Consider the following 41,627-nt stretch of genomic DNA (forward strand, 5'->3'; position numbering starts at 1 on the left):
CGGTGGTGTGGGAGGTCGGCTGATCAATTAATGGTCAGCCTCCTACCCGATTGTAATACATTTGTTGTAAAAATTAATATAATTACATTGAGGCGGCTAAGCCAAATAGTGCAACTAAAGCGACAATAGCTAAAACTGTAAAGACGATGTTGATAATAATCAGTACCAGACCGATAGTTTTTCCGGTTTTTGCTTTTTTATTATCCGGATCAGCAGCGAATTCTTTTTTGCCGTATACAAAAGCCATGATTGCGGTAACCAGACCGGCTAGACTGACAATCGATGCGATTGTGCTAAGGCCAACAAAGCTTAAAATAATGTTGACCCCAATGCAGATTAAAGAAATCATGCCAAAGGTAAACCCCTTCATTCCATCTTCAAAACTCATATTCATACTCCTTCCCAATTTCAAAATTTAACTGACATGCAGATAGCTTTATTATAACTTAATAAACTTTTTTAATCAAGGTAAAAACTTGACAAAAGGAAAATGTAATGGCCTGCAAAAATAAGTGAATAGAAGTTTTCTAAGATGGTTCTTAGATCGTCAATGTTACAGTGACATCCCTTGGCAAATTCAAACCAGCAGCGACTTCTTACCACTTTGATGATGGAACTGGATAAAAAAGCTAGTTTCGGCTATAATGAAGCCATGAAAAATTTTGAAACCTTTAAACAATCCTATCAAATAAAACTGAATCCGCAGCAGGAACAAGCGGTGGTCCGGACCCGGGGCCAGAGTCTGTTGCTGGCGGTGCCGGGCAGCGGCAAAACCACGGTGATCATCTGCCGGATTGCCTATCTGCTGAGGGTCGCGCAAATCGATCCGGGGGCGATCCTGACCCTGACCTTCAGTCGCATGGGGGCCCGGGATCTGAAAGCCCGATACAGCAAAATGTTTGGGGCGGCCGAGGCGGAAACCCTCCATTTCAGCACCATCCACAGTTTTGCCCTGGGGGTGATCCGCCACTATGAGCGGAGCTACCGCCGCCGCGCCCATACCGTATTGGGCAACACCACCCCGGTGATCCGGGAGTTGTACCGGCAGTTGTTTTTGGAACATCCCGGCGAAATTGAACTAAGCGAAATCTGCCAGCGGATCGGCTTCTGCAAAAATATGATGCTGACCGCGGCGGAAATCAAACTGCTGCCGCCACTGGAGGTGGATTTCCTGGAAATCTATGAAGCATACGAAAGTCATAAGCGCAAAGAACAGCTGATGGACTTTGATGATATCTTAAAATACGCCTGGGGACTGTTGAAAAAATATCCCGAAATGCTGGCCTTTTTTCAGAACCAGTACTCCTATATTCATTTAGACGAAGCCCAGGACACCTCCAAGATTCAGTTTAAGATCATTGAACTGTTAACTGGGGAAACCGGAAACCTGTTTATGGTCGGGGATGAAGATCAGAGTATCTACGGTTTTCGTGGCGCCTTTCCGCAGTCGCTGCTGGCCTTTAAGGAGACCTGGCCCCAGGGCGAGGTGCTGTTAATGGAAACCAATTACCGCAGCACCCGGGAGATTGTCGACAAGGCCAATGCCTTTATCAAACTGAACCATGAGCGCTATCAAAAAGAAATGGCGGTGCCTGATGGCAGTGGCTTTACTGGCGTGCCGATTGCCCGGGAATGGGTGAAATCCAGCGAAGCCCAGTATCAGCTGATCATCGCCGCGATCCGCCGGGAAGGCAAGGAAATCGCGGTTCTCTATCGCAACAACGAGTCCGCCATCCCGCTGGTTGATCTTCTCGATGAGGCTGGGATCGCTTACCAGATCAAGGAACACAGTCCCCAGTTTTTCAGCCATTTTTTGATCAAGGATATCCGTCTTTTTTATCAGTTTGCCGATAATCCCGGAGATCTCGATTTATTTACCCAGGTTTACTACAAGATGGATGCGGCGATATCCCGGGATACCATCAACCAGCTGGCTCAGCAGCTGAAGTCCGGAGAAAATCCCTTTGATGCCCTGATCCGCATCAGCGGCGAACGGGCCTGGCAGGTTAAACGGCTCAAAGATCTCAAAGCCGGGTTCAAAAAGCTGAAAACAGCGCCGCCTCAGAAAGGCATCGGGATGATTCTCGATGATCTGGGCTATCGCTCCTATCTGAATTTCCGGATCAGTTCCGGGCAATCGGAAGAAAACATTGAGCAGAAGCTGGCGGTACTGAAGATTCTCGGCGGCCGGGTGGCCAATTTTCCGGACTTTTTTGAGAAACTGGAAAGGCTGGCCGAAAAGCTGCAGGAACCCCAGACCAGAACCGCGAAGATCCCCCGGGTCACCCTGTCGACCCTCCATTCCAGCAAAGGGCTGGAATTTGAAAAGGTCTTTATCATTGACGCTACCGAAGGGCAGATCCCCAATGTCGCCAATGCTCCGGAAGATGCCAAGGCCTATGCCGAAGAAGTCCGGCTCTTTTATGTGGGCGCCACCCGGGCCAAACAGGAGCTGATTTTTCTGTGCGTCAAACACCGGGACAAAGACATCAAACCATCGCCGTTTATTTCTTATTTAATTGATGGCCTGCCCCGGAAAAAAGCACCAACGGAAAAACCAGGGCTCCGTCACCGCGAGAGTTTTGGCCGTCAGCAGGGTAAATGGCAGGATTACCATGCCGGGGCGGTCAGCGGTGCCACCGTCGATCTGCAGGCTTATCAGCAAGGCCGGGTGGTAATTCATCAGCGCTTTGGGGCGGGCACCATCCAGACCCGCAATGGTGATATTGCCTGTATCTATTTTGAGACGGCCGGGGAAAAGAAAATGAACCTGGCCGTCTGTGTGGAAAATGGCGTGATCAAATGATGGGTCTTGACAAAAATAAAAATTAAGGCTATACTCAGAAAAAACAAACCGGTGATGGTGGAGTAAAGTCAGCAGCGCATTTAAAGCGAGTCGGGGGCGGTGAGAGCCTGACAGGAAGCGGACTGGCATAATGGGCACCTGAGGGTGTGAGGAAAGGGCGAGGCCTGAGTATTTCACAACGTTTCATCGACGTTAAGGGATGGCAGATGTGATGGCATTTGCAGATAAAGTGCACAGGTTTAATTTAGCCTGTGAATAAAGGTGGTACCGTGGGTTATTTTGACTCATCCTTTTATTGTTGTAAACAATAAGAGGATGGGTCTTTTTTTATATCAGGAAAGAGGAAAAGAACGATGGAAACATTAAAAGATTTACAAGCGCTGGTTAAGCGACTGGAGGAAAAGAGTCCTTTTTATCAGCAACGTTTTAAAGCCGCCGGGATTGTTGCGGCGGATATTAAGACCATGGCGGATTTTGAGCAGTTGCCCTTTACCGATAAGAGCGATCTGCGCAATGCCTACCCCCTCGGTTTGCAGGCAGTGCCGGACAGTGAGGTGGTGCGGATTCATTCCTCATCGGGAACCACCGGTCAGCCGGTGATCATTCCCTATACGGCTGGGGACGTGGCTGACTGGGCGGAAATGTTCGCCCGTTGTTATCGCTATGCCGGGATGACTGAGGAAGATCGGATCCAGATTACCCCGGGCTATGGGCTCTGGACCGCCGGCATCGGTTTTCAGGCCGGGGCCGAAAAAATGGGCGCCATGGCCATTCCGATGGGGCCGGGGAACACCCAGAAACAATTGCAGATGATGGTCGATTTAAAAGCCACAGTGCTGGCATCAACCTCCTCCTACGCCCTGCTGCTGGCCGAAGAGGTGGCCAACCAGAACCTGGGTGAGCAGATCCATTTAAAACGCGGCGTCATCGGTTCGGAACGCTGGGGCGACAAGATGCGCAGCCGGATTGCCGAAGAACTGAGGATTGAGCTGTTTGATATTTATGGCCTGACCGAAATCTATGGTCCCGGCATTTCCATCGACTGCAGCGAACATGACGGGCTCCACTACTGGTCCGACTATCTGTATTTTGAAATTCTCGATCAGGAAACCCTGAAGCCCGTACCGATGGGCGAATATGGCGAACTGGTGATCACCACCTTCCGGAAGGAGGGGGCGCCGCTGCTGCGTTACCGGACCCATGATATCACCCGCTTTATTCCCGGGCCCTGTGCCTGCGGCTCGGTGCATCCCCGCCATGACCGGATCATCGGCCGCACCGATGACATGGTGAAGGTCAAGGGTGTCAATATTTATCCCGGCCAGATCGATGAGCTGTTAAAAACCGTGGCCGGGGTCAGCAGCGAATATTTGGCTACGGTGGATCATCAGGACGGCAAAGACTGTGTTTTCCTGGCTTTTGAAATTCTCAACGGGGTGGACAAACAGGATATTGAGGCCGCGGTCAAACGCGAGTTTAAATCCCGGGTCGGCTTAAGCGTTATTCCTATGGCCGGTCCGCTGGGATCACTGCCCCGGTCCGAGAAAAAAAGCGTCCGGATCATCGATCGCCGCTTCAGTTAAGGAGTACATCTACAGAACTATCTGACCATCAGGAATTTGTAGAAAAAGCATTTTAAAAAATTACCGGGAAAAATTGATTTTTTATCTGGGATTGGTTATAATGAAATCGCCCACCTTGATTTAAGAGGAGAAAAGGATAAAAATGAAAATGAAAAAGCAAAAGAAAAACCGATTTAAAATCGTGCTTAACGAATCTACCGGCGATACTTCCGGGTGTAGGATTATTGAAGATACAGAAACGGGAATCAATTACTTATACCATTTTGATGAATATGGCGGCGGACTCACGGTACTGATTGATGAAGAAGGAGAACCGGTAGTTGCCCCTGAACAATAAAAAACCCAGGCCCTGGAAGAGACTCTCTTTTTCAGGGCTTTTGTATGTAAATTTTTCCCGGCAAAAGTTTATTTGCGTAAATTAGGTGTATAAACAAGAACAGGGGGTACTGTGAGCTGCGTTGTCGATCAGTTTTGCAGGTGCCGAAAAAAAATAAAAAATGGAGGAAAAAATGAATACTTATATTGAAGATATTTTTGCCCGAGAAATACTGGATTCCCGCGGGAACCCGACCATTGAGGTGGATGTTGTTTTAGAAGATGGCACCCTGGGCCGTAGTATTGTTCCTTCCGGAGCCTCCACCGGGGCTTTTGAAGCGGTGGAACTGCGGGATCAGGATTGCAGCCGTTATCAGGGCAAAGGGGTGTTAAAAGCTGTGGACAGCGTCGCCTATGCCCAGGAGTTTCTGGTCGGGATGGATGCTGCCGATCAGATTGCCATTGATGGGGTGCTGATTTCACTGGATGGCACCGAAAACAAAAGCAAGCTCGGGGCTAATGCGATTTTGGGGATTTCGATGGCGGCAGCCCATGCGGCGGCCAGATCATTGGGACTGCCCTTTTATAAATATCTGGGCGGCGTCAATGCCAAACTGCTGCCAACGCCGATGATGAATATTTTAAACGGTGGCGAACATGCCGATAACAACGTCGATATTCAGGAATTTCTGATCATGCCAGTGGGCGCCCGGGATTTCCGGGAAGCCGTGCGGATGGGCTCGGAAATCTTCCACCAGCTCAAAAAAGTACTGGGCGAAAAAGGAATGGCCACCTCGGTGGGTGATGAAGGCGGCTTTGCTCCGAATCTGAAATCCAATGAGGAAGCGCTGCAGCTGATTGTGACAGCCATTGAAGGGGCCGGCTATCTTCCCGGCGAAGATGTCCAGCTGGCCATGGACGTGGCGGCTTCGGAAATGTATAATGAAGAAACGAGGAAATATTTTCTGGCCGGCGAAGGGGTAGAAAAAACTGCCGCTGAAATGATCGACTTTTATGAAATGCTGATTGATAAATACCCGATTATTTCCATTGAGGATGGTCTCGATGAAGAGGATTGGGAAGGCTGGAAAATCATGACCGAGCGGCTGGGGAAAAAGGTCCAGCTGGTCGGGGATGATATCTTTGTCACCAATACCCAGCGGCTGAAACGGGGCATTGATAACGGGGTGGCCAATTCAATTCTGGTCAAGGTCAATCAGATTGGCACCCTGACGGAAACCCTGGACACCATTGAAATGGCCAAACGGGCCGGCTATACCGTCGTCGTTTCCCATCGTTCCGGTGAAACCGAGGATGTCACCATTGCCGATCTGGTGGTGGCGGTCAATGCCGGGCAGATTAAAACCGGGGCGCCTTCGCGCACCGACCGGGTGGCCAAATACAATCAGCTGATGCGGATTGAAGAACAACTGGGACTGCTGGGCGACTACGCCGGGAAAGATGCGTTTTATAATCTCAAATAAAAAATAAGAAAACATAAATAAGGAAGTGAAACTATGTATTTAAAAGGATTGGGCATTGCCTGCCATCCACCGGTGTTGATCCCGGAGATTGGGGAAGGCCGGGAAAATGAAGCGGAAAAAACGATTCGGGGGTTGCGGGATCTGGCCCTGAAGGTGGCAGAAATCAAGCCGGAAGTGATTGTCTGCATCACGCCCCACGGCAACGTCTTTCGGGACGGGGTGGCAGTGGTTTATGAAAACCAGATGAAGGGTGATCTGCGCAATTTTGGACATCCTGAAATCGCGATGGAAAAAGATTGCGATATGGGGCTGTTGGATGAGCTGAATATGGGCTTTGCCAAAAATAACTGTCACACCATTTTCTTGAATCATAAAATTGCCAAAGAATATAAGATCAGCCTGGACCTTGATCATGGGGTGCTGGTACCGCTTTACTTTATCGAAAAATATTATCGCAGCTACAAAATCGTCCATATTACCATCGGCGAGCTGAGCCTGATCGAGCTTTATAAAATGGGGAAGGTGATCCGGGAAGCCATTGAAGCCCGGGGCAAAGAAGCAATGATTCTGGCTTCGGCCGATCTTTCCCATTGCCTCAAGGATGAAGGGCCCTATGCTTTTAATCCGATGGGACCGCTGTTTGATGAGAATATTGTCAATGGCATCAAAGCAAAGAATTACTACTCCATTTTAACCGTTCCCCACCAGGTCTACGAACCGGCCGGTCAATGCGGTTTAAAACCGATTATTATGGGATTGGGCGCCACCGATGGTCTGGATACCGAAGCCACGGTCTTTTCTTATGAAGGCCCTTTTGGGGTCGGCTACATGTCAGCCTTTATTGATTTGACCGATCAGAAAATTCCCAGCCTGCTGGATCGCTACGAAGCCGATAAAATGCTTTCCTATAAAGAAAGGCGTTCCAACGAAAGTCCCTTTGTCGCTCTGGCCCGGGCCACCATCAATACCTGGGTGCAGCGGGGCCGGAAACTGAATTTTGATCATTACAAAAATCAGGTTGACATCGAAGCCGATGTGCTGGGTGAATTGGAAAACAATCAGGCCGGGGTTTTTGTCTCCCTCCATCAGCATGGCGAACTGCGCGGCTGCATCGGTACCACTGGCCCGGTGACCGAAAACATCGCCCAGGAGATCATCCGCAATGCCATTGAGGCGTCTACCTATGATCCCCGCTTTATGCCGGTGGAAGAGCAGGAACTGATGGATCTGGAAATCAAGGTCGATGTGCTGGGCATCCCGGAACCGGTCAAGAGTATGGCCGAACTGGATGCGAAAAAGTACGGGGTCATTGTCGAGAAAGATCTCCACCGCGGCCTGCTGCTGCCCGATCTGGAGGGGGTCAATACCCCGGAAGAACAGATTGCCATCGCCAAAAGAAAAGCCGGTATCCCCGAAAGCGACAGCGATGTGATACTGCAGCGCTTCCAGGTGATCCGGCACCAGTAAGGATTAGAAATTGAATATAATAAATAATTGGTTATAATTAAGAAGTGGATAAAATAATAGAATTAGTAACATTAAAACCAGTCAATTGATCCAGTAATTTGGAAAAGGCCACCGGCAGGGCCAACTCATCGACCTGAGACAGGGCTTTAAAAGCCGTGTCACGATCAGATCGCGATTCCTGCTGGTTGGTGACCAGATAGGAGTGGGCGGTGGTTTCGCTGACCATGCTGTCGAGATCAAAACCATAGATTGACATCTCCCAGATGATATGGGAGAAAACGTGGCGGCTGGTCCCAATAAAAACCGGTTCATTAAGCTCGGGGAAATTTTCTCCGAGCTTTTTTTTGATATCCTGACCGTTGCCGGTTGCGGCTTCGGCAATCGGAAAGGACCACATCCCAGATAACAGGCCGGCATCAGGCCGCCGCACAAAATACAGGCAGCCGTTCTGTTTGACAATGCCGACCTCCATTTTTTGGGTGGTCTGCTTCTGCTTTTTCGCCTTGATCGGGAGCTGTTCGGTGGTGCCGGCCGCATGACTCTGGCAACCACTGCGGATCGGGCAGAGCAGGCATTTGGGGTTTTGAGGGGTGCAGATCAGGGCCCCCAGTTCCATCAAAGCTTCATTAAAGTCCCCGGCCGCTTCCGGCAGAATGCTCTCAATCCAGTGGGTCATCCGTTTTTTTGTTTTGGCCTCGCCGATATCATCAAAGCTGTTGCAGTACCGGCTGATCACCCGAAGGACATTGCCATCGACCGCACTGACTGGCTGATTAAAGGCAATGCTGGCAATGGCACCGCCGGTATAGGGGCCAATCCCCGGGAGCTTGATCAGCTCGGCAAAGTTATCCGGCATCAGGCCGTCGTAGTCCGCGACAATGATGCGGGCGGCCTGATGGAGGTTGCGGGCCCGGGAATAATAGCCCAATCCCTCCCAGGCTTTAATAACCTCATCGGCCGAGGCCAGGGCCAGCGAAAAAACGGTCGGGAACTTATCTATAAATCGGTTATAATAGGGTATTAATGTATCAATCTGGGTTTGCTGCGCCATGATTTCTGAGATCCAGATAAAATAGGGGTCTTTGGTTTGGCGAAATGGCAGCTTTCGCTGGTCTTTTTTAAACCATTTGAGCAGATCGGTCTGCAATATTGCAATCAGCTGCTGATTTATTTTTGTATCGAGCATAAGGTCTCCGTTCGTTTAAAATTCATTCATTTAAGAGCACAAGATGTAGTATAGAACAGTTTCCTAAAAACTAGCTTATCCGGACAGAAACGATAAAAAAAAGCCAGGACAAGAATTTACCCCAACCCCCATTATGGCATTAGAATGGGCGAAAACATGGTTTGTAATTGGGATGGAGTCACCATTTGCACCCGCAAAAGCCACAAAAAACTTGACATAAAATGGGTGGGATGGTAAACTTGCTGTAACAAATGTGTAACTTTTATTTATGCAATTTAGACAAAATGAAAGGTATTATTTATGAATAGAGAGAGAGAAACAGCTGGTTTTCTCAAGAAATATCCCGGCGTCAAGATCGGAATCATTGCTTTGATTCTGCTGCTTGTAGTGGGTGTTTCCAGTGCTTTTACCGTTGAAAAAGAAGTTGAGGTTAACTTCGAAGGCAAGGTATACACTGCCAATGGAAAACTGCTCGAATCCCTGGAGGAAGTTTTGCTTGCCAATGATCTTCCGGTTAGTGACAAATATAAATACAGTACACCGCTGACGACTTTGTTTAAAGATGTCATTGATGTAACAATTGAAAAGAAAATTTCCGGAAAGATTCTGGTTGATGGAAAAACCATTGCTTACTTATCAGGCGGCGCAACCGTTGGCGATGTCCTGGATGAAAATGGGGTTAAACCCGATGAGGACGATAAGGTTGAACCGGGGCTGAATACCCCTTTAACCGAGAAGACCGGCAATATCAAAGTAACCCGGATTTCCTATGTGGAATCAACCGGGATTAAAGATGTGCCAATGAAGGCGACGATTGTGGAAAACACCGAACTGCCAGCCGGAACAAGAATTGTTGTTCAGGTCGGACAGAACGGCAAAGCCAACATGAAAGAAAAGATCCGCTATGAAAATGGCATTGAGGTCAGCCGTGAAGTTATCACCAGTGAAGTGATCATGCCGGCGGTTGAAGAAATTATTGAAGTCGGTCCGTCGACAACCATTGTCATGCCGAAAGCAGTAGAGGTTTCTTCGGTAACCGGAAATGTCAATGTCGAAAAAAGTGATACTGGCGATGGCAGTGCATCGATCAATCCGGATAGTGGTTTTAAAGGCAGCATGGTGGTCAGTGCCACCGCCTATACAGCTACCGGCAATAACACTGCATCAGGAACTGTGCCACAGTCAGGCCGGACGATTGCTACCTGGGGTGGAATTCCGTTTGGAACAAAGGTATATATTCCGGCACTTGGTGGAACCTATATAGTGGAAGACCGGGGTGGTGCTGTCGGATATGGCATTATTGACATTTATATGGACAGCGAGGAAGAGTGCGAGATCTGGGGTAGACAAAACATTGAAATATATTTTGTGGATTAGAAAAGCTAGGACGATGGGTAAAACCATCGTCCATTTTAGTTGGTGGATTTATTAATGACAACCAGGGATGGGACCGCAGTTATTCAAAAAATTTCCGATAAAGCTGGGAAAATAGTTAAACCGCAAGCCCAAAACAAAGACGACGTTTACATAAAAAAGAGCCGCGCTGGATGTATTGATAAAGTACATTATTCCTAAAAAATACACTTGTACTTTGTATACAAAGCTTGTTATACTACCTTCATACACGAAATAGCACTTGTTTGGCTATGGAACTCGGAGGAAGACATGGAAATTAAAATTGTTAAAACGGTAAACCCCAAGGATAAACCAGAAGAAGATTCGCTGATCTTCGGTGTGGAATTCACCGACTACATGTTTGAGATGGACTATACCGAAGGGGTTGGTTGGCATGATGCCGTAATTAAGCCTTATGGCCCGATAGAGATCATGCCATCGGCAATGGTTCTCCATTATGCCCAGGAAGTCTTTGAAGGCTTAAAAGCCTATAAAACGCCGTCAGGCGAGGTCCAGCTGTTCAGACCTGATGAAAATTTCAAACGGATGAACCGCTCCAACGCCCGGATGTGCATTCCGCAAATTGATGAGGACTTTTTACTGGAAGCCCTGAAAGCCCTGGTTAAGATGGATGAAGCCTGGATTCCCAAGTCTCCGGGGACATCGCTTTATATCCGGCCCTTTGTTTTTGCCACCGATCCGTTTATCGGGGTGCGGGTTTCCAAACGATACAAATTTATGATTATCATGTCTCCGGTGGGATCTTACTATAAAGGCGGGATGGTCCCCAGCCGGATTTACGTGGAATCGGAATATGCCCGGACCGTCCGTGGTGGTACCGGTGAAGCCAAGTGCGGCGGTAATTACGCCGGTGGTCTGGCAGCCCAGCAGAAAGTTCATGACATGGGCTTTGAACAGATTTTATGGTTGGACGGCGAAAAACGACAGTATATCGAAGAAGTAGGAACCAGTAATGTGTTCTTCTTAATCGACGATGTGTTTGTGACACCCTCCCTGGAAGGCACCATCTTAAACGGCATCACCCGCAAAAGTGTCATCGATTTATTGAAACACTGGGGCGAAACAGTGGAAGAGCGCCGGATCACCATCGACGAGCTTTATGAGGCCTATCAACAGGGGAAAATCAAAGAAGCCTTTGCAACCGGCACAGCCGCCGTTATTTCGCCGATTGGTGCGCTGGGGTGGAAAGATGCGGAAATGACATTTAACGACGGTAAAATAGGCGAATACTCCCAAAAAATATATGATACCCTGTATGGTGTCCAGACCGGTAACCTGGAAGATCCACTGAACTGGATTGTGAAATTATAAAAAATAAAAATTTTAAAATAATTGCAAAATAATTTAATAAACCACTTGACAATATGAGTTTTCACTGGTAATATTAATCTTGCATTTTGAATTACGAGAGGTACCGAAGTGGTCATAACGGGGCGGTCTTGAAAACCGTTAGGGTGCAAGCCCACGTGGGTTCGAATCCCACCCTCTCGGCCATCAAATGCCAGAGAATTGAATAAACAATCATGCATTATTACCTTTGGAGAAGTACTCAAGTGGCTATAAGAGGTGCCCCTGCTAAGGGTATAGGCCGTTAACGCGGTGCGTGGGTTCAAATCCCACCTTCTCCGCCACCATGAACTACGCATCAACATTGATGTTAGATAGAACCTGTTACGTTATGTAGCAGGTTTTTTTTCGCATATAATATGCTGATCAGATAATAATGTTCTATTTCAAATTATTAAACTGAAGCACTGTTAAGTCAAATAAAATGTACAGTTAACACATTTTATTTGACTTATCTATGCTAATCATGGTAAATTAAAAGAAAAAACACAATGGAGAATGATAATGAAGCGAAAATTTGAAGATGTTTTAATATCCTGGAAAAATAAAAATTCTCGTAAGCCGGCACTAATCTATGGCGCTCGTCAAATTGGGAAAACCACCAGTATCAAATATTTTGGCGAAAAACATTTTCAGAACACGATTTATATCAATTTTGAATTAAACAGGGAATTAGCCGAAGATTTCCAGGGAAATATTTCTCCAGACTTTTTAATTCATCGCTTTGAGGTTTATTTTGGTGAGAAAATTAATAAGGAGACAACCTTAATTGTCTTTGACGAAATTCAGGCCTGTGAGCGTGCTTTGACAAGCTTGAAATATTTCTGTGAAGATGCCCCAGAATATTACGTCATCGGTGCGGGCAGTTTACTTGGCGTGGCAATAAAACGTGAAGATTTCAGTTTCCCGGTGGGGAAAGTTAATCAAATTCAAATGTATCCGATGGATTTTGAAGAATTCCTGTGGGCGAAGAATCAGGAAATGTTGGCTGATGAAATAAGGGGGTATTATGAAAAACGTGAGCCGCTGGATCCGGCTTTGCACAAAAAGGCAATGGGCCTTTATCGTGAATATTTAATTGTCGGTGGCATGCCTGAAGCAGTAAAAGAATATTCAGAAAACAACAGTTTGCTTGAGGTAGCAGAAATCCAGGGAGCGATCATCAATGCCTACGTTGCGGATATGGCCAAGTATGCAACATATAGCGACACAACGAAAATCATGGCCTGTTTTGATAGTCTACCGGCGCAGTTGGCCAAAGATAATAAAAAGTTTCAATATAAAGTTGTTGCCAGGGGGGGCCGGGCATCATTATTTGGGGCATCAATTGATTGGCTTTTGGCAGCGGGAATCGTCCTAAAATGTGAGAAGGTCGAACAAGGTCAACATCCATTGGCTATTTTTAAAGATATGGCTTCATTTAAACTCTATATGGGTGATGTTGGACTGTTGTCGCACCGGGCTGGCGTCAATGAATATGACATTATTAAAGGTAATGATCATGTTTTTATCGGCGCACTGACTGAAAACTATGTTGCCACTGCTTTAATACAAAAGGGATACCCTTTATATTACTGGACTTCGGGAACATCGGAAGTTGATTTTATGATTGAGAAACAAAGTGATGTTTTTCCCATTGAGGTTAAAGCAAGGGAAAATGTCAAATCAAGAAGTTTATCGGTCTATGTCAAACACTATCATCCGGTTTATTCGATTAGGATTTCGGGAAAGAACTTTGGATTTGAAAATAATATTTTATCAATTCCGTTATATGCGGTGTTTTGTTTGTAGGCTTAAAGTGCAAAGTAAGACATTTAAAGAAATTATTTGCATAAAGCAAATAATTTTGTAAAAACAGAAAGAACTTTGTCATAGCGTAATTATAATAACAAAATTTATGGGAGGGGATACTGATCGATACGCACCTTCTCCGCCACCATGAACTACGCATCAAGATTGATGTTAGATAGAACCTGTTACGTTAAGTAGCAGGTTTTTTTGCGTCTACAATAAAAGTACCGTAAATATTTAGATATCTCGGGTCGTGATTTTTTTAAGCTTGGCGAACTTGGGAAGACCATCTTCTTTCGGTATTTTGGTTTCGCCCTGAATAAGTGGCAGCGCATAGTCGATGAAAGCCGGCAGTAGACCGTTGCCGGCGGCATTGATCCACTCTCGGGGTATTTTCTTTTCAGCGTTTGCGACATCAATTAGATCGAACATTTTTATCCGGCATTGGTACTCTTTTCCGGGAATTCTTTCAAAGCCGACCATCTGATTGGTGGCACCGTCAAGCGCAACTTCCAGAGCGGTTCGGCCGATTGTATAGGCTTCTTCGATGTCTGTGCCTGAGGCAATATGGGCGGCGCATCGCTGAGTAAGGCCGAATTCGATACCGCGGACCTTAGTATCGATCTTTGTGCCGACAAAGCTGGCAAGGCCAGCGGCAAGTCCGCCCATCCGGGAATGGCCGAATGCATCTGTATGCTTGGTCAGATCGGAAAAATAAGCGGCAATGTAAGTGCTATTTTTATCCATAATGCCTTCAGAAACCGCGACAAGAACGTCTCTCTTTTTTTCATAGATACGGCTCACGTCGGCAATGAAATCGCCAAGGTCAAAATGGATCTCAGGTAAATAGATCAGATCGGGGCCAAGACCTTTGTAGGTGGCTAGCGCGGCAGAAGCGGTCAGCCATCCGGCGTTTCGACCCATGATTTCCAGGATCGTTATGGAACCAGTTCCATAGACTTTTGCATCTTTGTAAATCTCCATGCACGATGTCGCAACAAACTTAGCGGCACTACCGTAGCCGGGGCAGTGATCCATGCCTAAAAGGTCATTGTCGACGGTCTTTGGGATGCCGATAATCCGGCAATCAAAGTTGTTCTACTTCAGATAACTGCTTATTTTGCTGCAGGTATCCATGGAATCATTGCCGCCGTTATATAAGAAATAACGGATATCATACTTCCGGAATGTTTTGAGAATACGCTTGTAATCGGTGTCATCCACTATGAAATCTTTAAGTTTATAACGGCTGGTTCCAAATGCTGAGGAAGGAGTATACTTCAGTAGTGAAAGCTCACAAGAATCCTCCAGATCGATAATATATAATCGATCATCTAAAACTCCCTTGATGCCATTTTTGGCAGCGTAAACCGTTGTGATATGTTCTGAAGCAAGTGCAGCTTCAATGCAGCCAAGGGCACTGGCGTTAATAACGGATGTCGGTCCGCCTGATTGACCGATGAGGCAGGCGCCTGTTAATGGTGTTATCATGATTATTAGCATTCCTTTCGTCACATTGCCCAAATAAGTGTGACTTCGAGCACGCAGACTTATCTTGTATAAACATTACCCGTTTTATAGCCGGGCAATCAGTCAATGAGGTCTATCGCTTCAAATTTATTAGCCGCCCCCAATGTTCTGCGTTAAAAACACAGTCAATGTGACAGTGTTTACGGCAGTAGAAAGGACAGCACATCCGTCAGTACAAACGACTGGCATAACAAAACAAAAACAAAACTAATATTGATTAAGAGATAAATAAAAATTTAAAAAATCAGGAACCCGTTGCGGCTGACGGCATATTTAAACTTTCACTACGACATGCACGCATTAATATGGTATAATTTTCATATTATTTAATTCGGAAGGGACGAAACAATGAAGAACAAATTTGCACTAATTCTGGTTCTGGGCATTCTGGCGACATCGCTGTCAGGCTGTAGCGAAAAAACGGCTACGGCAACCGCAAAAACCGATGTCTGGCAAACCGTCTCCGATGCCTACGTGTACTGTCTGCCACTGGTTCTGGTCAATGCCACCAAAGAAGCCATGACCAATACCGTCGCGCCCAGCCACACCCGGGCGCCTGTTAATCAACTGATTCACGCTAAAGGTCTGGCCACTGCTACCTCAACAGATATTGTTACCCCCAATGTCGACACCGTCTATTCCCAGGCCTTTCTGGATCTTGAGGACACAGCGATGGTTTATGTCAAACCCCAGACGGATCGCTTCTGTTCAGTCGAAGTGATGGATGCCTACACCAACGCAGTGGCGATTCTTGGCTCCGGTGGCGATACCCAGGAGCAGCAGACCTATCTGATTACCGGTCCCACTTATCAGGGCCCGGTGCCCGACAACATGAAACAGGTTGCCATGCCCACCAACCTGTCATGGATGCTGATCCGGGTTGTCTGTAACGGCGAAGCCGATCTGGATAATGTCTACGCCATCCAGAATCAGATGCAGCTGATCCCGCTGGCGGCCTACCAGTCCGGCGAACCCTATACCCCACAGGCCGGTACCGCTGATCCGGATCACGATTTTGTGCCGATTACCCATGTCCAGGCGATGAGTCCCCAGGAATTTTTTGACACCGCCAACCAACTGATGGTCAGCAATCCCCCGACCGCCGCGGATGAACCGTTACTCAAAGCGCTTAGCAGCATCAATGTCGGTCCGGGAGCGAGCTTCGATGCCACGATCTTGGGCGATCAGGCCGCGGCGCAATGGCAAACGATGGTGGCCAATTGCTCCAGCAGTCTGGCGCCGGACTGTGGGCAATTTTTGGCATCGCTGGGGAGCTGGAGTTACTTTGGCGAACCGATTGCCGAGTTCGGCACGGAATACAAATTTCGGGCTTTGATCGCCATAAATGGCATTGCCGCCAATCCTGCCGCGGTGGCGATTTATCCGAAGGCTTATCAGGACAGCGATGGGCAAACGCTGAGTGGCAGCAACGCCTATATCATTCACTTTGATAAAGATGCTCTGCCGCCGACTCAGGCAAACGGCTTCTGGTCGATTACGGCTTATGGCAGTGACAACTTACTGATCGACAATGCCTTAAACCGCTATTGCATCAACGACCGCAGCGGCTTTGTATTAAACGAAGATGGCTCATTGGATATTCTGGTGCAGTCCAGCCCGCCCGAGGCCGCCAGGCAGAGTAACTGGCTGCCGGTTGGAAGCGATGACTTCCATCTGTTTATGCGGATTTATCTGCCCCAAGACGCCGTGCTCGATGGTCACTGGTCGGCGCCGACGATTAAAAAAGTACTCTGAACTGATCAAAATAGGGCCGCAACCGGGCCGCTCGCAGAAAGATCATCGGGGTTTAATTGCAGAAGAAGCAAAGATTGAGATGAAAAGAGGAACCGCCATGGATTATTCCCGTTATACCAGAGCCCAGCTGATTGAGATCATCGATGAGCTGAAGATGTTAAACAAAGAGTTATTGTCAGAAAAAGAGCAGGAAGTCCGGCTTGATTTTGCCTGGTCGGGCAATCTCGGCCATTGGTATCTGAACCTCAAAACCGGCAATGTCGTGTTCAATTCCCTGAAGGTCACAACCTTGGGCTATCGCATCGATGAACTACCGGACCCGGTCAACTATTCTTTTTTTACCGATAAGCTTCATCCCGATGATTATCCGCTGGTAATGGATGCAATGCGGCAAAATATGGCCGGGACAACTGACGTCTACGAATGCGAGTACCGGATCCGGGCGCTGGATGGCTCCTGGAAGTGGTTTTATGACCGCGGCAAGGTAACCCAGCGGGATGCCCAGGGGAAGGCCGAATTTGCGGCGGGGATCGTTTTTGATATCACTGCCAAAAAAGAACGGGCGCTGCAGCTGGAGCATGAAAATAAATTGCTGGAAGCCGAGAATGTCACCGATGCTCTGACCCGGATCAATAACCGCAAAGCGGTGCTGGCGGTACTGGCCAGCACGATCCATGAGGCCAGCCGGACCAGCCAGCCGGTTGCGATTGCGATGTTTGATATTGACCACTTTAAAACGGTTAATGATACCAGAGGCCATGTTTTTGGCGATCAGGTACTTCAGGTAACGGCGAATATCATTGCCGGCAATATCCGGGTTCAGGATGCGGTGGGAAGATACGGCGGCGAGGAGTTTCTCGTCGTCTTACCCAATACCGATCAGGTCAGCGCCAGCCTGGTTTGTGAAAGAATCCGCGCTCGCATTGAAGCCTATCAATTTGCCGAGGGGCTGAAAATAACCATCAGCGGCGGCATTGCCGAATACCGGGGCGAGGCGGTCACAGCCTTTATCGACCGCGCCGACCAAAAGCTATATCAAGCCAAGGAGTCAGGCCGAAACCGGATCGTCGTTTGAGCAAACCGATCCGCAGCGGGAAAAAGAGCCGGCTGCGGCACAACTGAAAACGATATCTTGGCCGGCAAAAGAGCCGCCAGTAAAACGCATTCAAGCCTTTGATGCGTTTTTTTTGAGTTCAATTGTTTTATTTTAATTTTATGGGTAACTAGTAAATAGAAAGGTGTGAAATCATGAAGCAACCAAAAAAAATGCGGCTTCCCTATATGAACAATGCGACGGCCATTCTCTTGACCTTGGGGATCAACCTTGCGCTGATGGTGGCTCTCAACTGGGGCAAAAGCTTTGGTCTCGCGGATGTTCTGCTTGATGCGGCGATCTGCGGGGTAATGACCGCCGTGATCAACGTCTTTTTTGTGCGTCGTTATGTGACCTGGGCTCAGGCTAACAGGACCCTGCCGGCCAACTTACCGGTCAGCCGGATGATGATGCGTTTGCCCCGGAATCCGTTTTTACTGGCGCTGCTTTGCGCCCTGTTTTTTGGTCTGTTGACGCCCCTGATCAACGGGATGATCTTTATCTTCTACGATTTTGAAACGCTGCGGTTCGGGCAGATGCTGGTCTGCAAAATGGTCTATGCCTGTTTTCTCAGTGCCAAAATACTGGAGGTGGCGATTTACCGCTACGTCCAGCCGGATGTCACCGGTTTAAACCCGGCGGCGGATGCCCCACCCTCACCGCTGGTCAAGCCGCCATTACCGCAGATCTCTTATTTTCAACAGCTCTACAACAGCTGGCTGACCGATTTTGGGATGAACATGGTGCTGGGTCTGGTGTTGGGCGGGACCATTATTACCAGTGACGACTACGTCATGATCGCGCCCACCCTGCGCGCGGGGATCCTCATCGGGGGGATCATTTCCGGTATCATTATCACCATGATGACCGTGCCGGCGTTGGCCAAAAAGCTCGGATCAGCGGTGGCCAGCGGGGAAATCCCCAGACTGTCACAGCGGCATCCCGGGGTTGCCTGGCTGCCGCAAAATAATTGGCTACTGGCGGCGGTACTTTGTCTGCCGATTATACTGATCACAGTGACGGTTTATTCCGGGGTGCTGAGCTTTTTTAATTTTGAATCGCTGAACTTTTTTCAGTTTTTCTTTATTCGCACCGCTTACACGGCGGTCCTGGTTAAGGCCCTGGTACCACTGTTGTTGATTCGTTATATGCAGCCACAAAAATGAAAGGAGACAAGATGTTTGAAAGATTGCAAGCGCCTGGAAAAATCGGGCGGCTGACCCTGAAGAATCGCGTGTTTATGCCGGCGATGGGGGTTTTTATTGCAGCGCCCGGCGGCGGGGTGAATGATGATATTATTGCCTTTTACGAAGCCCGGGCCCGGGGCGGGGTCGGCCTGATCATCACCGAGGTGACCCGGATCGACGGCGCAGCCGGGGCTGGCGAGCCCTGTCAGCTGGCCGCCTATCGGCCGTCAGACGTCATCGGCCTGCAGCGGATAGTCGATACGGTCCATAAATACGATACCAAAATTTTTGTCCAGCTCCAGCACCCCGGTCGCGAAGCGTCAACCATGATTGCCGGGGTTCAGCCGGTGGCGCCGTCAGCGGTGGCCAATCCGGCCGGCGGCGAAATGCCCCGGGCCCTGAGCACCGAGGAATGCCGGGAACATGTCGAAAAATTCATCCAGGCCGCCAGTTTTGTCAAGATGTCCGGGGCCGATGGGGTCGAACTCCACGGCGCCCATGGTTATCTGATCAACGAGTTTCTGTCCCCGGCGATGAATTTCCGGACCGATCGCTACGGCGGCAGTTTTGACAACCGGATGCGCTTTGTCACCGAGATTATCGCAGGCATCCGCCAGGTTTGCGGGGCGGGTTTTCCGCTATCGGTGCGGATCAACGCTGAGGAAATGTTCGCCGGCGGCATTGATCTGGACGAAGCGAAGAAAATCGCGGTGGTTCTGGAAGCGGCCGGGGCCGACGCCATCAACGTCAGCACCTATTCGCTGGAGTGCATCGAACCCGGCACCTTTCCCCAGGGCAACAAAAAGCGCCTCTCCGCGGCGATCAAGGCGGTGGTGCAGATTCCGGTACTGGGGGTCAGTAATATCAAAGACCCGGAGGCCGCTGAAGCCTTGCTGGCTGAAGAAGCCGTCGACTTTGTGGGGGTCGGCCGGGGTCATCTGGCTGATCCCGACTGGGTTAACAAAGCCTTTTCCGGCCGGGCTGATGAGATTCGCAAATGCATTGGCTGCCTGGGCTGTTTTGGGGAAATTGTTAAGCTTCACCGGATCAAGTGCGCGGTCAATCCGCTAACCGGCCGGGAGCGGGAATATGCCCAGCCGGAACGCAACGGCGGCGGTCGGGTAGCAGCGGTGATCGGCGGCGGGCCGGCCGGAATCGAAGCGGCCCTGACCCTCAAGGCGCGCGGCTTTGAACCGGTGATCTTTGAAGCCGGGGAGCGCCTCGGTGGCACCCTGAACACCGCTGACAAGGGCTATGGCAAGGCGATGATCACCGCCTATACCGATTCGCTGATAACCCAGGTGAACAAGGCCGGGATTGCCCTGCGCCTCGGTGAAGCAGCGACGGTGGCCAAGGTTAAAGCGCTGGCTCCGGACTGGGTCTTTATTGCCTGTGGCGCCGAACCCCTGATCCCGGCTATCGAAGGCCTGGATGGCGACCAGGTGGTAACCGCCGAGGCGGTGCTGTTGGGCCGGGCTACCCCCGCCGGCAGGGTGGCCGTGATCGGCTCCGGCATGACCGGGCTGGAAACGGCGGAGGTCCTGGCGGCCCGGGGCTGTCAGTTGACCCTGATTGAAATGCTCCCGGAAGTCGGCCCGGGGATGTACCCGACGGTGGTCGCTGACGTAATGGGACGGATTATCGAAAGCCGGCCCCAGATCCTGACCGGCCATCAACTGTTAAAGGCGACGCCAACCGGGATTGAACTCCGGCGTCTGGCCGATGATCAAATTATCACGGTTGATGCGGACTGGATTGTGCTGGCCCTGGGCGTCCGGCCCCGACAAGCAGTGGTCGACAGCTTCAGGGATGCATTTGAACACGTCTGCATCATTGGCGACGCCCGCACCTGCGGACGGATTCTCGAGGCCACCCAGGATGCTCACGGCAAGGCCTCAGTGGCTCAGCCATCACAGGACTGATGGCGATAAAAATAAAGGAGGAAGAAGAAATGTACGGATTTGATAATTACTTTGTCGGCAAGACGGCTGTGGTGACAGGCGGGGCTTCAGGGATTGGCAATGCGCTGGCCGAAACGATGCTCCAGAACGGCGCCAAAAAGTTGGCCATCGCTGACTTTAACAAGGCCAACCTGGAAAAAGAAAGCGCCCGGCTGGAGGCCGCCTATCCCGGTAAAATCATCGGCATCTTCTGTAACGTGACCCTGGAAGACAGCGTTAAGGCGATGTTGGCCGATGCTGCCGCATTCTTTGGCGGACGGATCGATCTGTTGTTCAACAACGCCGGCGCCGGTTTAAACGGCAGCTTTACCGAGCTGACCAACGAGGACTGGAAAAAGGCCCTTGATCTAAACTTCTATGGTGCTCTTTATGGCATCCGTCATGTGATTCCCTATATGAAGGCCCAGGGCGGCGGTCAGATTGTCAATACTATTTCCGGCATTGCCTGGTCGCCGATGGCCCTTCAATCGATGTATGCCGTCACCAAGTCGGCCCTGAATATGCTGGGACTGACCCTGCGCTATGAGCTCTGGGACGACAATATCAAGGTCAATTCCGCCACCCCTGGCACCACCGCCACCGCTATTTTCACTGATGTCAAGGCCCCGGATTATGCCCAAACCCCAATGCAGTCCGCGACCCGGATCCTCACCGGAGTCCGCAACAACCAGCGGTTGATCTGCGGTGATGACAATGATCTGGAAGGCTCCAAAAATGCCATGAGTCCCGATCCGGCGATGCAAAAAGGACTGGACGATTATTTTCTGGAAGTTGCCCGGGCGCGAAAGCAGGGCAATTGGCGCTTTTGATTGAATAGAAACTTATAAACGTTGAGTTAACAGAACCTATCATTACGAAACACCGCAGTTTTCGAAAGGAGAAGACAATGCAGGCAAGTTATTTTATCGCCGCCGAAGACCTCGGCAATTTTATGAACGGTGCGGCCATGAACTGGCAGTATGGCATCCAGTTTTATGGATTGACCAATACCGAAAAGGCCCGGAGCATGGTGCCGCCGCCGCTGGAAGTGATTGAAGAAAACGGTGAAACGATCTTCTATGCTTATGTGGTAAATATCCGGGAGCCAACCTTTGCCCCCTGGTACATGGAAGGCGGCATCGGATTGATGACCCGGCTGGGGGACAAAACCGGGGTCTATTTCCTCGGCCTGCAGCTGTCCGGGCCCGGGGCACTGATGGGGGCTTTCTCCGGCCGCGAGAGCTCGGGACTGCCCAAGAAGCTCTGCGATCGCATCGTCGTCGATCGCACCGGTGATAGCGGCCGCTGTTTCATCGAACGCAAAGGGGTGCGGCTGCTGGATATTGAGCTAAAAATCGGTCAGTATAACGATCCCGGTTTTGCCCAGCCCCAGGAAGGCTGCAGCCGGGAACAACCGATTGTCACCCCGGGCGGCTGCCTGCTCCATAAATATAGGATGAATGCCCAGGGATTTGCTGATATGGAGATCGTTTATTACGACAGTCCCTCACGCTTTTACGGCTGGGAGCCGGCCACGGCCACCATCGCCCTGCAATCCTCAATTGACGATCCCTGGGGCGAGGTTGTCATCGACAAGGTGCTCGGCGCCGGCTGGATGGTCAGCGACAATATGGTATCCGGGATGGACACGATCTACCGTTATGACGACCCTGGGGCGATTACCCGGGCAATGCAGCACCTCTTTGCCGGTCGTTACGACCAGTGCACCCTGACCCGGGAGCATCAGCGGTACGAATAAGAATAATGCACCGCGATGATGTCAAAAAGAACCGGCCAGAAAACTGACAGGTTCTTTAGGGCATGATGCTATTTGGTTCTGCAGTACTGCATGCCAAGATCAAGAAGCGCCTGAATGGTTTGGCTGGCAGACTCGCTTGACACACTAATGACACAAAGCAAACCTACAATTTATTTGGCAAAATAATATTTTACAAAGAGAGGTAGTATAATGAAAATGGATTGGAACAAAGCGGCAAAATGGTCAAGATTGCTGATATTGGTGGGTTTGCTTATCTGGGTTACTTATGAATCGTATATGCATCAGGTCCTGGGCGGCGGAAAAGCCCCGTCGATTCATGCATTGTGTCCTTATGGCGCATTGGAAAGCTTGTATACGCTGCTCCTGACGGGGACTTTTATCAAGAAGATTTATTCGGGGACGGTTGTTTTACTGGTCTTGACTGTGGCCCTGGCAGTGCTGTTTCGCAGGAGTTTTTGCGGGTTGCTTTGTCCCTTTGGGGTCTTGCAGGAAGTGTTTGCGAAGATCGGCCAAAAGCTGTTTAAAAAGCGTTTTATCATCCCCTCAAAAGTTGATCGGATTTTGCGATATTTCAAATATGTCGTGTTAGTTTTTACGGTGGGAATGGCCTGGTATTATGGCAGCCTGTGGATGGCACCCTATGATCCTTACGCAGCGTTTTCCCATATATCGGTGATATCCGGTTCGATTGAAGAGGATCCTTTAGCTATATTCGGTTTTATCCTGTTATTCATTACAGTCGCCGGGTCATTCTTCTATGACCGCTTTTTCTGCAAATATATATGTCCGGCCGGGGCTTTTTATGCCATCATCGGAAAAATCAGTCCGACCAAAATTGAGCGCAATGACAATCTTTGCGTTCACTGTAAAAAATGTGATAAATCCTGTCCTGTGAATATTGAGATTGAGAAAGCAGATCGGATTACGACGGCAGAGTGTATCAACTGTAACGATTGTGTTCTGGCATGCCCGGTTAAAGGTGCGCTTGAAGTCAAGGTAGCCCGCAAAACGGTGCATCCGCTGGTGATGGTGGTTGTGGTTGTGGGTTTGTTCTTTGGAACAATTGGGATCGCTCAACTAACCGGTAATTTTCAGATATTGCCATTAGCCGTTGCCCAGGGCGAGGTTATTCCGATTTATGAAGTCAAAGGCTACAACACCATTGAAGAAGCGACAACCCTCACCGGTCTGACCCTGGAGGAAGTGTATCAACAACTGGCAATTCCAGAAAGTGTCCCGAAGGAGACGCAATTCAAGCAGATTTCAGCGCTGGTGCCTGAATATAGTTTCGATCAAGCCAAAGCCAACGCCGGGGGATCGGAAAGCGAAGGAGCGGCATCAACCCCAGGTACCATTGATGTCAGCGCCATTAAAGGCTCCATGACGATTCAGGAAGCGATGGACAGTTTAAGCATGGGAGCAACAGACTTCTATGCACTTTTCAAAATCCCGGAAACCATACCGCCGCAAACGATTCTAAAAGAAATCGTCAATATTTCACCGGGTTATGATTTTCAGCAAATCAAGGATTCGCTGTAGTAGCATTCAGCCAAAGATCTCTCAGAAACAGTGCTGTTTTTGAGGGATCTTTTTTATTAAAAAATGAAAAGGAACCCGAGTGGGGTTGCGCGGGTTCCTTTTGGGGCAGATCTCTTCTGGTGAAAACATGGGGCTCGTGGCTGATCTATTGATCCAGATAGACAACCTGGTTGCGGCCATTGGTTTTGGCCTGATAAAGCGCCTTATCAGCAATTTTGACCAGTTCCTGATGCCGAGAATGGCGGTCCGGCAGCAGGGTGGCAACCCCGATGCTGACGGTGATGCAGTCTTTGACGGCCGATTGCTGATGGGGAATGGCCAGGGCTTCAACCTTTTCACGCAGGCGGTTGGCATTTAGCAGGGCTTCGGCTTTTCCGGTTTCGGCAAGGAGGACAATAAACTCTTCGCCACCGTAACGCACCACCATATCGGTGGGCCGCGACAAAGCTGCCCGGAGGGTGTCACCAATTTTTATCAGCGTCGCATCGCCAGCCACATGGCCATACATATCATTATAGTTTTTAAAATAATCGACATCAATAAAGAGCAGCGAGATCGGTCGTTGCTGTCTTAAACAGCGCTGCCATTCCAGCTGGATGGTTTCATCATATTTCCGGCGGTTCCACAGTTCGGTCAGGGGATCACGCAGGGACAGCCGCTGCAGCTCATGATTGATCAGTTCCAGCTCAAAATTCTGCTGTTCCACCTTCTGGTTAGCGGCGGTCAGCTCACGGGTCCGCTGGGCCACCAGTTCATCGAGATGATCATTGATCTCGCTGAGCTGTTCACTCATGATGGTGCGGTGATCCAGGGATTCGGTAAAGGTTTTGGCCAGCAACAGGGAATAGAGACCGGCAAAGATCAATTGCCCGGTGGAAGAGTTGGCATCCCCCTGGAAAATCATCCGTAATAGCGGTGGCCAGCTGTCGTTGATCCAGGGGCTGAGGGTAATGATGTCAATGAAGCAGGTGGCAATCAGGATCAGACCACCCAATACGATCAGGCCACTGTTTGGCTCTTCGTGCCGGGCAATTTTCAACAGCATGGCAAGTAAATAGACAATCAGGCAAATCGTCCAGATCTGGTAGAGTGGGTTAATCGCGGAGTAAATATTGGTCGGGGCTAAAATCACTACCGCAGTATAGGCAATTCCTAAAATCAGAACAATTTGAGTCAGTCGGGCATGGAAGTAGTCGGGTAAAATGGTCCGGAAAAACATCAGAATCAGGGGCACCCCGAGATAATAAGTCAGGGTCTGAATTTTTCGGGTGATTACAAAGTCCAGATCCGGCCAGGCAAAGTACAGAAAGGACTCACCGATCATCAGGGTTCGGATCGCGATCAGGATGCAAAACAGTCCAAAATAAAGGGGTGCCTGGTCTTTTTTGCGGAAGAAAAACAAAGCCAGATGATAAACGCCCATCATCATCAGGGCGCCAAAAAGAAACAGCTCATAGGCAAGGCCACGATAACGGAGGGCCAGAAGTTGGGATTCTCCGCCCAGAAGAATGCTGTTCAGCAGGCCCCCGCTGGACATATAAAAATTGGACATCTGGATAACCACTTGATTGTCACCCGCCAGCGCCTCAAAGGAGACGATCTGGGGCAGATACTGGGGCCCCATGGTGTCTCTGGTTTGGCCCGGGGTGCCAGCGCTGGCGATCAGATCGCCGTTGATAAAGAGATTGTAGGCGGTGCGCACCTTGGGAATCTTCAACGCCAGAATTTGCTTTTCAGAAGCGACAAAGGTCAGCCCATAAGTTCCGTAGCCAGCGCCGGGTATCGCTTCACCATCGATTTCATATTTATTCCAGGATGACGGGAAGGGGACATAGCCGCTAAGCGCGCTCTGGTCGATGGTAGCGGGATCAAGGAACTGATTCCAGTAGAAGGCCCAGTCGCCATCCAGCGGAATGATTTCATTTTTAATATTAACTTGCGTTAAGTCAAGCCGGCCTTGCTCGGCTTTTTTTTCGATTGTTGGGTTTTGAGGCGAGCAGCCGCCCAGAATGGTAAGCATAAAGATGATCATCAGTAGTAATACTCTGGGTTTAACCATAGCAGGGCTCCTTTTCGGTGGAACAAATATATAAGAAATCACTTTGAATTGAAATTAAAATAGATGGAGACGTGGTCGTCACGCCTCCATTCTTGAAGGTTTATGGATAATTCATTTAATTGATGCAACGATGTCATGCCCAGATGTATTGCGTTCACGATTGTTTCATTATACAATGAGACGAACAAGCCCGTCAATTGAGATTTTGGCTGTTGATCAGGACAATTTAATCCGATTGTGATAAAATAAAGCAAATAAGTGAGGTAGAAGATAATGACAAGAGCTAATATTGAAAAGAAAATCACCGAATATCCCATTTTTGAATATGCCTTTTTTGATCCGTCAGAAATTAATTTTTACGAGGCGGTGCGGACCATCTGCAAGTTGGAATGTCCCCAGTATGGCAACTCCTGGTCCTGCCCGCCGGCGGTCGGCACGCTGGAAGAATGTAAAGAGCGGTGTCTGGGCTATGAGCATGCCTTTATTTTCAGCACCATCTCGGAGGTCAGTGATATTCTCAATATGGACGAAATGTTGGCGACGCGCTGTGAGCATATCGAAATCGTCGAGGCGATCAAAACCGATGTCTTTGGCGATTATCATGACAAACTGATTCTGACTGCCGAATCCTGTGCCATCTGTGAGGACTGCGGCTACCCGGATGAGGCCTGCAAGCATCGCGATAAAATGTATCCCTGTGTCGAAAGCCATGCCATCTCAGTAACGGATATCTGCGAAAAGCATAACTTGTCGTTTTTGAACGGCTATAATGTGATCACCTGGTTCGGAATGATCTTTTTCTAAACGGCTACTGCCATAATGACCGGCCGGTCAGAAATTTTTAATAATTAATGAAAGCGAGGACAAGATGGATTTATCATTTTTAGGGATTGCGAATAATCCCATCACAGTTTTTAGCCAAACAGACAAGGCGGCTTATTTACAGAATCCTGATGATATTGATGACGGGATTCGGGAATTGGTGGATGCGATTAATGCCATTCCGGTGTTTTTTTCGATGAGTGCCTGCCAGGGCTTCCTGATTGAGGAAGAACGGGATGACCATTGCCCGGAAACCTATGTGGATTTTTATGTGATCGATGAGCAGTACCAGCTGGCCCGGATGCTGCTGGGATCACTGGCCAGTAAATTTGGTGCCAGTATCGACTGCAAGGTGGTTTACGAAGCGGATTTTGATATCACGGCAGCGGATGAAATCGTCGCGAACGGCATGGTCAAGCTGCGACACAGCATCGAACTCTACGAGTTGCCGCCGGAGTTAATGAAGACTACCTATCAGGAAATGGTGGACCATATCCGCAAATTCGGCGCAGCAGTAAAATGATGGATAAGAAGGTCAGAGTTTTATTTGAACCATTTACAATCAATCAGCTTAAGCTGAAGAATCGGCTGTTTATGCCGGCAATGGGGATTGCGACGGCTGATGAAAACGGGGCTTACACCGATGAAGCCATCGCTTTTTATGTGACCCGGGCCACCGGTGGGATAGGGTTGATCATTACCGGCGCCAATGAGGTGGCCGGTTCTGGTGAAAAAAAGATTGCCTGCACTGATCCAGCGCCATTGGTAAACCCCGCGGCCTATATCGCTGTAGGTCTGGAAATGACCCGGCAGGTCCATGACCGGGGTGCCAGGATTTTTGTGCAGCTGGCCGCCGGTTTGGCTGGAGATGACCGGGCGAAACAAATCAGAGGTTGCAATGCGATGACCAGCGCTGAAATCCAGGGGTTGGTGGCGTCCTTTGCCGAGGCCGCCAAAATTGTCAAAGCCGCGGGTTTTGACGGTGTCGAAATCGAGTCGGGATCTTTGCTGGATGGTTTTACGCTGGCGCTTTATAATCAGCGCGACGATGGCTATGGCGGCACGCTACAAAACCGCTTCCGGGTTGTGACGGAAATCATTGCCGCCATCAAAGCTACCTGCGGCCGTGATTTTCCAGTGATGGTGCGGTTGGCGATGAAAAGTTATCTCAAAACCGGGGGACAGCAAGCCCTGCTGCGGGAAGAATTTGCGGAACAGGGTCGTGATCTGGAGGAAGCCCTGGCTGCGGCCGTACTCCTGGCAGCCGCCGGCTGTGATGGTTTTGACGTGGCGGCGGGCATTGATATGCCGGAGAAAGCCTCCTATTGGCAATATCCGCCGGTTTATTTTGATAAAGGCGTTTATCTGAATCTCAGCGAGGCGCTTAAAAAAGTTGTGACGGTGCCGGTCCTGGCCGCCGGAAAAATGGCGGATCCCGAACTGGCTGCTGACGCGCTGGCACAAGGCTGGCTGGATGCAGTGGGTCTGGGTCGGCCCCTGCTGGCTGATCCCGAGCTGCCCCACAAGTTAGAAAACGGCCAGACCGAAGATATCCGGCCCTGTCTGGGCTGTAATGACGGTTGTCTGGCCCAGCTAATTGCCGGGCAGGAAGCCTCCTGTACCGTTAATCCGGCCTGCAACCGGGAATTGCGCTCTGGAATTGTAGCGGCCGAAACCCCGAAAAAAGTGGTGGTCGTCGGTGGCGGTCCGGCCGGCATGGAAGCTGCCCGGGTCAGCGCCTTACGGGGCCATCAGGTGATCCTCTTTGAAAAAAGCTATGGCCTGGGAGGCAAGCTGAAATACAGCAGCCAGCGGATCTTAAAAACCACCGACCGGCAGCTGATCCATTGGTATGAAACGCAGTTGGAAGGCTTAGCGGTTGAGATCCGGCTGGATGAATCGGCAACCCCTGAAAAAATAGCCGCCATCAATCCAGAGATCCTTTTTATTGCCCAGGGTTCCGAAGCCCGGACGCTTACATTCCCGGGGATGGACAGCGAAAAGGTGACCAACGCCATTGATGTACTGACCGATAAAACCTTTGTCGGACCCCGCTGTCCGGCCATCGGTGGCGGCCTGGCCGGATGTGAGGCGGCCCTCCATCTGGCTATGCATCGCCATAAAATGATCATTGTGGACTCCGCCCCGGATATTCTGGCCGCCGGTATTCCCATGGCCCCGGCCAACAAACAGATGCTTAAAGATCTGCTGATCTTTTATCGTAGCGAAATCATCACCAGTGCCACCCTCACCGCCGTCACCGAAGTGGGGGCGGTGATTGAAAAAAACGGGCAGGAACAACTGCTCCCGGCCCATCATGTAATGATTGCGGTGGGCTTTGAACCGACCAACGCCTTATATGAAGCGTTAAAGAATGACTACCCCCAGGTTTATAATATTGGTGACAGTCAGGCGATTAATAATATTAGAGGCGCCATCTGGGCGGCCAATGAGGTGGCCCGTTTGATTTGATTAAATAAAATGATTTAGTTAAAATGCGTTAGAAAATAAAACTGCATCAACAGGAGGAAAAATTTGACCGATCGACTGCAGAACAAAGGCCTTGTCCTGGCCCTGGCAACCCTTTGCTGCCTGCTCTGGGGGAGTGCCTATCCCGCCGTAAAAATAGGCTATGGCCTTTTTGATATCGACACAACCGGCGCCCAGGTCTTGTTTGCCGGTTATCGTTTTACCCTGGCGGGGATACTCACCTGGGTTATTACCAGCGTTTACTATCAAAAAATCGTCGTCCCGCGCGACGATGAATGGGGTCGGATGATCAGCCTGGGATTGGTGCAGACCACCCTCCAGTACATTTTCTTTTACATCGGCCTGGCCAATACCACCGGGGTGAAGGCGGCGATTATCAATGCCACCTCCACCTTTTTTGCGATTCTCTTTGCGCATCTGATCCTGAAAAACGAAAAGATGACCCGGGCCAAAATTTTAGGCTGTCTGCTGGGCATGGCCGGGGTGATCATCATCCAGTTCAATGGCGGAACGATCGGCAGTAGTTTTTCGCTGATCGGGGATGGTTTTCTGTTTCTGGTTTGTATTGCCTCGGCCCTGGGCGCGGTGATGACCCGGGTCTTTACCAAAAAAAGCGACGCGATGATCCTGACCGCCTATCAGCTGATGATCGGCGGGGTGGTGCTGATTGTGGTCGGCCTGATCATGGGCGGCACGATCAACCAGATCACCATCCCGGGATTGCTGCTGCTCGGTTATCTCGCCACCTTGTCCGCCGTGGCCTTTACCATCTGGGCGATCCTGCTTAAACACAACCCGGTCGGGATTGTGGCCATCTATGGTTTTATGATCCCGGTTTTTGGCGTGATGCTGTCCGGGCTTTTTCTCGGCGAAGCCTTTCTGAATCTGCGGATTCTCGTTTCTCTGGCCTGCGTCAGTGTCGGGATCTGGCTGGTCAACCGGGAAGCCGGCCAGCAACAGCGAGAAAAGTAGAAACTAAGAACGTTTTCAAATGATGGTAGTTGATGTTTTTCTTTACAAAGCTGTCCGGATTATGATATCATGCAAACAATTAGTAGAAACAAACCTTTGATTGAAAGTAGTACCGATCAGAAAGATGCTTCAGTGAGTTGCAGACAGTGTGAATGCAGCAGCAATCGCCATCGGGAATGGATTCATGAGGGTGAAAAGAACGGCCGCAGGCTTAGTAATGTTCAACGGGGGTTCCGTCCGTTATCACAGGAAAGCGTATGTTTGTGCGTTCAAAGTGGATGGATCTCAACTCGGCTTGAGGACATCAATTTAGGTGGTACCGCAGGAATTTTAACTCTTGTCCTATTTCAGGACAGGAGTTTTTTGTTTTTTGGAAAAAGAAAGAAGGAGACGCAGGATGACATACAGTGTAAATTTATCAAACTATACCGTCGGCGAATCGAGCTACGACCATATTGATGAGGTCTGCGGCCACTATGGCAAAAAGGTGGTGCTGATTGTTGGGGATCACGGCTATCGGGCTGCCGCCCAAGCGCTGGATGCGGCGATTGGCAAGAGTCGACTTACCGTGGTGGCAACCTTGCACTATGGGGGTGAGTGCAGCTATGAAAATGTTGCGAAGCTGAAAAAAGAAATCGCTGCGACCGATGCCGAAATGATCTTTGCCATCGGCGGCGGACGGGTGTTGGATACCGGGAAATTTGTGGCCGAACAGGTGGGTCAGCCGATTTTTTCATTCCCGACGATCGCCTCCAACTGCTCTGCCTGTACCAGTGTTTCGATTATGTACGGCCCGGACGGCGGCTTTTTAAAACCGGAGTTTTTAAAAGAACCGCCCAAGCATGCTTTTATCCAGACCCGGGTACTGGCTGAGGCACCGGTGAAATACCTCTGGGCCGGGCTGGGTGATACCTATGCCAAATATTATGAGGCCTCGATTTCATCCCGGGGCGAAGCCCTGAATCACGCCCTGGCCATGGGTGTGAATATCAGCCGCCAATGTGCCGACGGCGTGATTGAACACGGGGCACAGGCACTTCAAGCCAATCAGCAAAAAATTGTCACTGAAGCCTTTGAGCAGGCCGCGATGATCGTCATTGTCACCACTGCCCTGGTGTCGATTCTGGTCACCCTCGATCATACCCCGGACTATAACAGCGGTCTGGCCCACGCCATCTATTATACCCTCACCAATATTCCCGGCTTTGATGATAAAACCCACCTTCATGGTGAGATCGTGGCCTTTGGGATTCTGATCCTGCTGCTGGTGGATGGCCAGCGGGAAGAATTTGAGCGGGTCTACAATTTTAATTGCGAAACCCAACTGCCCCACGCCCTGGCCGATCTGGATCTGGATTATGAGCAGTTGGAACCCTGTCTGGAAGCAATCACCCAGATGGCCGATATCCGCCACAACCCCTATCAGATCACCCGGGAAATGCTGCAAGCAGCCTTTCTGGAGCTGGAAGCGATCAATAAAAATACCCCAAAATAAAAACCAAATAATAAAAAAAGAGGAGAAAAAGAAATGAAAAAGAATGTATTCAAGAAAATTACGGCGATTGTTTTAACCCTGGCCATGACCCTGTCATTGGCGGCCTGTGCATCATCGGGAACCAGTGGTGGCACTGAGCAAAAGAAATTAAAAGTCGGTGTGATTCAAACCATCGAAAACGGCGCCTTTGATGCCATGCGGGATGGTTTTATTCAGGAGCTGCGCGATCAGGGATATTCTGAAGAGCAGATGGAAATTGTCGTCAAGAATGCTCAGGGTGATGCCTCAGCCATGAATACCATTGCCCAGGAAATGTCAGATGGAACCTACGATTTAGTGGCCACCGTGGCCACCCCGGCAACGCAGGCATTTGTTAACATGAAGTCGGAAACACCACAGGTTTTTATCGCCGTGTCTGACCCAGTTAAGGCCGGTATTGTTACCACCATGGAAAACCCCGATTACAACGCCACCGGAACATCCAATCCGATCCCGGTAGCTAAAATTATTGACCTGTCAAAAACGATGACACCCGTGATAAAAACCTTTGGGATCATTTATAATACCAGTGAAGTTAATTCCGTCAGTACTGTCAACAAAGCCAAAGAATACATGACTGCCCAGGGCTATGAAATTGTTGAAGCAGTTGTCACCAACTCATCTGAAGTTAAGCAGGCCATTGATGGGCTGTTAAGTCAGGTAGATGCCGTCTTTATTCCCAATGACTCCGTGATTCAGAATGCCATGCCGACCGTTGCCGAAGCGGCTAAAGCAGCTAAAAAACCAGTCTACGGCAGTTCCGCAGTGATGGTTAACAGCGGGGCATTGGCAACCGTGGCCATTGGTGATGCTGCTATTGGAGCAACATCGGCTGATATGGCAATTGAAATTCTAAAAGGCAAAACCCCGGCTGAAATACCGGCAGTCGCAGTGGAAGCCACCGATACCGTAATTAATCAAACTACTTCCGATGCCATCGGAATTCAGATTTCAGCAGAACTCAGTCAATCGGCTACCATAGTAGAATAGCAAACAATCAGCAACGGGCGATTATTAAAGGAGAAAACAATTATGTCATTAGCCATCGGTTCCCTGCAACTGGGACTCATCTATAGTCTCATTGCGATGGGCATCTACATCAGTTTTAGAGTATTAAACACCCCGGATTTAACCGCCGAAGGAAGTTTTGTGTTTGGCATGGCCGTGATGAGCATTTCAGTAGTGAACGGTCACCCGGTATTGGGAATTATCCTGGCGCTGCTGGCCGGCGGGCTGGCAGGTCTGGTGACCGCGCTGCTCCAGACCAAGCTGCGGATTCCGGCTATTCTATCGGGGATTTTGACGATGACCGGCCTCTATACCATTAATCTGATGGTGATGCAGGGTTCGTCCAACCTGACGTTGCTGGGGGTTACCAGCATCTATGATCTGTTGGGAGGCCTATTGCCGATGGAATTTGAACTTGCCAAAATTGTGGTGTCACTAATCTTTGTGGTGATTGCCATGGCGGTGTTGGTACTGTTTTTTAAAACCAACTGCGGCCTCTGCATCCGCGCCATTGGTGACAATGAAATGATGGCCCGTTCCTCATCCATGAGTGTGGATCTTTATAAAATCGTCGGTCTGATGATCAGCAACGGTCTGATCGCACTATGCGGGGGACTGGTAGCCAGCGATCAGGGCTACGCCGACATGAATTCCGGCGCCGGGATGCTGGTTGTCGGTCTGGCCGCGGTGATTATCGGCGAGGCCTTTATCCGCCGTCGCACCATCCTGGCCGGGATGTTCAGCTGTCTGCTGGGCTCGGTGATCTACCGTTTTATCCTGGCCCTGGCCATCAGCACCCGGATCTTCCCGGCCTATGCCATGAAACTGTTGTCCGCCGTGATTGTCACCATTGCCCTGGCGATTCCGGCCTATCAGTATTACAAGGAAAACTATCAATTGAAAAAGAGGGACCGCCATGCTTAAGATCAGCGACTTGAGAAAGAAGTTCACCATCGACAACGGGGTCGATAATCATATTTTGAATGGCTTGAACCTGACCGTCGATGATGGTGAGTTTGTGACGATTTTAGGTAATAACGGCGCCGGCAAGTCGACCCTCTTCAATCTGATCAGCGGGGCCATCCTGCCTAATGATGGCTATATCTATTTGGATGAAAAAGACATTACCTTTATGCCGGAACACAAGCGCTCCAAATTTATCGGCCGGGTTTTCCAGAGTCCGATGCGGGGAACCGCCCCGAATCTGACCGTGGCCGAAAATCTGGCTCTGGCCTATGGTCGGCAGAACCGTAAGAATTTCAACTGGGCCCTAACTAAAAGTCTAAAGGAAATCTTCCGGGACAAACTGGCTGAGGCCGATATGGGTCTGGAAAACAAGCTGGACGCTAAAATTAAAAACCTCTCCGGCGGACAATGCCAGGTGGTGGCTTTGATTATGTGTACCATCAAGCCTCCGGAACTGATCTTACTGGATGAGCACACCGCCGCCCTGGACCCCAAAACCGCCGATGACGTGATGGCTTTTACCAAACGGATTGTAGAGAAGGATCATCTGACCGCGCTGATGATCACCCATCACCTGGAAGACGCCATTGCCTATGGCAATCGGCTGATTATGATGGATCGGGGGGTGGTCGCCCATGAATTTAGTGGCGCGGAGAAAACCCAGCTCACTCCGGAAGACCTGCGAACCCTCTATCATCTGAAAGAAGGCTGAGCAAGATGAAAATGAAACTGCCGCCCACCGTAACCAGAGAGATCATGGTTGGCGAAAGTGCCTGCGGGCTGGTCCGGATGACCGTGAAAGCCGGCACCATCCCGCCCTGCCATGCCCACCCCCAGGCCCAGATTGATTATATGATCAGCGGTTGTGCCGATGTCAGCGTTGCGGGAACGATCACCCATCTGGAACCCGGAGAATCCATCTATATCCCCAGTGGCGTCACCCACGGCTTTCTGGTCAGCGAAGCAGATCAGGAATTCCTGGAGTTTTTTGTGCCGGGACGGGATGATTTTTAACGAGGTGAACCCATTAACAAGCAAATATAAATAAAAAAAACAGGATGTCGTAAAAAGGGCATCCTTTTTTTTATGTTTTCGGTAACGACAAGTTAGTCTTGAAGCAAGAGTTTTCGATAGCTCGAAAAAATATGAGTAACTTGAATTGTCGATCAGGCTGCGGCTGCATAATCGAACTTTTAACAGCAGGTTATTTTTGAATTACACAAAAAAATTCTGGCACATGTTTTGCCACATCTTGAAATTTTTGGAGAGTGGTGTATGATGAAAGAGGTGGAAATGAAGTAGCATTTTTAGCGAAATGAGTTCAAATCTTTGACAAATGTCAGAGATTTTTAAATGGTGAGGAAAAGGCATGGATTTAGGCAATAAATGTTTTGAAAACGTTATTTAAAAGGCGTATAATAAAATAATGTGGTTTATTGTAGAAATGAAATCATATTTACGATTGTAGTGTTTCATTGAAAGAAGATGGTGACAGTAAATTAAAGGAGCATATAGGTCGATTAATTTTTTGGTTAAGAAATAGTATTAGAATATCGACAATTGCAGTTGACTGATTAAGCGTAACAGATCTTCTGGGAGCACCGATGATTGGTAAAAAAATCAGATAAACTGATGGTTAAGGACAGATATTGTCCATCCGATTCCGATATAATCATAATATCAAATCAATCAATGGAAAAGGAGAATGACGATGTTTTTCGAAAAAAAAGACCAGGATCAGAAAAAGAATCACAAGCCCGTGTGTCAGATCTGCCATCAGAACCCAGCTACAACTACCATGCCAGGGCCGCTGGGGCCAGTGCCGGTGTGTAAAAGCTGCAAGAAAAATGTGCGGATTTAGGGCCATCACAATGGGGGGAGAAGTATGAAATCACAATATGATGAAAAGAAAACCGCCCGGGTCCTGGCCATTTATGATCAGATCATCCGTGGCGAGATCGTCAACAAACAGAAATGGGCCGAAAAACAGGGAGTCAGCGATAAAACCATCCAGCGGGATCTCAAGGAAATTGAAGATTATCTGCAAGTGCTTTATCCTGAGAGTGAGGTTTCCTATGATCGAAAACGTCAGGGACACCGGTTGTTCCGGGAAGGCAGTATGGCCCTGTCAGATCATGATATTTTTGCGGTAGCTAAGGTGCTGTTGGATGCCCGGGCCTTCAGTGAAAAAGAAATGGAAGAAATCCTCGATCATCTGCTGCGCCTGTCTTATAACCGCAAGGCCATTGAGTTGGCCATCGGCAATGAGCGCCAATTTTATCAGCCGGTCAAACACGGCCAGGACTTAATTGAACGAATCTGGTTTTTCAGCCAGAGTGTTCAGAAGCAGCAGGTGCTGGATGTGCAGTATCAAAAACAGGATGGCACCGTAAAAGCCTATAAAATCAATCCTCTGGGGCTGTTGTTCAACGAGTATTATTTTTATGTAATTGCCGAGATCAATGGCAAGGAGAATCCTGTTTCATTGGTTTTCCGGCTCGATCGTTTTCTCAATTACGCTTTTTGTGAGGATGATCAGCGCTTTACGATTGACTACGGCAACCGCTTCCAGGAAAGTGAATTCCGGGATCGGATTCAGTTTATGTATACCGGTGAACTAACGACCATCCGTTTCCGTTTTTCCGGCCAGTCCCTGGAGGCTGTCCAGGACCGGCTGCCTACTGCCAGGGTGGAAAAAACAGAAGACGGTGTCACCACCCTGTCAGCCCGGGTCTATGGCGAAGGGGTCAAGAAATGGCTGCTTTCTCAGGGGGACTGGGTTGAGGTGTTAAGCCCACCAAGTTTTCGCAAAGAGATGGTGGAGATGATTGAGCGGATGCGGGGGAAGTATGGGGAGGAATAAATAATGAATGATGAAGTGCGAACATCGAAAACGAAAAAGATTTTGATTGTGGGTTTTTGCCTGGCCTTGCTGTTAATGATCGCCAGTGGAATAGCCTATGCTGTAATTGCTGGTTTCATAGACCTGCCGTTTTTAAAACAGAAGATCAATCAACCAACCATTGAGAGTGTTGAAAATTCAGATGGAACTCTGGCAATTACAGTGGTTAATCCCAATGAATTTGGCACTGTTTATTACACATTGGATGGAAGCGAACCATTGACCAACTCAAAGCTTTACGAGACTCCGTTTACCATTAATGTCAGTACAACCTTAAAGGCAAGAGTAATCGACGATCGGTCCAACCTTTCTGAGATTGTTACACAGCAATTTACTATAGTGCAAAAAACTGTTGAAACGCCAGTTGCCGTTACGGCGGTTCCGGAAGCAACTACCTCAAATGCCAGCATAATCCCAGAGGAATATCAAGGTACCTGGTATTCTATCAAAGCTGAAGGCAGTTACACATTCACCGGTAATAGTTTTACCTACAAGTCTTCAGGGGGAAAAGAAACAACTGGTACTATTAGTAGAATAGAACCGTATAATGGTACCGCCGCCTATGTGTTTTACCCCAATGAAGTTGCCCATGGTTTTGTGGTAGATCCGGAAAAACCCGGAGATAATATGATAAAAATTGATGGTAATGCATACGCACTTGACGGCAGTGATTATTTTGATTGATGCAGATTTATAAATTTACAGGGAGATTGTGATCCATGGAAAAACAGACAGTATTCCTCCCACCCTATTGTGGTGACGAGGTTAAGAGTAACGCCGAGCGAAAAGTTTTTGAAATATTGCAGGACTTGGAGCTGAAAAATGCGGTGGTAATCCATTCATTGGGACTGCCAAGGCATCAGTCAAAGGTTTATGGCGAGATTGATTTTGTGGTTGTTTGTGAGAAGGGTATTGCCTGTCTTGAGATAAAAGGGGGGCGGGTCGCCTGTCAAAATGGGCAATGGCTTTTTACGGATCGTCATGGAAACGAAAACAGAAAAAACGAAGGCCCTTTTGCCCAGGTAACCGGCAATATGTTTTCTCTCAAGAACGTCATTAAAGCAAAGTTCAGAGGGAATCATCATTTCGGCAATATTCTTTTTGCATCCGGGGTGCTTTTTCCTGATATTGAATTTCTTTCTCAGGGTGAAGAAATTATCCCTGAAATTATTTATGACGAGACAACCTTAGATATTACCACTTATCTGGCAGGCATATTTGACTATTGGGAAAAGCAACAGCGGTCGCTGCCTTCAGTTTTATCAGCACAGGATATCAAGGAAATTGTTGAATTCTTCAGAGGAGAATTCCTTTATCAACCGAGTCTCGGCAGTCGGATTGAAGATGTCGATCGTTTTTTATCACGCTATACCGAAGACCAGAAGGCCGTCATCAAAGGTCTAACGGGAAACTGCCATTTAATGATCAAAGGCGGTGCCGGAACCGGTAAAACATTTTGCGCTCTGGATTATGCACTGCGGGAATCAGCCAATGGAAGCGGGGTGTTGTATCTGACCTTTAATAAGAATTTAGCCACGGCTCTGAATCGCGAGATTAAAGATTGTGAGCAGCTCAAAATCATTAATATTCATGGGCTGTTCGGAGAATTGATACCAGTGGATCTGGATTTGCTCAAACAAGACAGCAAGCATTATTTCGAAGAAGTGATGCCAGAACACTATTATCAAAAGCTCAAAGCCATGTCACCCGATGAATTAGAAGTTGTGCAGTACGATCTGCTGGTAATCGATGAGGCCCAGGATATCCTGCGGATCAATTACCTGTTCTGTCTGGATCTTTTGCTTCGTGGTGGTTTGGACAAAGGCCGTTGGGCCATCTTCTATGACGACAAGCAGAATTTGTTTAATCCTCATTTTGAAGAGGGGCTGGAAATGCTGGAAGACTATGATCACACAAAATTTACCTTATTTACCAATTGCCGGAATACCCGGCAGATTGGCGAGTTTAATGCCAAAGTCAGCAGTTATGAACTCAATGAATGTCTGCGGGAAAACGGCGAAGACGTTACCGTGATCCATTATCAGAACGATGATCAATTTGAACAGGAAATGACCAGCCTGATAAAAACGATGAAAAAAGAAAAGGTGCAATTATCGGATGTGGTATTCTTATCGCCGAAAAAATATCAAAACTCAAAAGCAAAAAACGGTCTTGAAAAAATCGGCGGGGTCAATGAACTGCATGACCAAATCGAGATTCAAAACAACAAACCGATTTTTGCAACCATCCAGGGTTTTAAAGGATTGGATGCCAAGGTGGTTATTCTGGTGGATACTGATAAGATTTTCGAGCATAACTTTTCGAAATATATGTATATTGGGATTTCGCGGGCCAGAGGGAAGTTGTTTGTGATGGTGGATGAGAAAGTGAATAAAGAGAGAATGGATAATTTGGCTTAAAGTTGATTTAAATTAATAACGAGGAGGGTTACTATGTTAATTATGCAAAAAAAATACCTAGACTACTTAACCGAATTAAATAAAGAATTAGTTGAGTTAAAAAAAAGTGATGATTCAATTCAGAATATTTGTAATGAAATTGATGGTTTGAAAAAAGAAATTATTGAAATTGAATTATTAGTACCAATTATTGGTGCTTTCAGCTCGGGTAAAACGTCGCTGATCAATTCATTTCTAAACGAGGGTTTGTTACCGGTTGGTATTACACCTGAAACTTCATTGGCAACAGAGTTGAGATACTCTAGTCGACGATACATTCAAGGTGTTGATGAGAATAATTCCGTAAATGAATTTGATGTTTCTGATATTGAGTCTATAAAAGATCACGCAGAAAAGTATAAATTAATCAGAGTATATTTGGATATACCTTTGTTAAAAGAAATTGAACCGTTGATTCTGGTTGATATGCCGGGATTTGATTCTCCTCTTGATTTGCATAATCAAGCAATTTTTAACTATATCAATAAAGGGAGCCATTATATTGTTCTTACAAGTATTGAAGATGGTAGTATTACAAAATCAATGTTAAGACAATTGATTGAGATTCAAGAATTCGAAAGAGATTTTTCTTTTTTTCTGAGTAAGTCGAACTTGAGAGCAGATTCGGAAGTAGAAGAAGTGAAGGAAAAAATTGAAGAACAATTGAGTTTAGATCTTGATGCCTCAAAGAATATTCGCGCCTTAGGTTTAAATCAAGGTAGTTTGTTGAAAGAAGTGATTGATGAAATTGAACCAGAACGATTATTCGAAAAATTGTTTTTCTGTAAGATAAAAGAGTTGACGTTCCGAATTCTGGGACTATTTAATACGGCAGTATCCGTATTGACAAAAACCAAAACAGAGAATGAAGCTTCGATAAATGAGTTGAAATTGGGAATAGAGCGAATTATCAAGAAAAGGGATGAACTGATTGACGAGGCTCAAAATAAATATTCCAACAATAATGTAGATATAATTATTAATCGTGTAGGAAAGGCGTTAAGCGGTTCAATTGACGAATTGACGCAAAGTTATCTTCATGGCGGGACAGAGGCTTTATCCCAGAATATGACTGACTTGATTAAATTTGCATTAGTGTCTGAAATAAAAGAACTAATGTCAAACATTGGTAATAAAGTAATTGATGATTTTGCGGCAGAAATTACGAATGTTTCGGTATTGAATGTGGCATATACTATGGATGAAGATTTATTAAAGAAGATTTCCGACTCAACAAAAGGTATATTGAGTTCAGCGAGCAGTTCATTATCTGGTATCGTTGAACAACGAAAAAGTAATGTTGGAGCAAATGTTTCATATAAAGCAATCACAAGTGTTTTAGCAGCGACAACGACGGTAGTAATGCCGGTATTTGAGTTAATTATCGTGTTCTTGCCAGAGATTTTATCAGGTTTCTTTGACATGATTAATCAAAAAAAGAAAGAAGAAGCAGTTCGTCAGCAAATAATGACAGGTACGATTCCGCAAATAAAAGGGCAGCTTAGGAATGAATTGCCGCCAGTATTTAATGAACAAATAAAGGTATTAATAAATGAGATAAGTAATAGTTTTGAAAAAGAAATGGAAGTAAAAAAACAGCAGGTAACTGAATTGGAAGCCTTGCGGGAGTGTAAAATAAAAGAAATTGAAGAAAAAATAAAAACTTATGACCGTGCGAATGAACAGATTAAAATGTTGGCGACAGAGACATTATTTCAAGGGGGAAATCAATAATGTTTGATGAATTAGTAGATTTATTATCTCAGTTGGATGATGTGACAAAAACTTATTTTGATCTTTTGGGCACTGAATCAGAAAGTCTGATTCGTGAAAATCAAATAGAATCAGTAGAAAAAATAAATAAATATTTAAAAGCCTTAGAAGATGAAAACCGCTTATTGCAAATTGGGATAATCGGGCGGGTAAAAGCCGGGAAATCTTCTCTAATTAATGCGCTTTTATTTGATGGAAAGGATATTTTGCCTAAAGCAGCGACACCAATGACAGCGGCTTTGACAGAACTGTCCTATGGTGAGGCTCTAAGTGCGGAGGTAGAATTTTATACAAAAGATGATATAGATAAAATAGAAGAGTACGCACTCAGATACAAGCGCGAAGAAGAAGAGCTTGTAAAAAAAGAATTGGAAGAATACAAGAAGAGAAATGGAAAAGGAAAACCATCGCAGGAATTGAGCG

At 48.1% G+C, this 41,627-nt stretch carries 33 protein-coding genes, 2 tRNA genes and 1 pseudogene; 32 read left to right on the forward strand and 4 right to left on the reverse strand.

The annotated features are described in order from the left end of the window. Nucleotides 1-82 precede the first annotated feature (82 nt). Nucleotides 83-388, reverse strand: coding sequence for a hypothetical protein (locus ABGU93_RS08150; protein ID WP_347412976.1), 306 nt, complete (start codon nt 386-388; stop codon nt 83-85). 180 nt (nt 389-568) lie between these two features. On the opposite strand from ABGU93_RS08150, the gene ABGU93_RS08155 reads away from it, so the two are divergent. The 5 genes from ABGU93_RS08155 to amrA all read left to right on the forward strand — a co-directional run bounded on the left by ABGU93_RS08155 (nt 569) and on the right by amrA (nt 7,655). Continuing rightward, complete coding sequence (locus ABGU93_RS08155) at nt 569-2,806, forward strand: ATP-dependent helicase (protein WP_347412977.1); 2,238 nt, start codon at nt 569-571, stop codon at nt 2,804-2,806. Between the two features lie 353 nt (nt 2,807-3,159). Continuing rightward, nucleotides 3,160-4,389 (forward strand): phenylacetate--CoA ligase, encoded by a 1,230-nt coding sequence (locus ABGU93_RS08160; RefSeq protein ID WP_347412978.1) that lies wholly within the window; start codon nt 3,160-3,162, stop codon nt 4,387-4,389. A 142-nt stretch (nt 4,390-4,531) separates the two neighbouring features. Beyond that, on the forward strand, nt 4,532-4,726 hold the full coding sequence (locus ABGU93_RS08165; protein WP_347412979.1) for a DUF6440 family protein: 195 nt from the start codon (nt 4,532-4,534) through the stop codon (nt 4,724-4,726). A 172-nt stretch (nt 4,727-4,898) separates the two neighbouring features. Then, on the forward strand, nt 4,899-6,188 hold the full coding sequence (gene eno / locus ABGU93_RS08170) for a phosphopyruvate hydratase (RefSeq protein ID WP_347412980.1): 1,290 nt from the start codon (nt 4,899-4,901) through the stop codon (nt 6,186-6,188). A 33-nt stretch (nt 6,189-6,221) separates the two neighbouring features. Further along, nucleotides 6,222-7,655, forward strand: coding sequence for an AmmeMemoRadiSam system protein A (amrA, locus tag ABGU93_RS08175; RefSeq protein ID WP_347412981.1), 1,434 nt, complete (start codon nt 6,222-6,224; stop codon nt 7,653-7,655). Between the two features lie 37 nt (nt 7,656-7,692). Here the strand turns inward: amrA and mutY are convergent, their stop codons facing one another. Then, nucleotides 7,693-8,841 carry an A/G-specific adenine glycosylase gene (gene mutY, locus ABGU93_RS08180; protein WP_347412982.1) on the reverse strand — a complete coding sequence of 383 codons (1,149 nt, stop codon included), beginning with the start codon at nt 8,839-8,841 and terminating at the stop codon, nt 7,693-7,695. Between the two features lie 300 nt (nt 8,842-9,141). On the opposite strand from mutY, the gene ABGU93_RS08185 reads away from it, so the two are divergent. The 5 genes from ABGU93_RS08185 (at nt 9,142) to ABGU93_RS08205 (ending at nt 13,395) form a co-directional block, all read left to right on the forward strand. Then, the gene (locus ABGU93_RS08185; RefSeq protein ID WP_347412983.1) at nt 9,142-10,218 is read left to right on the forward strand and encodes a G5 domain-containing protein; all 1,077 of its coding nucleotides are present in this window, start codon (nt 9,142-9,144) and stop codon (nt 10,216-10,218) included. A 288-nt stretch (nt 10,219-10,506) separates the two neighbouring features. Continuing rightward, nucleotides 10,507-11,568 carry a branched-chain amino acid aminotransferase gene (locus tag ABGU93_RS08190; protein WP_347412984.1) on the forward strand — a complete coding sequence of 354 codons (1,062 nt, stop codon included), beginning with the start codon at nt 10,507-10,509 and terminating at the stop codon, nt 11,566-11,568. Between the two features lie 94 nt (nt 11,569-11,662). After that, nucleotides 11,663-11,751, forward strand: a tRNA-Ser gene (locus ABGU93_RS08195). A 45-nt stretch (nt 11,752-11,796) separates the two neighbouring features. Further along, nucleotides 11,797-11,888: transfer RNA gene (locus ABGU93_RS08200), tRNA-Ser, on the forward strand. 220 nt (nt 11,889-12,108) lie between these two features. Beyond that, entirely contained in the window at nt 12,109-13,395 is a 1,287-nt protein-coding gene (locus ABGU93_RS08205; RefSeq protein WP_347412985.1) for an ATP-binding protein, read from the forward strand. 237 nt (nt 13,396-13,632) lie between these two features. Here the strand turns inward: ABGU93_RS08205 and ABGU93_RS08210 are convergent. After that, a pseudogene (locus ABGU93_RS08210) lies at nt 13,633-14,883 on the reverse strand (6-phosphofructokinase). 390 nt (nt 14,884-15,273) lie between these two features. Here ABGU93_RS08210 and ABGU93_RS08215 point away from each other — a divergent pair. The 7 genes from ABGU93_RS08215 (at nt 15,274) to ABGU93_RS08245 (ending at nt 24,219) form a co-directional block, all read left to right on the forward strand. Beyond that, a complete protein-coding gene (locus ABGU93_RS08215) occupies nt 15,274-16,680 on the forward strand; it encodes a DUF1254 domain-containing protein (protein WP_347412986.1) in 1,407 nt (468 codons plus the stop codon). Between the two features lie 79 nt (nt 16,681-16,759). Then, nucleotides 16,760-17,755: a sensor domain-containing diguanylate cyclase gene (locus ABGU93_RS08220; protein WP_347412987.1), complete on the forward strand. Its 996-nt coding sequence runs from the start codon at nt 16,760-16,762 to the stop codon at nt 17,753-17,755. 173 nt (nt 17,756-17,928) lie between these two features. Then, nucleotides 17,929-18,939 (forward strand): hypothetical protein, encoded by a 1,011-nt coding sequence (locus ABGU93_RS08225; RefSeq protein ID WP_347412988.1) that lies wholly within the window; start codon nt 17,929-17,931, stop codon nt 18,937-18,939. An 11-nt stretch (nt 18,940-18,950) separates the two neighbouring features. Further along, complete coding sequence (locus tag ABGU93_RS08230) at nt 18,951-20,882, forward strand: FAD-dependent oxidoreductase (protein WP_347412989.1); 1,932 nt, start codon at nt 18,951-18,953, stop codon at nt 20,880-20,882. Between the two features lie 29 nt (nt 20,883-20,911). After that, nucleotides 20,912-21,730, forward strand: a complete 819-nt coding sequence (locus tag ABGU93_RS08235; RefSeq protein ID WP_347412990.1) for an SDR family oxidoreductase — start codon at nt 20,912-20,914, stop codon at nt 21,728-21,730. Nucleotides 21,731-21,807: 77 nt separating this feature from the next. After that, nucleotides 21,808-22,659: an acetoacetate decarboxylase family protein gene (locus ABGU93_RS08240; RefSeq protein ID WP_347412991.1), complete on the forward strand. Its 852-nt coding sequence runs from the start codon at nt 21,808-21,810 to the stop codon at nt 22,657-22,659. A gap of 210 nt (nt 22,660-22,869) precedes the next feature. Continuing rightward, nucleotides 22,870-24,219: a 4Fe-4S binding protein gene (locus ABGU93_RS08245; RefSeq protein WP_347412992.1), complete on the forward strand. Its 1,350-nt coding sequence runs from the start codon at nt 22,870-22,872 to the stop codon at nt 24,217-24,219. A 145-nt stretch (nt 24,220-24,364) separates the two neighbouring features. Here the strand turns inward: ABGU93_RS08245 and ABGU93_RS08250 are convergent, their stop codons facing one another. Further along, a complete protein-coding gene (locus ABGU93_RS08250; RefSeq protein ID WP_347412993.1) occupies nt 24,365-26,278 on the reverse strand; it encodes a diguanylate cyclase in 1,914 nt (637 codons plus the stop codon). Between the two features lie 273 nt (nt 26,279-26,551). Between ABGU93_RS08250 and ABGU93_RS08255 the strand changes: the two genes are divergently transcribed. From ABGU93_RS08255 to ABGU93_RS08325, 15 genes are all read left to right on the forward strand, one after another. Next, nucleotides 26,552-27,082: a DUF2284 domain-containing protein gene (locus ABGU93_RS08255; protein ID WP_347412994.1), complete on the forward strand. Its 531-nt coding sequence runs from the start codon at nt 26,552-26,554 to the stop codon at nt 27,080-27,082. A gap of 64 nt (nt 27,083-27,146) precedes the next feature. Continuing rightward, a complete protein-coding gene (locus ABGU93_RS08260; RefSeq protein ID WP_347412995.1) occupies nt 27,147-27,623 on the forward strand; it encodes a hypothetical protein in 477 nt (158 codons plus the stop codon). Further along, nucleotides 27,620-29,572 carry an FAD-dependent oxidoreductase gene (locus ABGU93_RS08265; protein WP_347412996.1) on the forward strand — a complete coding sequence of 651 codons (1,953 nt, stop codon included), beginning with the start codon at nt 27,620-27,622 and terminating at the stop codon, nt 29,570-29,572. Before ABGU93_RS08260 ends, ABGU93_RS08265 begins: the two co-directional genes overlap by 4 nt. Nucleotides 29,573-29,635: 63 nt before the next feature. Next, nucleotides 29,636-30,562, forward strand: a complete 927-nt coding sequence (locus tag ABGU93_RS08270) for a DMT family transporter (RefSeq protein ID WP_347412997.1) — start codon at nt 29,636-29,638, stop codon at nt 30,560-30,562. Nucleotides 30,563-30,959: 397 nt separating this feature from the next. Further along, a complete protein-coding gene (locus ABGU93_RS08275; protein WP_347412998.1) occupies nt 30,960-32,057 on the forward strand; it encodes an iron-containing alcohol dehydrogenase family protein in 1,098 nt (365 codons plus the stop codon). A gap of 33 nt (nt 32,058-32,090) precedes the next feature. Further along, entirely contained in the window at nt 32,091-33,086 is a 996-nt protein-coding gene (locus tag ABGU93_RS08280) for an ABC transporter substrate-binding protein (protein ID WP_347412999.1), read from the forward strand. Nucleotides 33,087-33,128: 42 nt separating this feature from the next. Beyond that, the gene (locus ABGU93_RS08285) at nt 33,129-34,028 is read left to right on the forward strand and encodes an ABC transporter permease (protein ID WP_347413000.1); all 900 of its coding nucleotides are present in this window, start codon (nt 33,129-33,131) and stop codon (nt 34,026-34,028) included. Next, nucleotides 34,021-34,782: an ATP-binding cassette domain-containing protein gene (locus tag ABGU93_RS08290; protein WP_347413001.1), complete on the forward strand. Its 762-nt coding sequence runs from the start codon at nt 34,021-34,023 to the stop codon at nt 34,780-34,782. The genes ABGU93_RS08285 and ABGU93_RS08290 overlap by 8 nt, the downstream gene beginning before the upstream one ends. 5 nt (nt 34,783-34,787) lie before the next feature. Then, nucleotides 34,788-35,084, forward strand: a complete 297-nt coding sequence (locus tag ABGU93_RS08295; RefSeq protein WP_347413002.1) for a cupin domain-containing protein — start codon at nt 34,788-34,790, stop codon at nt 35,082-35,084. 678 nt (nt 35,085-35,762) lie between these two features. Further along, the gene (locus ABGU93_RS08300; protein WP_347413003.1) at nt 35,763-35,903 is read left to right on the forward strand and encodes a hypothetical protein; all 141 of its coding nucleotides are present in this window, start codon (nt 35,763-35,765) and stop codon (nt 35,901-35,903) included. A 52-nt stretch (nt 35,904-35,955) separates the two neighbouring features. Then, nucleotides 35,956-36,933 carry a WYL domain-containing protein gene (locus ABGU93_RS08305; RefSeq protein ID WP_347413004.1) on the forward strand — a complete coding sequence of 326 codons (978 nt, stop codon included), beginning with the start codon at nt 35,956-35,958 and terminating at the stop codon, nt 36,931-36,933. A 3-nt stretch (nt 36,934-36,936) separates the two neighbouring features. Then, complete coding sequence (locus ABGU93_RS08310; RefSeq protein WP_347413005.1) at nt 36,937-37,656, forward strand: chitobiase/beta-hexosaminidase C-terminal domain-containing protein; 720 nt, start codon at nt 36,937-36,939, stop codon at nt 37,654-37,656. Nucleotides 37,657-37,691: 35 nt separating this feature from the next. Then, on the forward strand, nt 37,692-39,392 hold the full coding sequence (locus tag ABGU93_RS08315) for an NERD domain-containing protein (RefSeq protein WP_347413006.1): 1,701 nt from the start codon (nt 37,692-37,694) through the stop codon (nt 39,390-39,392). A gap of 33 nt (nt 39,393-39,425) precedes the next feature. Continuing rightward, a complete protein-coding gene (locus ABGU93_RS08320) occupies nt 39,426-41,165 on the forward strand; it encodes a dynamin family protein (protein ID WP_347413007.1) in 1,740 nt (579 codons plus the stop codon). Next, a partial coding sequence (locus ABGU93_RS08325; protein WP_347413008.1) for a dynamin family protein occupies nt 41,165-41,627 on the forward strand: 463 nt, incomplete at its 3' end. The genes ABGU93_RS08320 and ABGU93_RS08325, both read left to right, overlap by 1 nt.

Origin of the sequence: Acetobacterium sp. (assembly GCF_039830195.1) — a bacterium.
Taxonomy (GTDB): Bacteria; Bacillota; Clostridia; order Eubacteriales; family Eubacteriaceae; genus Acetobacterium.

Excerpts from the sequence above, each read along its gene's own strand:
- ABGU93_RS08280 (WP_347412999.1), top strand. The coding sequence starts at position 32,091 with ATGAAAAAGAATGTATTCAAGAAAATTACGGCGATTGTTTTAACCCTG.
- mutY (WP_347412982.1), bottom strand. The coding sequence starts at position 8,841 with ATGCTCGATACAAAAATAAATCAGCAGCTGATTGCAATATTGCAGACC.
- ABGU93_RS08230 (WP_347412989.1), top strand. The coding sequence starts at position 18,951 with ATGTTTGAAAGATTGCAAGCGCCTGGAAAAATCGGGCGGCTGACCCTG.
- ABGU93_RS08300 (WP_347413003.1), top strand. The coding sequence starts at position 35,763 with ATGGAAAAGGAGAATGACGATGTTTTTCGAAAAAAAAGACCAGGATCA.
- ABGU93_RS08160 (WP_347412978.1), top strand. The coding sequence starts at position 3,160 with ATGGAAACATTAAAAGATTTACAAGCGCTGGTTAAGCGACTGGAGGAA.
- ABGU93_RS08190 (WP_347412984.1), top strand. The coding sequence starts at position 10,507 with ATGGAAATTAAAATTGTTAAAACGGTAAACCCCAAGGATAAACCAGAA.
- ABGU93_RS08310 (WP_347413005.1), top strand. The coding sequence starts at position 36,937 with ATGAATGATGAAGTGCGAACATCGAAAACGAAAAAGATTTTGATTGTG.
- ABGU93_RS08290 (WP_347413001.1), top strand. The coding sequence starts at position 34,021 with ATGCTTAAGATCAGCGACTTGAGAAAGAAGTTCACCATCGACAACGGG.
- ABGU93_RS08150 (WP_347412976.1), bottom strand. The coding sequence starts at position 388 with ATGAGTTTTGAAGATGGAATGAAGGGGTTTACCTTTGGCATGATTTCT.
- ABGU93_RS08320 (WP_347413007.1), top strand. The coding sequence starts at position 39,426 with ATGTTAATTATGCAAAAAAAATACCTAGACTACTTAACCGAATTAAAT.
- ABGU93_RS08255 (WP_347412994.1), top strand. The coding sequence starts at position 26,552 with ATGACAAGAGCTAATATTGAAAAGAAAATCACCGAATATCCCATTTTT.
- ABGU93_RS08265 (WP_347412996.1), top strand. The coding sequence starts at position 27,620 with ATGATGGATAAGAAGGTCAGAGTTTTATTTGAACCATTTACAATCAAT.
- ABGU93_RS08305 (WP_347413004.1), top strand. The coding sequence starts at position 35,956 with ATGAAATCACAATATGATGAAAAGAAAACCGCCCGGGTCCTGGCCATT.
- ABGU93_RS08165 (WP_347412979.1), top strand. The coding sequence starts at position 4,532 with ATGAAAATGAAAAAGCAAAAGAAAAACCGATTTAAAATCGTGCTTAAC.
- ABGU93_RS08295 (WP_347413002.1), top strand. The coding sequence starts at position 34,788 with ATGAAAATGAAACTGCCGCCCACCGTAACCAGAGAGATCATGGTTGGC.
- ABGU93_RS08315 (WP_347413006.1), top strand. The coding sequence starts at position 37,692 with ATGGAAAAACAGACAGTATTCCTCCCACCCTATTGTGGTGACGAGGTT.
- amrA (WP_347412981.1), top strand. The coding sequence starts at position 6,222 with ATGTATTTAAAAGGATTGGGCATTGCCTGCCATCCACCGGTGTTGATC.
- ABGU93_RS08205 (WP_347412985.1), top strand. The coding sequence starts at position 12,109 with ATGAAGCGAAAATTTGAAGATGTTTTAATATCCTGGAAAAATAAAAAT.
- ABGU93_RS08235 (WP_347412990.1), top strand. The coding sequence starts at position 20,912 with ATGTACGGATTTGATAATTACTTTGTCGGCAAGACGGCTGTGGTGACA.
- ABGU93_RS08240 (WP_347412991.1), top strand. The coding sequence starts at position 21,808 with ATGCAGGCAAGTTATTTTATCGCCGCCGAAGACCTCGGCAATTTTATG.
- ABGU93_RS08220 (WP_347412987.1), top strand. The coding sequence starts at position 16,760 with ATGAAAAGAGGAACCGCCATGGATTATTCCCGTTATACCAGAGCCCAG.
- ABGU93_RS08245 (WP_347412992.1), top strand. The coding sequence starts at position 22,870 with ATGAAAATGGATTGGAACAAAGCGGCAAAATGGTCAAGATTGCTGATA.
- ABGU93_RS08185 (WP_347412983.1), top strand. The coding sequence starts at position 9,142 with ATGAATAGAGAGAGAGAAACAGCTGGTTTTCTCAAGAAATATCCCGGC.
- ABGU93_RS08250 (WP_347412993.1), bottom strand. The coding sequence starts at position 26,278 with ATGGTTAAACCCAGAGTATTACTACTGATGATCATCTTTATGCTTACC.
- eno (WP_347412980.1), top strand. The coding sequence starts at position 4,899 with ATGAATACTTATATTGAAGATATTTTTGCCCGAGAAATACTGGATTCC.
- ABGU93_RS08285 (WP_347413000.1), top strand. The coding sequence starts at position 33,129 with ATGTCATTAGCCATCGGTTCCCTGCAACTGGGACTCATCTATAGTCTC.
- ABGU93_RS08260 (WP_347412995.1), top strand. The coding sequence starts at position 27,147 with ATGGATTTATCATTTTTAGGGATTGCGAATAATCCCATCACAGTTTTT.
- ABGU93_RS08225 (WP_347412988.1), top strand. The coding sequence starts at position 17,929 with ATGAAGCAACCAAAAAAAATGCGGCTTCCCTATATGAACAATGCGACG.
- ABGU93_RS08275 (WP_347412998.1), top strand. The coding sequence starts at position 30,960 with ATGACATACAGTGTAAATTTATCAAACTATACCGTCGGCGAATCGAGC.
- ABGU93_RS08215 (WP_347412986.1), top strand. The coding sequence starts at position 15,274 with ATGAAGAACAAATTTGCACTAATTCTGGTTCTGGGCATTCTGGCGACA.